This window comes from Acidimicrobiales bacterium (genome assembly GCA_035630295.1).
In the GTDB taxonomy this organism is placed as follows: Bacteria; Actinomycetota; Acidimicrobiia; order Acidimicrobiales; family Iamiaceae; genus Iamia.
This window is the reverse complement of record DASQKY010000032.1, coordinates 1-56,717: the sequence shown is the minus strand read 5'-3', so window position 1 is coordinate 56,717 and position 56,717 is coordinate 1. Positions and strand designations below refer to the sequence as shown.

Here is a 56,717-nt window from a genome sequence, read left to right as displayed (position 1 = left end):
AAGGCGGCGAAGCCGAAGATGGCCGAGCCGCCGGCCAGGCCGTCGAGCCCGTCGGTCAGGTTGACGGCGTTGGTGCAGCCCACGATGAGCAGCACGGCCCAGCCGCACCACAGCCACGGGCCCATGTCGAGGGAGGCGAAGCTGTCGAAGCGGGTGAACGACAGGGTGGTGTGGACCGGCGTGAGGTGCACGGCGGCCACGGCGAAGGCCACGGCCACGCTGAGCAGGCCGATGCTCTTGGCCGCCTTGGACAGCCCCAGGTTCCGCTCCTGGGAGACCTTGATCCAGTCGTCGAGGCCGCCCACCACCCCGGCCGCCACCACCAGGGCCACCAGCAGGATGCCGGAGCGGGTGAAGGCCAGGCCGGGCCGGGTGTGGGCCACGGCGTAGCCCAGCACGGTGCCGACCACGATGGCGATGCCGCCCATGGTGGGCGTGCCCGCCTTCTTGGTGTGGGCGTCGGGGACGTCCTCGTGGATGGGCTGGCCGATCCCGCGCCGGCGCAGCCCCACGATGAGGAAGCGGGTGCCGACCAGCGAGCTGGCCAGGGCGATGCCGGCCGCCATGAGGAGGGCGATCACGACGCCCCCCCGAGGAGGGCCCGGGCCACCTCTCGGTCGTCGAAGGGCAGCACCCGGTCCCCCACCACCTGGGTCGTCTCGTGGCCCTTGCCGGCGATCAGCACCACGTCGCCGGGCCGGGCCTCGGCCAGGGCCAGGGCGATGGCCGAGCGGCGGTCGGGCTCGACGGTGAGGTCGGTCGCGGGGGGGATGCCAGCACGCACGGCCTCGATGATCGCACCTGGGTCCTCCGATCTCGGGTTATCCGAGGTGAGCACGACCCGATCGGCGGTGGCCGCCGCCGCCCCCATGAGGGGCCGCTTGGCCGTGTCGCGGTCGCCGCCGCAGCCGAAGACGACCAGGAGCCGGCCCTCGGTGAGGGGCCGGAGGGCGTCGACCACCTGCCCCAGCCCGTCCGGGGTGTGGGCGTAGTCGACGAGGACGGTGAAGGGCTGGCCGGCCTCGACCGGCTCCAACCGGCCCGGCACCACCGGGGCCGCCGACAGGCCGGAGGCCACGTCGGCCGGCGCCAGCCCGGCGGCCACGGCCACCTCGGCCGCCACCAGGGCGTTGCGGACGTTGAAGGCCCCGGCCAGGGGCAGGTGCACGGGGCGGCCCCGCCACGTGAACCGGGCGCCCCGGGCCTCGAGCACCAGGTCCTCGGCATCGGCCAGGGACACGCCCAGGGTGGGCACCTGGGCGCTGTCGCGCAGCAGCCGGCCGTGGGCCGAGTCGGTGCACACCACGGCCCGGTCGGCCAGCTCGGGGGTGAAGAGCCGGGCCTTGGCCGCGAAGTAGGCCTCCATGGTCCGGTGGTGGTCGAGGTGGTCAGGGCTGAGGTTGGTGAAGGCCGCCACCGCGAAGCGGGTGCCGTCCACCCGGTGCTGGTCGAGAGCGTGGGACGACACCTCCATGGCCACCGCCTCGCGCCCCTCGGCCCGGGCCGCGGCCAAGCTCTCCTGGAGGGCGGGGGCCTCGGGCGTGGTGCGGGCCCCGGTGAGGGTGCCGATGGTGGTGGCCGGCACCCCGGCGGCGTCCAGGACGGCGGCCAGCAGGTGGACGACGGTGGTCTTGCCGTTGGTGCCGGTCACGCCGAGCACGGCCAGGTCCCGCGACGGGTCGCCGGCCACCGCCGCGGCCACCGGGCCCAGGGCCCGCCGCACCGACGGCACCTGCACCTCGGGCACGCCCAGCCCCAGGGGGCGTTCGACCAGGAGGGCCGCCGCCCCGGCCGCCACCGCGGCGGGGGCGTGGTCGTGGCCGTCGGCGTGGGCGCCGGGGATGCAGGCGAACAGGCTGCCGGGGGCCACCGCCCGCGAGTCGTGGGCGGTGGCGGTGACCTCCGCCTCGGGATCGCCGTCCAGCGCCACCGGGCCGTCGGCCGCGGCCCCGGCCACGGCCAGGACGGTGCGGAGGGAGGTCGGCGGAGGGGACGGGGGGGCGGCCACGCTCAGCCGCCGTCGGGGTCGCCGCCGTCGCCGGGATCGACGCCGGCCGCGTCCTCCTCCCGGGCTGCGCCCTCGTCGGGAGCGGCGCCGGAGGAGGGGATGCGGGTGTCGCCGATGCCCTGGGCCGACTCCGACATGGTGGGCACCGCCACCGTGCCGCCGCCCACGGCCGGCGGGATGTCCAAGCGGCGCAGGGCCAGGCGGGCCAGGTCGGAGAAGGCGGGGGCGGCCACGTCGCCGGCGTAGATGGACCGGCCGGGGTCGGGCTCGTCAACCACCACGATGACGGACAGGTCGGGGTTCTCGGCCGGCAGCAGGCCGGCGAAGGTGGCGATGTAGTGCATGGCGCCGTCCTCGTCCTCGTAGCCGCCGTTGGGCTGGGGCTTGCGTGCCGTGCCGGTCTTGCCGGCCACCGTGTAGCCGGGCACGGCGGCGTCCTGGCCGGTGCCCCGCTCGACCACCTCGGCCATCATGGCCCGCACCGCCGCGGCGGTGGTGGGCGACACCACCTGGACCGGCTCCGGCGAGGGCACCGGCTCGGGCGTGCCGTCGGGCCGGGTGACGGCCCGGACCAGGCGGGGCGGGACGTAGGTGCCGTCGTTGGCCAGCACGTTGTAGGCCTGGAGCATCTGCAGGGCGGTGACCGAGATGCCCTGCCCGATGGGGATGGAGCCGATGGCCGTGCTCTGCTGGGCCCACTCGTCCCCGGGCAGCATCAGCCCGGCCGACTCGGCCGGGAAGCCCAGCCCGGTGCGGGAGCCGAAGCCGAAGCGCCGGAGGTAGCGGTCCATCCGGTCCCCGCCCAGCTGCTGGGCCAGCATGATCGTGCCGATGTTGGACGAGGTGGCCAGGATGTCGGTGACCGACCACGAGGTGGTGGGGTGGGGGTGGGAGTCGGTGAACCGGTGGTCCCCGACCTCCAGCTCGTCGGGCACCGAGAGCATGGTCTCGGGGGTGACCAGGCCCTCCTCCAGGGCGGCGGCCACGGTGATGACCTTGTTGACCGACCCGGGCTCGTAGACGGTGGTGAGGGCCAGGTTGTTGGTGGTGGGCACGTAGCCGGCGCCGCCCTCGTCCTGCTCCAGGTTGGCCAGGGCCAGGATCTCGCCGGTGGAGGGGCGGGACACGATGGCGGTGCCGCCGTGGGCCCCGGCCCGGCCCAGGTGGTCGGCCAGGGTCTGCTCGGTCTCGTACTGGAGGCCCCGGTCCAGGGTGAGGGTGATGTCGGCCCCGGGGCGGGCGGCGATGACCCGCCGGGTGCTGCCGGCGATGGCCCCGCCCCCCTCGACCTTGGCCTTCTCGTAGGTGATCTCGCCCTCCCGGCCGGTGAGGAGGTCGTCGTACTGGGCCTCCAGGCCGGAGATGCCCTGGGAGCCGTCCACGCTGACCGAGCCGACCAGCGACTGGGCCAGGGTGTCGTTGGGCCGGAAGCGCTGGTACTCCGCCACGAAGCTGATGCCGGCGATGTCCAGGGCCTCGACCCGGTCGGCCACCGCGTCGGGCAGGGTGTGGGCCAGCATGGCGAAGCGCCCCGGGCCCGAGACCTTCTCCTCCAGCTCGCGGCGCGGAACCTCCAGCAGCGGGGCGAGCCGGGCGGCCACCGCGGCCGGGTCGTGGATGAGGCTGGGGTCGGCGAACACCGAGCGCCGGGGCAGCGACAGGGAGAAGTGGTGGCCGTTGCGGTCGAGCAGCGAGCCCCGCCCGGCCGGCAGGGTGGCCACCGCGATGCGCTGTTGGAGGCCCTGGGCCACCCAGCGGTCGGGGTTGCGGACCTGGACGTCGACCAGCTTGGCCGCCACCACCCCGAACAGGAGCACGCTCACCACCGGCAGCGCCAGCAGCCGCCGGCGGGTGGCCCGCGGCGGGGGCGGCGCGCCGGCGCCCCTCCCCGCCCGCTCCCCCCGGCCCGGCACCAGGCGACGGGCCGCAGCCGGCGTCGTCCGACGGGACTCGGGGGGACGGGTGGAACGGGGGGAGGTGCGGGAACGGGGAGCCGGCGCCGGGCGGGCCGGCGCGGGCCGGGGCGAGGTGGAGCGGGACGAGGTGGAGCGGGACGAGGTTGAGCGGGCGGGCCGGGGGCTCGGCCGGCGCCGGCCGGAGGCCGCGGGGCCGCCGGCCCGCTGCGCCCGGTAGGCGTCGAAGGCCCCGGTGACCGGGCGGTCGCTCATCCGGCCCCGGCCGAGGAGCCGTCGTCGGTGGGCGTGTCCTCGGTGGCGGTGCCGTCCGAAGCGGTGCCGTCCGTGGCCGTGCCATCCGAAGCGGTGCCATCCGAGGCCGTGTCGTCCGAGGCCGTGCCGTCCGAAGCGGTGCCGTCCGTGGCCGTGCCATCGGTGGCGGTGCCATCCGTGGCGGTGCCATCCGTGGCGGTGCCATCGGTGGCCGTGCCATCGGTGTCGGTGGCCTCCTCGGTCACCGGGCGGGAGGCGGAGCTGGCCTCGACGGTGCCGTCGGGGTTCCGTGTCAGCCACGTCACCACGTCGGGGTCGACCATGCCGTCGCCCTCGGCCTCCTGCACCACCCGGGCCGGCGACTCCAGCTCGGCCACGTCGAGGCGGCGGGCCTGGTTGGCCTGCTCGGCGTCCCGGATGCGCTCCTCCAGGCGGTCGACCTCGCGCTGGCCCGAGACCAGCATGGTGTGCAGCACGGCGGTGCCCAGCAGGGCGCCGCCCACCACCAGCAGCACCACCACGGCCAGGGCGCCGCCCCGCCGGGGCCGGGCCACGGGGACGATGCGCAGGTCCGGGCGGCGCGGCCGCTCCGGGGCGGGCCGGGACGGGACGGGACGGGACGGGCGGACCGGCAGGGGCCGGGCCGTGGCCGCGCCGGAGCGGGCCGGCACGGCCCGGGTGGCGGTCACGGCCGGTCCTCCCCACCCGGGGGCGGGAGGGCCTCCACGGCCCGCAGGCGGGCGCTGGTCGAGCGGGGGTTGGCCGCCACCTCGGCCGGGTCGGCCACCCAGGGCTTGCGGCGCAGCAGGCGGACGGTGGGCTCGAAGCCGCAGGCGCAGGGCAGCCCGGGCGGGCAGGTGCAGCCGTCCTCGGCCGCGGCCCGGAAGCGGGTCTTGACCATCCGGTCCTCGAGCGAGTGGAAGGAGATGACGGCCAGGCGGCCGCCGGGCACCAGGGCGGCCATGGCCACGTCGAGGGTGCGGTCCAGCGTGCCCAGCTCGTCGTTGACCAGGATGCGGAGGGTCTGGAACACCCGCTTGGCCGGGTCGCCGGAGCGGCGCCGGGCGGCCGGGACGGCGTCGCGGACCACGGCGGCCAGCTGGGCCGTGGTCCGGGGCTCGGCGTCGACCACGGCTCGGGCGATGCGGCGGGCGTGGGGCTCGTCGCCGAGCTGGCGCAGGGCCCGGACCAGGGCGTCCTCGTCCAGGTCGGCCAGCAGGTCGGCGGCCGTGCGGCCCCGGGAGCGGTCCATGCGCATGTCGAGCGGCCCGTCCCGGTCGGAGCGGTAGCTGAAGCCCCGCTCGGCCCGGTCGACCTGGGGTGACGACACGCCCAGGTCGGCCAGCACGGCGGTGACGTCGTCGATGCCGAGCTCGGACAGGACCTCCGGCAGCGCGTCGGAGCGGGCGTGGCGCAGCGCCACCCGGTCGCCGAAGCGGGCCAGGGCGGCGGCCGCCTGCTCCAGGGCCTCGGCGTCCTGGTCGAGGCCGAGGAGGCGGAGGCCGGGGTGGGCCTCCAGGAGGAGGGCGGCGTGGCCGCCCAGGCCCAGGGTGCAGTCGACGTAGGTGCCGGCCGGAGCGGCGCCCAGCACCGAGACCACGGCCTCGGCCAGCACCGGGACGTGGTCCCAGCCGGCGACCGGGGCGGAGGGGGGCGACATGGTGAGGGCCATCGCCTCTCAGAGCCCCAGGTCCGGCCGGGGGTCCGGGTGGTCGAGGTCCGGCAGGTAGGTGCCCTGCACCGCGGTGAGGGTGGCCAGGTGGTCGGCCCGCTCGTCCAGCTCGTCGGGGGTCACCACCGCCGGCCACAGCTCCACGCGCCGGCCGTGGCCGACGAAGCGGACCTCGTCGGTGATGCCGACCTGGGACCGCACCTCCTCGGGGAGGACGAGGCGGCCCTGGATGTCGAGGCGGATCTCGGCCGTGGAGCTCCAGAGGGTGCGGAGGACGCCGTCGATGTCGGGCTCGCCCCGGTCGGCCAGCTGGCGGGCGGTGTGGGCCCGGTAGCGGTCGAACTCCCCGGGGCCCATGGCGGCCAGGCACGTCCCCCGCCACGGCGTGAGGTAGCCCCCGGCGGCGAAGGCGGCGCGGAACGGGGCCGGCATGACCACCCGGGACTTGCTGTCGATGCCGTTCGTGTAGCGCCCGCACAGGCGCAGCGCCGTGTCGACCGGCGCGGCCGCGACGTCCCCCTCCTCGGCACCCGTGTCGGTCATCAGCCCCATGGGCGCCGACCCTACGCCCCCCACTGTGGGCGGTCAACCCACTTCATGGCTTAGATCAGGGATTTCCTTCCCCTTAGTGGTCAATTGTGGGCAGCCGCCAGGGAAACACATGTTCGTCCTCGCTGTCAAGGGGCGGGCGGGAGGGCGGCGGCGAAGGCGGCCAGCAGGGCCTCGCCGGGAGCCGTGACCGGCGCGGCCCGGCCCTCCAGGTCGGCGGCCGCGGCCTCGCGCTCGGCCGGGGCCAGGGCCAGGAGGGCCACCAGGTCGGCCGGAGCCCAGCGCAGCAGGGCGGCGCACTGGAAGCGGGCGCCGGCCCGGGTCCGGCGCTGGGCCACGCCCACCACCTTGCGCCCCCCCACCGTCACCTCACCGGGACCCAGGCCCCCGAAGCAGGCCAGCCGCGACCACGGCGTGGCCACCAGGGCCCCCCGGTGCACCCGGCCCTCCCCGGCGCCCACCGCGGCCAGGGCCCGGGCCCAGGCCTCGCCCACCCACTGGGCCGCCCGCCCCACGTCGTCGTCCCACAGGGGGTCCTGGGGCGGCACCACCACGTCGACCCACACCACCCCACCGGGCTCCACCAGCACCGCCCCTCCCCCGCTGCGCCGCCGGACCACGTCCACCCCGGCCGCCGCGGCCGCCCTCGTGTCCACCGTCGCCGCCGGCTGGGTGCTCCCCAGCACCAGCGCCGGGCCCGTGGCCTCCTGGACCCACAGCCGGCGACCGCCCCCGGCCTCGACCTCGGCGGCGTGAAGGGTGCCGGCCGGCGCCAGCCGGTGCTCGACCCGCCACCCCCGGGGGGTGTCGGGGATCACCGGGACCGGTGCCAGGTGGCCACCGCGAGCTCCGCCAGGCGCTCGGGGTCGGGCGCCGGGACCAGCCCGGGCCCGGGGTGCACCGCCACCCGGCCGCGTGGGGCCGGGCCGGGGGCCGGGGCCACCACGTCCGCGGTGAACAGCAGGTGGGTCGAGCCCAGGAGGGCGGGGCCGGCCACCGCCGGCAGGGCGGCCACGGCCCGGGCCGCGGCCCGGCCCACACCGCTCTCCAGCATCCCGCCGGCGTGGACGCCCCACCCCGCGGCCGCGGCCCGGACCACCAGGGCGGCCGCCGCCTCCACGCCGCCGGCCCGGGCCGGCTTCACGGTCAGGATGGCCCCCGCCCCCAGGGCCACGGCCGCCTCCAGGGCGCCCGGGCCGGTCACGGCCTCGTCCAGGGCCACCGGCGCGTCGAGGGCCCGGGACAGGCGGGCCGACCCGACCAGGTCCTCGGCGGGGAGGGGTTGCTCGACGAAGGCCGGCCCCAGCCGGTCCAGGGCCCGGAGCTCGTCGATGTCGTCCTCGGTGAAGCTGCCGTTGGCGTCCACGGCCACGGCCACGCCGGGGGCGGCGTCGCGGGCCGCGGCCAGGGGCACCGCCGCCCACCCGGGCCGGACCTTCACCACCACCAGCGAGGCCCCGGCGGCCACCGCCCCGGCGGCGGCGGCGGCCACCCGGTCGGGGTCGTCGTCCAGGCCCACGGCGACGCCGAAGGCCACCGTGGGGGCCAGGGGCCCGAGGGCGGACGCCGGCCCCTCCCCCGCCTGCCGGAGCCGCAGGTCCAGCAGGGCGTCACGGACCGCCCCGCTGGCCATGGGATGGCCGGGCACCCCGTCCGCGCCCCGCCCGGCCAGGACGGCGGGGCCCAGCAGCCGGCTCAGCACCCACCACGCCCCGTCGATCCACTCCGGGGCGTAGCCGGGCACCGACAGGGCCGGGCACTCGCCCCACCCCACCACCCCGTCGTCGTCGGTGACGCCCACCAGGACCACCTCGCGCCCGTCCTCCCGCCCGTGGGCGGCGACGTGGGGCGCCCGCAACGGGAGGCGCACGCGGTGCAGGGTCACGGCCACGGGGGGCGGCCCGGTGCCGCTCATGCGGCCTGGAGGTACGGCTCCCACAGCGGGGGGACGGGACCGGCCGCCACTGTGACCCAGGCGCTGCGGCGGGGCGGGCCGGGCAGGGCGGCCAGGCGCAGGGTGGTGTCGGCCAGCAGGCGGCTGCCCTTGCGGAGGTTGCAGGGCCGGCAGGCGGCCACCACGTTCTCCCAGGTGTGGGTGCCGCCCCGGCTCCGGGGCATGACGTGGTCGATGGTCTCGGCCCGGGACCCGCAGTACTGGCAGGCGTGGCCGTCGCGGGCCAGCACCCCCCGGCGGCTGAGGGGGATGGTCCGCTGGTAGGGCACCCGCACCAGCGTGCGGAGGCGGACCACCGACGGCACCGGCAGGACCAGGCGGGCCGAGTGGAGCACCTCGTCGCTCTCGTGGACCAGCTCGGCCCGCTCGGCCAGGACCAGCAGGGCGGCCCGCCGCCCGGCCACGACGCTCAGGGGCTCGTAGGTGACGTTCAGCACCAGCGCCCGGATCATGGGCGGCGACGCTACCCCCGCCGGGAGCGGCCCGCCGCTCGGGTTCAGGGGGCGACGGCCCCGCCGCGCCGGCGCCGGAGCCGGAGGGCCACGGCGCCCAGCACGGCCACCGCCACCCCGGTCAGGACCAGGGGCAGCACCGCGCCGCCACCGGAGCCACCGTCGTCGCCGGAGCCCGGGCCGGGGAGGGGCGACGAGGCGGCGATGGCGTCGCCCGCCGCCTCGTCCTCGGGGTCGGCCGGGCCGCGGCCCGACCCCTCGCCCTCCGCCGCGGTGGTCGAGGACCCCGCGGCGGTGGTCGAGGAGGACGACGAGGCCCCGGGACCGCCGGGCCGGGGGGCGGTGGCCCCCGGCGAGCCGGGGGCGGAGGGGTCGATCGGGTCGTCGGCACCGGTGCCGCCCGGGCCGGAGGGGGGCCCTCCCCCGCCGGTCCCGCCGGTCGCCGGCCCGCCGGTCCCGCCGACGCCACCGGTCCCGCCGGCACCACCGCCCCCGCCGCCGCCGGTCGCCCCGGAGCCGCCCCCGGGCGGGGGCGGAGGGGGAGGCGGTGGGGTGGGCAGGGTGTCGTCGCCGTCGCTGTCGCACGCCGCCGGGCGGGCCCCGGGCCAGGTGCGGCTGTGGCCGAAGTGCCAGGCCTCGATCGAGCCGCCCGGGGGGACGGTGGAGCCGGCGCCCACCGTGGAGTACTGCCAGCACCGGTAGTAGGTCCAGGAGTCGGGGGACGCGCAGGTCAGGCACCTCGGCCCGGTCTGGCAGCCGACCTGCTGGCCGGAGGAGGGGTCGGTGATGGCGCACACCGCGGCCTGCCCCCCCACCGTGCCGTAGCCGGAGAGGACGGCGCCGAAGCCGGCTCGCTGGAGCACGTCGATGCCCGACCCGCCGGCGGCGGCGCAGCGCGCCACCCGGCCCCCCGGGAAGGACACCACCACCAGCACCTGGCCCACGGACACCTCGCCCTCGGCGGTGGTGCAGGTGGCGGCCCGGGGCTGTGGGTCCTGCGCCCCGGCGGGGGACGGGGGCCCCGACACCAGGCCGGCCAGCACCACGGCGACGGCCACCGTGGCCGCGACCGTGCGGCCGGAGCGGGACCGGGACCGGCAGGCCATGTCAGGCGGGGGCCCGGGTGGCGGCCACGTACTCGGCCGAGCCGGCGATGAGCAGCACCAGGGCCTCGGGGCTGCGGCCCCGCTGGAAGAGGCGCACCCAGAAGGCGCGGCCGCTCGGATCGCTGCGGCGGCGCAGCAGGTCCCGGTAGAACCCGTCGACCATGACGCCCAGGGCCTCGTCGGTGCGCAGCAAGGTGCGGGCCACCGCGGCCCGGCTCCGGCCGGCCTCGAGCTGGCCGCGCAGCCAGGCCAACGCCCCGTCGTCGCCGGTGCGGCCCAGCACGTCGCGGTAGAGGGCCGAGACCCAGGCCGCGGCGGAGGGGGGCGTCGGGTCCTCGACCGCGCCCTCGTAGTACTCCTGGCTGCCCAGGATGGCGGCGGCCCGGTCCAGGCGCCGGCCGGCCAGGACGCCCGGCGCCCCGGCGGCCCGCTCGGCCGGCGAGGCGGGGCGGTCCAGGTAGGCCCGGTACATCTCGTCGACCACCCGGCGGCCGTACTCCGGCGTGCCGGTGAGGCGCTGGGACACCCGGGCGGGGTCGATCCCGGCATCGAGGAGCCCGACCCAGAACTGGGCCCCGGCCTGGTCGCTGAAGCGGCCCAGCAGGTCCACGTAGTGGGCGTTGACCAGGCGGCGACTGTCCCCGGGGCTGGCGGTCGAGCAGCCGGCGCCGGCGTAGGGCCAGGGCCCCTCCGCGGCCACCAGGGCCTGGACGGTCTGGGCGGTGCCGAAGGTGTTGCGGCTGGGGCCGTCGCTGGGGCTGGCGACGGAGCCGTCGCCGGCCTGGCGACGCAGGAGCGAGACCGAGGGCGACCGGTAGCGCACGCCGGTGAAGCGGCCGTCGGCCCGGTCCCGCCAGCACGGCGTCTCCGGATCGGAGCCCAGGGTGACCGCGGCCAGCATGGCCTGGGCCGTGGAGTTGGGGTTGCCGTCGTCGAAGGGCGAGGCCCACTCGCCGTTCCACCCCTGGGCCCGGCCCAGGGCCAGGACGGCGCCGCGCACGGTCGGGTCGGTGGCGGGCCGGCCGGCCAGGGTCAGGGCCATGATCACCGACGCCGTCAGGTCGGGATCGATGTCGCTCCCCCCGGGCAGGCCCGAGTAGTCGAAGCTGCCGTTGGCCTGCTGGGCCCCGTCGATGAGGGCCAGGAGGGGGGCCGGGACCGGCTCGCCCAGCGTGGCCAGGGCCCAGGCCACGTAGACCTGCCCGTTGAAGGCCAGGTTCGGGTACGAGCCGTCGCCGGCCCCCGAGCGCACCAGGGCCAGGAGGTCGACGGGGGCGGCGCTGTCGCCCGAGGGGTCGAAGTCGCCGGTGTCGAGGCCCAGGGGCACCACGTCGAGGGCGATGACCTTGGCCGCCTGGGTCGGCGACGTCGGCGTGTCGACCAGGTCGTCGAGGGCGTCGAGGGCGTCGAGGCCCCCGGGGGTGGCCACGGCCTGGACCGCGGCCAGGGCCTCGGCCTCGCTCCACCCCGGCCCGCTCTGGCCGGCGGCGGCCAGGGCCAGCACGACGTCAGGGGTCTCGAAGCCGGGGAACCCGGCGCCGTCGAAGCCCCCGTCGGCCTGCTGCTGGGTCTCCAGCCAGGCCACCGCGGCCTCGACTGCGTCGCTGGCCCGGGGGCGGGGGGCCGTCGGGGCGGCCCCGGCGCCGAGCGGGCCGAGGAGGGAGGGAAGGGCGAGGGTGGCGGTCAAGCCGGCCGTCGCCAAGAGACGGGTGCGCATGCGCGGGAACCTCCTGTGCCCCCACGTTCCACGAGGGGCGGTCGGGCCGCGGGTGCGGCCGGGAACAGGCCCGGACGGGGTGTCCGGCGGCAGGGCGGGTCTCCTGGCTCACGGTCCGAGGACCGCTTACAGCTGCGGGTCAGCGCCGGACTCTCACCGGACTTCCCCCGTCGCCCCGGGTTGTCTGGTCCCGGGTCTCGACCGACCGCAACATCCGGGTTGCGGCCGACCTCTGCTGGCTGCGTACCGTACGCACGGGGTCCGCTCCGGTCAAAGACCGCAGGAGGTGGCACGTGACCAGCCCCCTCCACTCCGTCACCTGGCTCGTGTGGGCCATCGCCGTCACCGTCTCGCTACAGCTGGCCCCCAACCCGCTGCTGGTGGCCATCGTGCTGGCCACGGTGTGGGTCGTGGTCGAGGCCCACCGCCGGCCCGGCTCCCTGGCCCGGGCCTTCCCGGTGCTGGTCACCGTGGCCGTGGCCTTCGGCGCCCTCCGGGTGGTGCTCATCGGCCTGACCACGCCGCTGGCCACCGGCGCCCAGGGCGGGCTGGTCCACCTGCCCCGGCTCACGCTGCCCACCGCCCTGGGGGGCTTCTCGGTGGGGGGCGTGGTGTCCGAGGCGGTGGTGCTCCAGACCGCCATCGACAGCCTCCTGGTGGTCGGGATCATCGCCGGGTTCGGGGCCTTCAACGCCGTGGCCTCGCACCACGAGCTGCTGGCCGTGGCCCCCCGGGCCTTCCACGAGCCGGGCCTGGTCCTCACCGTGGCCCTGGCCTTCGTGCCCTCCACGCTGGAGGCCGCGGCCGCCGCCCGCGACGCCGACCGGGCCCGCACCGGCGGGGCCCGCGTCCGGCGGGGGCGGGCCGTCCGCCTGGCCCTGCCTGTGCTGGAGACGGGCCTGGAACGGGCCGTCCGCTTGGCCGAGTCGATGGACTCCCGGGGCTACGGGCGGACCCGGGCCACGGCCTCGGACCGGGCCACCGCCCTGCTCGGCGGCCTGGCCCTGCTGGGCCTGGGGGGCTCGGTGGTGGCCCTGGTGGGCCGGGCCCCGACGGTGGCCGCGGCCCTGGCCGGGGGCGGGGTGGTGGCCCTGGTCGCCGCGGTGGTGGCCAGCGGCCGCTCCGCCCCCACCCGCTACCGGCGGCGCCCCCTGCGCCGGCTGGACGCCGCGGTGAGCGCCGCTGTGCTGGCCGTGCCGGTGGTGCTGGGGGCCTGCAGCGCCGCCGGTGTCGACCTGGCCTGGGACCCGGCGGTGCTGCCGTTCCGGGCTCCCGGCCTCCCGCTGCTGCCCGCCGCCGCCCTGCTCGGCCTGGCCGCGCCGGCCCTGGTCCGCAGCCCCACCCCCGGGTCCCCGCCCCGATGACCGGCGACGTGGCCTGGGAGGGCGTCGGGTTCGCCTACCCCGACGGGCCGCCGGTGCTGGCCGGGATCGACCTGGCCGTGGCCGGGGGCGAGGTGGTGGTGGTGGTGGGCGACAGCGGCTCGGGCAAGAGCACCCTGCTGCGGACGGTGAACCGCCTGGTCCCCCGGGCCAGCGGGGGCCGGTTCCGGGGCCGGGTCGTGGTCAGCGGGCGCGACGTGACCGCGGCCCGGCCCCGGGACCTGGCCGGCACCGTGGGCTTCGTGCACCAGGACCCCGAGGCCCACGTGGTGGTGGACGAGGTCGAGCACGACGTGGCCTTCGTGCTGGAGAACCTGGGCATGCCCGAGGCCGAGATGCGACGGCGGGTCGAGGAGGTGCTCGACGCGGTGGGCATCGCCGCCCTGCGGCACCGGTCCCCGTCCACCCTCTCGGGGGGCGAGCGCCAGCGCAGCGCGGTGGCCGGGGCCCTGGCCGCCGCCCCCGCCGTGCTGGTCCTGGACGAGCCCACCTCCATGCTCGACCCCCAGGGCGCCGACGACGTCCTGGCCGCGGTGGCCCGGCTGGCCGACGACCTGGGCACCACCGTGGTCATGGCCGAGCACCGGCTGGAGCGGGCCGGGCCCATGGCCGACCGGGCGGTGGTGGTGGCCGACGGCCGGATCACCGCCCAGGGGGCGCCCGGTGCGGTGCTGGCCGACCACCCGGGGGCCCCGCCCGTGGCCCACCTGGGCCGGCTCCTGGGCTGGGACCCGGTGCCCCTGACCGTGCGCGACGCCCGGCGGCGGGCCCGCGACACCCCGCTCCCGGCGCCGGTGGCCGAGCGGGCCCCCACCGGCCCGGGCTCGGTGGCGGCCCCCGCCCCGGGCCCGGTCCGGCTGCGGGCCCGGGGCCTGGCCGTGGGCCACGCCGGCCACCCCCCCGTGCTGGCCGGGGTGGACCTGGAGCTGCGGGCCGGCGAGGTGGTGGCCCTGCTGGGCCGCAACGGGGCCGGCAAGACCACGCTGCTGCGGGCCCTGGCCGGCCTGGCCGCCCCCGGGGCCGGGACCGTCGAGCGGTCGGGCCGGGTGGCGCTGGTGCCCCAGGACCCGAGCAGCCTGCTGTTCGCGGCGACGGTGCGGGCCGAGGTGGCCGAGACCACCCGCCTGCTGCGCCGCCCGCCCGACGGCGTCGACGCCTGGCTGGACCGGCTGGGGCTGGCCGGGCTGGCCGACCGGCACCCCCGCAGCCTCTCCACCGGCGAGCGCCAGCGGGTGGCGGTGGCCGCGGTGGCCGCCGGCGGGGCCGAGGTGCTCCTCCTCGACGAGCCCACCCGGGGCATCGACGCCGCCTCCCGGGCCGCCCTGGAGCGGGCCGTCACCGGCCACGCCGCCGCCGGGGGCACCGTGGTGGTGGCCACTCACGACGTCGAGCTGGCCGCCCGCTGCGCCACCCGAGCCGTGGTCCTGGGCGGGGGCGAGGTGGTGGCCGACGGGCCGGCCCGCGACGTGCTCGCCGGTTCGCTGTTCGCCCCCCAGGTGCTCCGGGTCCTGCCCCCCCACCTGACCGTGGCCGAGGTCGAGGCCACCCTGGCCGCGGCGGCCGCTCCGGGGGGGCGCCCGTGACCCGCCCGCTGCTGGCCGTCCGGGCCTCGTACGGCGCGGCCAGCGTGGTCGGGCTGGGCGCCTTCCTCTACCCGTTCTGGCTGCCGGCCGACGCCCCGCTGGCCACCGCCCACGCCTCCGACGCCCCGCTGCTGGCCGGCGTGGTGGGAGCCCTGGCCGTCACCGCGGTCATGGTCGAGCTCCGGGCCGGGACCATGGCCGGGGCCGATGTGGCCCTGCTGGGGGTGCTCTCGGCCATGGGCGGCCTGCTGCGCCTGCTCGACCTGCCCGGGGGCGGGAGCGGCATCTTCTTCCTGGTCCTGCTGGCCGCGGCCGCCTTCGGGCCCCGGTTCGGCTTCCTCCTGGGCCTCTTCTCCATGGCCCTGAGCGCGGTGATCACCGGGGGGATCGGCCCGTGGCTGCCGTTCCAGATGCTGGTGCTGGCCTGGCTGGCGGCGGGCACCGGGGCCGTGGGCCGCCTCACCCGCCGCCTGCCCCCGGCGGTGGAGGTGGCGGTGCTGGCCGCGGTGTCGTGGCTGGCCGGCTTCGCCTACGGGGCGATCATCAACCTGTGGTCGTGGCCCCTGACCCCGGGCGACGGGCCCCTCCAGTGGCGTCCCGGCCTGGGCCTGGGCGACACCCTCGAACACTACTGGTCGTTCTACGTGGCCACGTCGCTGGCCTGGGACGCGGCCGGCGCCACCGCCAACGTGGTGGCCGTGGCCGTGCTGGGCCGGCCGGTGCTGCGGTCGCTGCGGCGCTTCGCCCACCGCCTCGACCCGGTGACCGTGCTCGACGACCCCCGGGCCGGCGACGACCCGGTCAGCGCCGGGCTCGGGGCCAGGCCCGGCACCACCGCAGCCACGTGACCAGGTCGCCGGCCGCGGGGCGGGCCCGCTCGGCCCCGTAGGCCGTCTCCAGTCGGAACCGCAGCCACGGCGCCGCCGCCCGGGGGCCCCGCCACCAGCGTCGGGGGGCGTGGCGGGCCACGGCGCCGGCCGCCGCCGCCCACAGCCAGGGACGGCGGGCCACGGCGCCCACCACCCGGCGGGTGGGCTCCGGGGGCGGGGGCACGGGGCCAGCCTAGGGCGGGGGCGGCGCGCCCTCGACCCCGCGCCAGCCCACCGCGCCCGCGCCCACCAGGGGGCCGGCGTCGCCCAGGGCGCCGAAGCGGACCTCGGTGCCCCGGCTGAAGGCCAGGCGGGCCGAGCGGGCCACCTCGGCCCGGGCCGCGGCCAGGAACACCTCGCCGTAGCCCAGGGCGACCGAGCCGGCCACGCAGGCCAGGCGCAGGTCGAGGAGGTTGGCCACCGAGGCCACGGCTCGGCCCACCAGGAGCCCGGTGCGGGCCCGCACCTCGGGGGGCGCCTCGGCCGGGGGGCGGCCGGTGGCGGCCCGGATGGCGGTGCCCGAGGCCTCGGCCTCCAGGCAGCCCCGGGCCCCGCAGGCGCAGGTCCGGCCCTCGGGCTCGACGATGACGTGCCCGATGTGGCCGGCGTTGCCGTCGGCGCCGTCGAGGAGCCGGCCGTCGAGGACGATGCCGCCCCCCACGCCGGTCGAGACCACCATGGCCAGGTGGTGGCCGGAGCCGGCGGCCGCCCCCACCCACCCCTCGCCCAGGGCCAGGGCCTTGGCGTCGTTGTCGACCGCGGTGGGCAGGCCGGTCCGCTCGGCCAGCCGGGCGGCCAGGGGGAAGCCCCGCCAGGCCGGGATGTTCAGGGGGGAGACGGTGCCGGTGGCCGACGGTGCCCCGACCATGGGCCCGCCGCACCCGACCCCCACCGCGGCCAGGGGGCCGGCGCCGGCCGCCACCTCCTCCACCAGGGCGGTGAGGGTGGCGAAGAGGGCCTCGCCGTCGGTGCCGGGCGGGGTGGCCACCGCGGCCCGGCGGGTGAGGCGGCCCCGCCGGTCGACCAGGCCGGCGGCCAGCTTGGTCCCCCCCACGTCGACAGCCAGGACGCTCGGCTCGGTCACCGGGCCCACGGTAGGCGCGGGCCCTCCCCGCTCCCGGCGGCGGCCGCCCCAGCCTCTACCCTGACGCCGACCCCTACGAGGAGGGCACGTGGCCGACCCGACGCCGATCGACACCCCCCGTCACCCTGACGGAGCGCTCACCACCGTCGAGGTGGCCGATCGCTACCGGGCCGTGGTCGCCAACGTCGCCACCGTGATCCACGGCAAGTCCGACGCCATCGAGCTGGTGCTGCTGGCCCTCCTGGCCGGCGGCCACGTGCTGGTCGAGGACGTCCCGGGGGTGGGCAAGACCAGCATGGCCAAGGCCCTGGCCGCGTCGGTCGACGGGACCTTCGGGCGCATCCAGTTCACCCCGGACCTCCTCCCCTCCGACGTGGTGGGCGTCACCGTGTACGACCGACGGACGGCCAGCTTCGACTTCCGGCCCGGGCCGGTGTTCGCCAACATCGTCCTGGCCGACGAGATCAATCGGGCCTCACCCAAGACCCAGTCGGCCCTGCTGGAGGCCATGGCCGAGAGCCAGGTCACCGTGGCTGGCACCACCTACGGCCTGGAGCCGCCGTTCCTGGTCCTGGCCACCCAGAACCCGGCCGAGCACGAGGGGGCCTACCCGCTGCCGGACAGCCAGCTCGACCGCTTCCTGCTCCGGGTGTCGATGGGCTACCCGGCGGCCGACGCCGAGGTGGCCGTGCTGGCCAGCGACGGCGCCGTCGACGTGCTGCCCCACCTGCGGCCCGTGGTCACCGCGGCCGAGGTGGTGGCCATGGCCGCCGCCACCCGGCGGGTCCACATCGCCCCCGCCCTCCAGCACTACTTGGTGGAGCTGGCCGCGGCCAGCCGGGCCCACACCCGCCTGGACCTGGGCATGTCGCCCCGGGCCACCCTCAGCCTCCAGCGGGTGGCCCAGGCCCGGGCCGCGGCGGTGGGCCGCGACTTCGTGGTCCCCGACGACATCAAGGCCCTGGCCGTCCCCACCGTGGCCCACCGGCTGATCCTGGCCCCCGAGGCGGCCCTGGCCGGCACCTCCCGGTCCCACGTGGTCGACGACCTGCTGGACCGGGTGCCCGTCCCGACCTCGGCCCAGGCCCGGCGCGAGCGGTGATCACCCGGGCGGGCTGGGCCACCCTGGCGGGAGCGGCGGCCCTGGCCGCCGCCGGCCGGGTCCTGGGCCTGGTGGAGCTGCACGTGCTGGCCGGCTCCGGAGCCCTGGCCGTGGCCGCGGCCGCTGTCCGGACCGCGGTGGTCGACCCCGGCATCACCATCCGCCGCATGGTCCGGCCCCCGCGGGTGCACGTGGGCACGCCGGCCCGGGTGGAGCTGGAGGTGACGGCCGACGGGCCCCGGGCCACCCCGGTGCTCACCCTCGACGACCCCATCGGCGACCGCGTCGGGGCCCGCCTGCGCCTGGCCCCCCTGCCGGCCGGGACGGCCACCCGGGCCGCTTATCGGCTGCCCACCCGCCGGCGGGGCGAGGTGTCGGTCGGGCCCCTGGCCGTCGAGGTCACCGACCCCCTGGGCCTGGCCCGCCGGACCCGGCTGGCCGCCGACCGGGTCCGCCTGGTCGTCCTGCCCCACATCGACCCCGTCCCGCCGCTCCCCCGCCCCGCCGGCTCGGAGCCGCTCTCCGGGCACGAGGGCCGGCCGGGCGCCGGGCGCTCCGGCGACGAGTTCCACGCCCTCCGGGCCTACGTGGTGGGCGACGACCTGCGCCGGGTCCACTGGCCCATGAGCGCCCGCACCGACGACCTGGTGGTCCGGGTGGACGACGAGCCCCACCAGGGCCGCCTCACCGTGGTCCTCGACGTCCACCGGGACCGGTCCGGCGCCGAGTGCTTCGAGCGCATGGTCTCGGCCGCGGCCAGCATCGCCGCCGCCCACTGGCAGGCGGGGGACATGGTGCGGCTGCTGACCACCGACGGCCGCGACACCGGCTGGGTGGCCGGCCAGGCCTCGTTCGACGGGCTGCTGGAGGCCCTGGCCGTCACGGCCCACGGCCCGGCCTCGGACCTGGCCGACGTGCTGGCCCACCTGGGCGACGGCTCGGACTCGGTGGCCGCCGTGGTCGGCGACGTGCCCGGCGCGTCGGTGCCGGCCCTGCCCGGGCGGGCCCGGGGCCGGGGCCGGGGCCGCCCCGGCGCCCTGACCGTCGTCCGGTTCCCCGCCGGGGCGGCGGCGGGCGGGGCCCCGCCCGCCGGGGGGCGCCGCACGGCCGGGGTCTCGGTCATCGACGTGCCCCCCGACCGGTCGTTCGCCTCGGCCTGGGGCGAGGCCGTGGCCGGCGGGCGGCGGCGCTGGCCGGCCGGGACGGGGACCCGGTGAGGCCGGCCGGCGGCCAGGCCCGGACCCGGGGCCGGACCCTGGTCCCGGCCGAGGTCCTCCTGGCCCTGGTGACCCTGGTGGCGGTGGCCGGCTTCACCCGGCTGTTCTCCGACGACGGCGCCGTGCTGCCCCTGGCCGTGGCCGCCGTGGCCGCCCACGCCATCAGCGCCGCGACCCGCCGGCGCGGCCTCGGGGCCCTGGCCACCACCGGCCTGGCCCTGTCCGCCCTGGTCCTCCAGGTGTCGGTGGTCCTCTACCCCCACGTGTCCCTGGCCGGCCTGCCCACCGGGACCACCCTGGCCCGGGCGGGCGACGACCTGGGCCGGGCCTGGGACCTCTTCGGCGACGTCAAGGCCCCGGCCCCCTCCAGCCGCGGCTTCCTGCTGGCCGCCACCGTGGCCATCTGGGTGGCGGTCAGCCTCTCGGACTGGGCCGCCTTCCGCCTCCGGGCCACGGCCGAGGCGGTGCTGCCGGCCGGCGCCCTGTTCGTGTTCACCGCCCTCCTGGGCCGCGGGCCGGGGAGCGTGCCGGCGGCCGCCGCCCTGGCCGCCACCACCCTCGGCTTCGCCCTGGCCCAGCGCACGGCCCGGGCCGTCACCGACGACACCTGGGTGGCGGGCCGGGCCGCGGTCGGAGGAGCGGCCCTGGCCCGGGCCGGCGCCGCGGTGGCGCTGGTGGCGGCGTCGGTGGCCGGCGTGGCCGCGCCTCACCTGCCCGGGGCCCGCAGCGACGCCCTGGTCGACTGGCGCGACGGCGACCCGACCTCCACCCGCACCACCATCAGCCCCTTGGTGGACATCCGGTCGCGCCTGGTCGAGCAGAGCAACACCGTCGTCTTCCAGGTCCGGGCCGAGCGTCCGGCGTACTGGCGGCTGACCTCGCTCGACCGCTTCGACGGCGAGGTCTGGTCGCTGCGGAGCGAGGACTTCTCCAAGGCCGACGGCACCCTGCCCACCCACCCCCCCGAGGCCGCCACCGAGGACCTGGTGCAGGCCTTCACCATCCGCGACCTGGGGACGATCTGGGCCCCGGCTGCGCTGACCCCGGTGGACATGGAGTCCTCCAGCATCGACCTGCGCTGGAACGGGTCGCTGGCCACGCTGATCGTGCAGGGCGACCTGCCCGACAGCGACCGGGCCCGCTACACGGTCCGCTCCCGGGTCCCCCGCTTCACGCCGGCCGACCTGCGGGCCCCGCTGCCCGATCCCCTGCCCGACGAGCTGGCCGAGGCCACGCAGCTCCCCCCGGGCCTGGCCCCCGAGGTGGCGGCCACGGCCCGCCGGGTCACCGCCGGCGTCCCCCCCACCCCCTACGCCCTGGCCCGGGCCCTGCAGGACTGGTTCCGCTCCGAGTTCACCTACGACCTGGCCGGGGTGGGCGGCGGCCACGACGGCACCGCCATCGAGGCCTTCCTGGCCGCCGGGCGGGGCTACTGCGAGCAGTTCGCCGGCACCTTCGCGGCCATGGCCCGCAGCCTGGGCCTGCCGGCCCGGGTGGCGGTGGGCTTCACCCCCGGCCAGGCCGACCAGGCCGGCACCACGTTCACGGTGCGGGGCCGCAACGCCCACGCCTGGCCCGAGGTCTTCATCCCGGGCGCCGGCTGGGTGCCCTTCGAGCCCACGCCGGGTCGGGGCCAGCCCGGGACCGACGCCTACACCGGCGTCCGCCCGGCCCAGGACGAGGGGGACGGCCCGTCGACCACGACGACCACCGCCCCCGGGGCCACCGGCGGCCCCGGGGCGGGCTCGACCGACCCCCGGCTGGGGACCGTCCCCTCCACCGCCCGCCCCCGCCTGGAGGCCGACGCCGTCCCGCCCCCGGGGCCTCCGGAGCCCCCCGACGGGGACGACGGCTCCGGCCCGGCCGCGGTGGTGACCGAAGTCCTCGACGCCGGCCCGGCGGCGGTGACGGCCAGCACGGTGGCGGTGGTGGCCGGGGTGGTCGTGCTCGACGTGCTGGTCCTGGCCGCGCTGCGGGCCGCCCGTCGCCGGCGCCGGCGACGGGCCCCCGGCGTGCCGGCCCGGGTCCGGGCCGCGTGGGCCGACGCCGTCGACGCCGTCGACGCCACCGCCCCCATGGTGGGGCCGCGGGCGCCGGCCGAGACCGACACCGAGTACGCGCGGCGGACGGCGGCGGTGGTCGGCCCGGCCGCCCCCGACCTGGCCCGCCTGGCCGACCTGGTCACCCGGGCCACCTGGTCCCCGGCCGGCGCCGCCGGCGACCCGGCCCTGGTGACCGAGGCCCAGGGCCTGGCCCGCCAGGTCGGCGACGAGGCCCGCCGACGTCAGGGCTGGCGGGCGCGCCTGCGAGCGCTGGTCGACCCCCGGCCCGCCATGCGGGCCCGGTGAGCCGCTACTCCTCGTCGCGCCGGAGGCGCTCGCGCACCCGCTCGGTGGCGCCCTTCATGCCGTCGCCGAAGCCCCGGGCCCGCAGGGAGGCGGTCATCTGCTGCACGCCGGCCCGGCCCAGCTTCTCCAGGCTGCGGTAGAACCACAGGGCGGCGCCCAGCATGCCGACGAAGCCCAGGAAGGCGACCAGGAAGTTGTGCTCGAAGGCCAGGGCGGCCAGGAGCACGACGAGGCTGACGGCGAACACGGCGCCGGCCCACTTCATTAGGCGCAGGTGGTGGGCGTAGACGCTGTGGCGGCCCATCTCCCCGGCCAGGCCGGGGTCCTGCTCGTGGAACTGCTGCTCGATCTGCTGCAGGATCCGCTGTTCGTCTTCCGAGAGCGGCATGTCGATCCCTTCACCTTCACCGGGGAGGGGGACGGGCAGGATCCCCGGCCGGCTGGGGACGAGTCTCGCACAGGGACCGGCGGCCGACAACGCGCAGGAGGGCCCCCGTCACCCCTCCGGGACCGGCTGGTCGGGCCCCCACTGCTGGTCGCCCCGGCGCCGGACCCGGATGCCGGCCGGGCCGGCCAGGGCGGCCGGCACCACGGCGTCGGCCCCGAAGCGGGCCCGCAGGTCGTCGATGGCCGACGACGCCGCCGTCCAGTCCTCGTCCGAGGCCGGCGGGGGGTCCCCGGGCCTCGCCCCGTCGCCCTCGGGGGCCGGCGGGTCGAGGAGGCTGAGCTGCTCCCCCGCCACCGTGCCCGGCCCGCCGCCCAGGCCGCTGACCCCCACCCCCAGGAGCCGCACCCCCTCGGACACGTCCACCTTGGCCAGCAGGGCCTTGGCCGCCCGGGCCACGGCCGGCCCGGTGGCCACCGGCGCCGGGGGCGTGATGCTGCGGGTGATGGTCCGGAAGTCGCCGAAGCGCACCTTGATGGTGACGGTGCGGGCCGTCGTCCCCCGGCTCCGGAGGCGGGCCGCCACCGCGTCGGCCATGCGCACCGCCTCCCGGCGCAGCACCTCGGGGTCGTGGTGGTCGGTGGGGTAGGTCTCCTCGTGGCTGATCGACTTGAGGGCCTGGTCGGGCTCGACGGCGCGGGGGTCGATGCCGTGGGCCAGCTCCCACAGGTGCCGGCCGTGGGCCCGCCCCACCGCGGCCTCCAGCGTGGCCACCGGCAGCTCGGCCAGGTCGCCCACGGTGCGGATGCCGTAGCGGTCGAGGCGGCCCCGGGTGGCCGGCCCCACGCCCCACAGGGCCTCGACCGGCAGGGGGTGGAGGAAGCGGAGCTCGTCCCCGGGCGGCACCACGTGGACCCCGGAGCCGACCACCGGCCCGGCCCGCGACGGTCGGGGCTTGGCCTGGGTGGTGGCCAGCTTGGCCAGGAACTTCACCGACGCCCCGCCCACCGTGCAGGTCAGGCCCTCCTCCTCGTGCACCCGCCGGCGCAGGGTGGCGGCGATGGTGGGGCCGTCACCGTGGAGGCGGCGGGCGCCGGTGACGTCCAGGAAGGCCTCGTCCAGCGACAGCGGCTCGACCAGGGGGGTGAGCGACCGGAACAGGTCCATGACCCGGCGGCTGACCGACGAGTAGTGGGCGTGGTCGCCGGGCAGGAACACGGCCTCGGGGCACAGGCGGCGGGCCCGGCCGGACGGCATGGCCGAGAACACGCCGAAGGACCGGGCCTCGTACGAGGCCGCCGCCACCACGCCCCGAGGGCCTCCGCCCCCCACCACCACCGGCCGGCCGCGCAGCTCCGGGCGGCGGAGCAGCTCCACCGACACGAAGAAGGCGTCCATGTCGACGTGGAGGATCGTGCGCTCGTCGCTGCGGTCCAAGGGCAAACCGTACCCCTGGCCCGGCGGCCGGCTCAGGGCAGGCGGTGGACGGCGACGGTCCCGGCGGCCAGGGTCCCCTCGACCCGGTAGGCGTAGGACCGGGTGCCGTCCCAGGGGGCGGCCAGCCAGTCGCACACCGGCTCGCCCACCCAGCGGGGGGCGCCGGCCAGGCGGGCCCGGCACTCGGCCGGGCCCACGAAGGCGGCGGCCACCACGATGCCGTCGGGGTCCTCGACGGCCACGTCGCCCTCGTGCCCGGTGCTGCGGTGGGCCTCGACCCGGAGCCGCCACCCCATGTCGGGGGCCTCGGCCACGATCTCGTAGGTGGGGCCGGCCCAGCCCGTGACCCGCAGGCCCGTCTCCTCCTCGACCTCCCGGGTCAGGCCCCCGATCAGGGTCTCCCCCGGGTCGATGACCCCGCCGGGGGGCGACCAGTCGAGGCGGCCGTCCCGGCGCCGGTTCTGCACCAGCAGCACGCCCTCGGGCCCCGTGACCAGCCCGCCGCCCACCAGCCAGTCACGCACCGGTCGCTCCTCGCCCGTCGCCCCGGCCGGCCCGCCGCTCAGGCCACGATGGTCAGGTCGAAGCCCAGGCCGCCCTCCAGGCCGTCCCACCAGGTGCGCTCGACGCCCATGGGGTCCTCGACCACCGCCACCCGCTCGGCGCTGAACCACATGGTGGCCCGGCGCCCGGGCTCGTAGAGCGGCCAGGCCGGCATGTCGGGGGCGGCGGGGTCGGCCTCGCCCCGGGCGAAGGCGGCCCACACGTCACCCAGCCGGCGGGCCAGGGTGCGCCGGGCCTCGCTGATCTCGCCCACCAGCAGCTCGGTCCCGGGCATGTCGATGTTGTCCCACGTGAAGGGCAGGTCGAGGGCGTGGCAGGAGCCGAGCATGTCGCTGGCCTCGGCGAAGAGGTACATGCGGATCGGCGTGTCGTGGGCGGCCTGGGCCTCGGCCAGGCGGATGGCCGGGATGCGGAACACCAGGTCGGTGAGCAGGGCCAGCCACCGGTCGGGGGCGGGCAGGTGGCCCAGGCGCTCGGTGTAGGACGCCAGCAGGCTGCCCGGCTCCCGGCCCATGAGGGCCTCGAAGGCCCCGGCCCGGGCCACCAGGGCCTCGTCGTCCACGTCGGCCAGCGACGGGGTGATGAGGGGGAACAGCTTCATCTCCTCGAGGGTGGTGCCCACCAGGATCTCGATGCCGGTGGCCACGCCGTCCCGCACCGCGTCGATGGGGTCCCGGGGCACGGCCTCGGAGCCCAGCACCGGCTGCCAGGGCAGGCCGAACTGCCCGTCGTCGCTGCGCCCGATCTCGCCCTGGGCGGCCAGCACCGTGGCCACGGGCAGGGCCCGCAGGGCGTCCAGGTCGCCGAGGTCGACACCGGCCTCGGCTGCGAAGCGGCCGGCGATGCGGCCGGCCAGCGCCGGATCCTGGACGTTGTGGGTGGAGCCGCTCTGCAGGATGGCCCGGTGGAACAGGCCCTCGGTGCCCGGCGCGGCCAGCAGGGCGCCGATGCTCATGGCCCCGGCCGACTCGCCGAACACGGTGACCCGGTCGGCGTCGCCGCCGAAGGCGGCCACGTTGTCGCGGACCCAGCGCAGCGAGGCCACCTGGTCCAGGAGGCCGAAGCAGCCGCTGCCCTCCACGCCGGGCAGGTCCAGGTAGCCCAGGGCCCCCAGCCGGTAGCCGACGGCGACCACGACCACCCCCCGGCGGGCCAGGCGTGAGCCGTCGTACCAGCTCATGGAGGCGGTGCCGGTCTCGAAGCCGCCGCCGTGGAACCAGACCATGACCGGGGCCGAGGTCCCCAGGTCGGTGCTGAACACGTTGACCTGCAGGCAGTCCTCGTCGTAGGCCAGGCCGGTCTCGCCCAGGGCCGTCTCCAGGATGGAGGGGTTCTGGGGGGCGGCCCGGCCCGGGCCGGTGCAGTCGAGCGCATCGGTCCACGGCTCGGGCGGGCGGGGCGGGGCGAAGCGGCCCTCCCCCGCGGTGGAGGCGGCGTAGGGCACGCCCCGGAACACGTGGACGCCCTCCACGGTGGCCCCCGCCACCGGCCCGTGGGCGGTGGCGGCGGTCGGGGCGGCAGCGGCGACGGCCGGGGCCGTGTCGGAGGTGGTGGAGCTCATGGGGTCCCCCTCTGGACCGGTTGGTGGGCGGCGGGGCGGGCCCGCCGCAGGACGCGATCGCGCAGGCCCCACCAGCTGACGAGGCGCAGGGCCTCGCCCACGATGCCGAGCGACATCTTGGAGGTGCCGCGGATGCGGTCGCGGAACGTGATGGGCACCTCGACCACCGTCCGCCCCTGGCGGATCAGGGCGTAGGCCATCTCGATCTGGAAGCCGTAGCCGTAGGTGGTGATCGAGGCCAGGTCGAGGCCGCGGAGGGCCTCGGCGGTGTAGGCCCGGTAGCCGGCGGTGGCGTCGCGCAGGCCGATGCCCAGGCAGGCCGAGACGTAGAGGTTGCCGGCCCGGGAGATGGCCAGGCGGTGCCGGGGCCAGCCCGGCACGCTGCCGCCGGGCACGTAGCGGCTGCCGATGGCCAGGTCGGCCCCGCCGGCCACCGCGGCCAGCAGGTCGGGCAGGGCCGCGGGGTCGTGGGAGAGGTCGGCGTCCATCTCCACCAGGACGTCGAAGCCCCGTTCCAGCCCCCAGGCGAACCCGGCCCGGTAGGCGGGCCCCAGCCCGCCCTTGCCGGGGCGGCGCAGCACGTCGACCTGGCCCAGTTCGCGCCCGGCCGCCTCGGCCAGGTCCGCGGTGCCGTCGGGGCTGCTGTCGTCGACCACCAGGACGTGGGCGTCGGGCACCGCGGCGCGCACCCGGCCGAGGACGTCGGCGACGTTCTCGGCTTCGTCGTAGGTCGGGATCACGACCAGCACGGGCACGGCCGGCAACTCTAGGGCGGCGGCGACCCCCGCCCCCGCCCCGCCGTCCCGCCCGCCCCGGCCCCACCCACCCCGGTCCCGCCCGGCGCCGGGTGGGGCACCGTGGGACGGCGCCGCTACGGTCGGCCCCGATGGCGCCCCCGTCCGATCCCGCCCCCGGCGGCTCCCGGCCCCGCCCTCCGGCCGACGGCCGGGTGGAGCTGCCCTCGGCCGCCCCCTCCACCAGCGCCCGGGTGCTGGCCGTGGTGGCCATCGCCGTGGCCGGCGCCTGCGGGGGGCTCATCGGCTACGGCATCGTCGACCTCTCGGGGGGCCCCAGCGGCGCCGGGGCCGGCGCCGCGGTCGGGGGCCTGGTGGGAGCGGTGCTGGCCGCCGCCGGGGTGGCCGTGGTGGCCGTCCTGGTCCTGCGGGCCATGACCGAGTGGCGGACCATCGAGGACCGGGCCCGGTCCGAGGGCCGCCCGCCGCCCGGCCCGGGTCGCCGCCGCCCCTGATGCCCGAGGCCGTGACGCCCGAGGACGAGCCCGACGCCGTCGCCCTGCGCGACCTGGCCGTGGCCGTGGCCACCGGGGCCGCCGAGCGGATCCGGGCCCGGGCCGGCACCGCCGACCTGCGGGTCACGACCAAGAGCTCGGCCACCGACCCGGTCACCGAGGTGGACCGGGAGGTGGAGGCGCTGGTGGTGGCGGCCCTGCTGGCGGCCCGCCCCGACGACGGCGTGGTGGGCGAGGAGGGGGCCGACCGCACCGGCTCCTCCGGGGTGCGGTGGCTGGTCGACCCCATCGACGGCACCGTCAACTTCCTCTACGGCATCCCGGGCTGCAACGTGTCGGTGGCGGCCGAGCACGGGGGCCGGATCGTGGCCGGGGCCGTGGTCGACCCCCTCCACGGCGACGTGTTCGCCGCCGCCCGGGGCCACGGCGCCACCCGCAACGGCACCTCCATCACCTGCACCACGGTGGCCGAGCCGGCCCTGGCCCTGGTGGGCACCGGCTTCGGCTACGACCCCGAGCGCCGACGCCGCCAGGCCGAGGTGCTGGCCCGGGTGCTGCCCGAGGTGCGCGACATCCGCCGGGTGGGGGCCGCCGCGGTCGACCTGTGCTGGGTGGCCTGCGGCCGCCTGGACGGCTACTACGAGCGGGGTCTCCAGGCCTGGGACTGGGCCGCCGGGGGCCTGGTGGCCACCGAGGCCGGCGCCGAGGTCACCGACCTGGACGGCGGGCCGCTCGACGGGCGCCTGCCCGGGCCGTGCGTGGTGGCCGCCGGTCCCCGCCTGGCCGGCCCGTTGCGGGCCCTGGTGTCGGCGGCGGGAGCGGCGGAGGCCTGAGGCGGGGGGTGGTCGCCGCGCGCCCCCCGCATGAGGCACGATGCAGGGGTGGCGACCCGCATCCTCACGGTCGAAGACGACGAGCGCATCCGGACCGCGGTGAAGCTGGCCCTCGAGGACGAGGGCTGGAAGGTGGAGGAGGCGGCCACCGGCGAGGACGCCCTGGAGCGTTTCCGCCAGGCCCCCACCGACGTGGTGCTCATCGACATCATGCTGCCCGGCGTGGACGGCTTCGAGGTGTGCCGCCAGGTCCGCCGGGAGAGCGACGTGCCCATCATCATGGTCACCGCCCGCGACGACACCCACGACATCGTGGCCGGCCTGGAGGCCGGGGCCGACGACTACCTGACCAAGCCGTTCGCCCCCAAGGAGCTCTCGGCCCGCATCCGGGCCCTGCTGCGCCGGGTCCGGGCCACCGACTCGGGGGCCACCCACCTCCGCTTCGGCGACCTGGAGATCGTGCCCGAGGAGGGCGTGGTGCGCCGGGGCGGCGACGAGGTCCACCTGACCAAGACCGAGTTCCGCCTGCTGCTGGAGCTGGCCAACAGCCCGGGCCGGGTCCTGTCCCGGGAGGTGCTGTTGGAGCGGGTGTGGGGCCACGGCTACTTCGCCGACGGCCGCCTGGTGGACGTCCACGTGCGGCGCCTGCGCACCAAGGTCGAGGTCGACCCGGCCAACCCCCGCCACGTGGTCACCGTCCGGGGCCTGGGCTACAAGCTCCAGACCTGAGCACGCCGGTGCCCCCCCGCCGCCTCCTGCGGCTCCCCCTGCCGGCCCGCCTGGGGCTCCGGGCCCGCATCACCTTCGCCTTCGCGGCCAGCACCGCCGTCCTGGCCGCCCTGCTGGCCGGCACCACCTGGGGCCTGACCCGCGAGAACCTGATCAACCAGCGGGAGGCGGCGGCCGTCCGACAGGCCCAGATCAACGCCAACCAGATGAGCCAGCAGGTCCTGGTGGCCGAGGACGACGAGGCCATCAACCGGGCCCTGGGCGACCTGGCCAACCCGTCCAGCTCCCGGCCCCTGGTCGAGCTGCGCCGGCCGGGCAGCGGGTGGGAGCCGATCCCCCTGCAGCTGGCCTTCAGCGGCGACGCCGTCCCCCCCGCCCTGCGCGACACGGTGGTCGAGGGCGAGTCAGCCCGCATGCGGGTCGAGCTGGACGGCGAGCCGGAGCTCATCGTCGGCATCCCCATCAACGACGGCGACGCCGCCTACTACGAGGCCATCTCGTTCTCGGAGCTGGAGGACACGCTGGGCTCGCTGGCCGTGTCCCTGTTCGGGGCCTCGGTGGTCACCACCCTGGTGGGCGGGGCCCTGGGCTACTGGCTGAGCCGCCGCACGCTGCGGCCCCTGGCCAACGTGGGCCTGGCCGCCGAGGCCATCGCCGGCGGCCGCCTCGACACCCGCCTGGAGGGCACCGACGACCCGGACCTGAACGTGCTGGTGTCCTCGTTCAACCACATGGCCCACGCCCTGGAGGAGCGGATCGACCGCGACGGCCGGTTCGCCTCGGACGTCAGCCACGAGCTCCGCAGCCCGCTCATGACCCTGGCCGCCTCGGTGTCGGTGCTGGCGTCGCGCCGCGACGAGATGCCCGACGACGCCTCCCGCTCGGCCGTGGTCCTGATGGAGGCCGACGTCTCCCGCTTCCAACAGCTGGTCGACGACCTGCTGGAGATCTCCCGCTTCGACGCCGGGGTGGCCCGGCTGTCGCTGGAGGAGGTTCGCCTGCCCGAGCTGGTCGACCAGGCCGTGGCCCAGGCCCGGGCCGGCCGCTCCCCGGTGCCGGTGGAGCTGGAGCCCGAGCTGGACGACCTGGTCATCCGGGCCGACAAGCGCCGGCTGGTCCGCATCCTCGACAACCTGCTGGGCAACGCCGATGCCTACGGCGACGGGCCCACCCGGGTGGCGGTGGAGGCCGCCGGCGACACCGTGCTCCTGGCCGTGGAGGACAACGGGCCAGGGGTGCCGGTCGAGGACCGGGGCCGCATCTTCGACCGCTTCTCGCGCGGCGCCGGGGCCGGGCGGCGCAGCGCCTCGGGCGACGGGGTGGGCCTGGGCCTGGCCCTGGTGGCCGAGCACGCCCGCCTCCACGGGGGGCGGGTGTGGGTCGAGGATCGGCCCGACGGCGAGCCCGGCGCCCGCTTCGTGGTCCAGCTCCCGGTGGCCCGGGCGTGACACCCCGCCGGCGCGCCCTGGCCGTCCTGGCCGCGGCGGTTGCCGCTCTGGCCCCGGTGGCGGCCTGCGGCATCCCCACCGATGACTCGCCCCGGGTCCTGGCCGCCGACACCAGCACCACGGTGGCCGCCCCCAGCTCGGCCCCGGCCGACAGCGCCAACGCCACCGACATCTACCTGAGCTCGGGCGAGGGGTCCCGGGTGCTGGTGGCCCGGCGCCGGGGCCTCGACGACGAGCCCAACCCCGAGCGGGCCCTGGAGGCCCTGCTGGCCGGGCCCACCACCCGGGACCTGGACGAGGGCCTGACCACGTCCATCCCCACCGAGAGCGACCTGCTGGGCTGGGACCTGGACGACGGCACCCTGACCATCGACCTGAACGAGGCCTTCTACACCCGGGAGGGCGAGGCCGCGGTGAGCACCTTCGCCCAGGTGGTGCTGACGGTGACCGCCCTGCGGACCGCCGAGATCGAGCGGGTCCGGTTCCGCCGCGAGGGCGACGCCATCCAAGCCTTCACGGCCCGGGCCGCCGGCACCAAGGACGTGGTCACCCGAGCCGACTACCGGTCCCTGGACCCCGACCCGGACTGAGGGCCGCCCCGGGCGCTCAGGCGAAGAAGACCTTGCCCACGGCGTGGATGTCGGCCGGCACCGTCTTGGACGAGGCCACCGCGTCGGCCAGCGGCACCCGCACGATCCGCCCCGCCTGCAGGGCCACCATCGACCCCCAGGCCCCCTCGGCCGCAGCCTCGGCCGCCGCCACCCCGAACCGGCTGGCCAGCACCCGGTCGGCGGCGGTGGGCGACCCGCCCCGCTGCAGGTAGCCCAGCACCACCACCTTGGTCTCGAAGCCGGTGCGGGCCTCGATCTCGGGGGCCAGGGCGTGGGCGATGCCGCCCAGCCGCTGGTGGCCGAAGTCGTCGAGCCCGGGGTCGGGCAGGGTCAGGGTGCCCTCCACCGGCAGCGCCCCCTCGGCCACCACCACGATGGAGGCGAAGCGGCCCTGGTCGTGCCGGCGCCGCAGGGTGGCGCAGACCTCGTCGATGTCGAAGGGCTCCTCGGGCACCAGGATGATGGTGGCCCCCCCGGCGATGCCGGCCCAGGTGGCGATGTGTCCCACGTGGCGGCCCATCACCTCCACCAGCATGACCCGGTCGTGGGATTCGGCCGTGGTGTGGAGCCGGTCGATGGCCTCGGTGGCGGTGGCCACCGCGGTGTCGAACCCGAAGGTGACCTCGGTGGCCCCGAGGTCGTTGTCGATGGTCTTGGGCACGCCCACCACCCGCACGCCGTCGGTGCCCAGGTCGCGGGCCGCGGCCAGGCTGCCGTTGCCCCCGATGACCACCACCCCGGCCAGGTCGTGGGCGGCCACCGTGGCCCGCACCGCGGCCAGGCCCCCGTCGTGGGCGTAGGGCTGGTGCCGGCTGGTGCCCAGCACCGTGCCCCCCTTGGGCAGGAGGCCCCGGCACCGCTCGATGGTCAGCACCTCGTGGCGGTCCTCCATCAGCCCCAGGTAGCCGTCCCGGAAGCCGAGGACCTCGCCGCCGAGCCGCCGCTCGACCGTCCGGACCACGGCCCGGATCACGGCGTTGAGGCCCGGGCAGTCGCCCCCGCTGGTCAGGACGCCGAGTCGCACCGTCTCCCTCTCCTCCTCCGCAGCCGGGTCGTCCGGCGACCCTACCGGCACGTTCGGCCCCCTAGGGTCGGCGGCCATGGCTGTGGTCATCGCCCTCGACGCCGGCACCACGGGGGTGCGGGCCTTCGCCGTCGACGAGTCCGGGACGCCGGTCGGCTTCCGGTACCAGGAGATCACCCAGCACTTCCCCCGGCCCGGGTGGGTGGAGCACGACGCCAGCGAGATCTGGGCGGCGATGGTGGCCGTCACCAACCAGCTCATCGTCGACCTCCAGCAACCGGTGGCCGCCATGGGCATCACCGACCAGCGGGAGACGGTGGTGGCCTGGGACCGCCGCACCGGCCGGCCCCTGCACCGGGCCATCGTGTGGCAGGACCGGCGCACCGCGGCCCGCTGCGACGCGCTGCGCGAGCAGGGCGCCCTGGACCTGGTCCGCCCGGCCACCGGCCTGGTCCTCGACCCCTACTTCTCGGCCTCCAAGGTCGAGTGGCTGCTCACCGAGGGCGGCGTCGAGGTCACCCCCGACCTGGCCGTGGGCACCATCGACACGTGGCTGCTGTGGAACCTGACCGGGGGGGAGTGCTTCGCCACCGAGCCGTCCAACGCCAGCCGCACCATGTTGTTCGACATCCGCTCCCTGGACTGGTCCGGCGAGCTGGGCGACCTGTTCGGCGTGCCCCGCTCGGCCCTGGCCGAGGTGCGGCCCTCCTCCGGGCGCTTCGGCGTCACCGTGGGCGAGACCGGGCTGCCCGGGGGCATCCCGGTCAGCGGCGTGGCCGGCGACCAGCAGGCCGCCCTGTTCGGCCAGGCCTGCTTCACCCCGGGCCTGACCAAGAACACCTACGGCACCGGATCGTTCGTGCTCATGAACGTGGGCCCGACGTGCCCCGAGCCGGTCGAGGGCCTGCTCACCACCGTGGCCTGGACCCTCCCCGACGGCGACGGCACCCGCACCGACTACGCGTACGAGGGCGCCATCTTCTCCACCGGCTCCGCCGTGCAGTGGCTGCGCGATGGGCTTGGCATCATCTCCTCGGCTGAGGAGACCGGTCCCCTGGCCGCCTCCGTGGACAGCACCGACGGCGTCTACCTGGTGCCGGCCTTCACCGGCCTGGGCAGCCCGTGGTGGGACCCCTACGCTCGGGGCCTGCTTGTCGGCTTCACCCGGGGCACCACCCGGGCCCACCTGGCCCGGGCCGTGATCGAGGCCATGGCCCACCAGACCCGGGACGTGGTCGACACCATGTCCGCCGCCTCGGGCCACGCCGTCACCGAGCTGCGGGTCGACGGCGGGGCCTCGGCCAACGAGCTGCTCCTCCAGGTCCAGGCCGACCAGCTCGGTGTGCCCGTCACCCGGGCCGCGGTGGCCGAGACCACCGCCCTGGGCGCGGCCTACCTGGCCGGCCTGGCCGAGGGGGTGTGGGGCTCGACCGACGAGATCGCCGACCTGTGGGCCGCGGGCCTATCGGTGTCCCCCGCCGCCGACCGGGACCGGGCCGACGCCGAGCACGCCCGCTGGCTGGACGCCGTGGCCCGGTGCCGGGGCTGGGAGCAGCCGGCCTGAGCGGTCAGGGCCAGCGGGGCCGGTAGGCCGGCGGCGACCGCCGGTGGCACCAGGGCGGGCGGGCCGGCCGCCAGGTCCACCGCTCGGCGGGGCCGGCGCGGTCGCGGGCCCGGGCTGCGTGCCACTGCCCTCCGTCCATCGGCTCGCCGCTCAGGTCGGGGGGAAGGGAGGCGACCAGCGGCCCCGGCGGCCGAGGCCGGGCGGGGTCGGCTTCCTCCTCGGCGTCCGGGCCAGGCCGGATCGCAGCAGGGCGGCGGAGGGGGTGCGCACGGGATCTCCTCGGGTGGGGCCGGTGGTCAGGGCGTGCTGAGGGTGGTGGGGTGGGCCCGCTGGGCACGCTCGCGGCCGACCTCGCGGGCCCGGGTGCCGGCCACGCGGGCGAGAGCGGCGACCTGCCGGCGCTCCTTGGCCCGGAACGGGGTGCCGGCCCGGCCGGCCACCAGGGCCAGGTCGACCCCGGGGAGCGGGGCCCAGGCCACGTCGTCACCGCCGGTGGCGTCGGCCCCGCCGGCCCGGGCGCCGTGCACGAAGGCCGACAGCCAGGCCGTGGGCGGGGCCGGGCCCCAGGTGGCCCGCACCGCCCCGTCGCCCAGATCGACGACCGCCGACCACTCGGCGCCCAGCGTGCGGGACCCGTGGACCACCAGGGCCCGCAGCAGCTCGTCCATGGTGTCGGCGCCGCAGAGGATGGCCGCCGTCTCCAGGGCGTCGAGCCGGGGGTCGCGGCCGGTGGCGTCGGCCCGCTTCACGTCCTCGACGGTGACCCCGTCCACCTCCTGGATCTCGCCCACCAGCAGGTCGACCAGCGACTCCTGGGGCAGGCGGACGACCAGCTCGTCCACGGCCACGCCGTCGCCGGTCTCCAGGATGTCGATGCCGACCACGTCGCCCCGCACCGCCCCGATGCGGCTGGCCACCGCACCGAGGGCACCGGGCCGGTCGGGCAGCCACACTCGGACGACGTAGGTCTCCATGGGCCGGACCCTACGGAGGGCGTGTGAACCACGTGTTTCCGTCCCGGGAAGCCGCTGTTGCCGGCTCGCCATCATCTTGACCAGATGGTCAAGGCTGTACCGTGGGGCCGATGGACGACGCTGCCGACCGCCGGCTCACCGCCCGGGGCGAGGAGCGGCGGCGCCAGATCATCGAGGTGGCCACTCGCCTGTTCGCCGAGAAGGGCTACCACCCGACCTCGGTGGCCGACGTGGTCGACGCCGTGGGCGTGGGCAAGGGCGTCTTCTACTGGTACTTCTCGTCCAAGGAGGCCCTGCTCACCGAGATCCTGCGCGACGGGCAGCTGGCCCGGCGCCGCCACCAGCGCGACGCCATCGCCGGGATCGACGACCCGGTGGAGCAACTGGAGCGGGGCATCCGGGCCGGCATGGAGTGGATGGCCGAGCACCGCGACGTCATCACCCTCATCCGCTTCGCGGCCACCGAGGAGCGCTTCGCCCCCGGCATCCGCAAGGGCGAGGACGTGGCCGCCGACGACGCCGCCGTCGCCCTGCGCCGAGCCATCGCCGAGGGCCGCATCCCCGACGGCGACCCCGACCTGCTGGCCCGGGCCGTGGTCGGCGTGACCCAGCACCTGTGCGCGGCCCGCATCCACGCCGACCCCAGTGCCGACCCCCAGCCGGTCATCGACGCCGCCGTCCGCTTCTGCATCGGCGGCATCCTCGGCCTCCCCGCCCCCGCCGCCTGAACGACCGGCCGGCGAGCGGCGGTCAGCCCAGCTTGGTGAGGGCGCGCTTGAGGTTGCGGATGCCCTGGCCGATGCGCTGCTCGTTCTCGATGAGGGCGAAGCGGACGTGGCCCTCGCCGCCGGGGCCGAAGCCCACGCCGGGGGAGGTGGCCACGTGAGCCTCGCGGACCAGGAACGAGCAGAACTCGACCGAGCCCATCTCCCGGTAGGGCTCGGGGATGGGGGCCCAGGCGAACATGGTGCCCCGGGGCGGGTCCATCTCCCAGCCCACCCGGGCCAGGCCGTCGCACAGGGTGTCGCGCCGGCGCTGGTAGATCTCCTGCACCTCGCGAGGGTGGTCCTGGTCCTCGTTGAGGGTGACGGTGGCCGCGATCTGGATGGGCTGGAAGGCCCCGTAGTCCAGGTACGACTTGAGCTTCTGGAGGGCCGCCACCACCTCGGCGTTGCCCACCAGGTAGGCCATGCGCCACCCGGCCATGGAGAAGGACTTGGTCATCGAGTACAGCTCGACGGCCACCTCCTTGGCCCCCTCGGCCTGGAGGATGGACGGAGGCTGGAAGCCATCGAAGCCCAGCTCGGCGTAGGCGTTGTCGTGGACGACGAAGATCTCCTTCTCCCGGGCCAGGTCGACCAGGGCCTGGAAGAAGTCGAGGTCCACGCACGTCGTCGTCGGGTTGTGGGGGAACGACACCACCAGCACCCGGGGCCGGGGCCAGGCGCTGTCGATGGCCTCGGTGATCTCGCCGATCAGGTCCCGGTCGCCCCCGCCCATGGGGATGTACTGCACCCCGGCGCCGGCGAAGAGCGGGCCCCAGATGTGGATGGGGTACGAGGGTGACGGCACCAGGGCCGAGTCGCCGGGGCCCAGCAGCACCCACATCAGGTGGCTGAAGCCCTCCTTGGCCCCGATGGTGGCCAGGACCTCGCGCTCGGGGTCGAGGGCCACGCCGAAGCGGCGGATGTACAGGTCGGCCACCGCCTCCCGCAGCTTGGGCAGCCCCCGGCTGGAGGAGTAGCGGTGGTTGCGGGAGTTGCGGGCCGCCTCGGCCAGCTTCTCGACGGCGATCTCGGGCGACGGCAGGTCGGGGTTGCCGAACCCCAGGTCGATGACGTCCTCGCCCTCCCGCCGGGCCGCCACCTTCAGCCCGTCGATGATGGTGAACACGTACGGGGGCAGGTCCGAGATCCGACGGAACTCCATCGCGGCACCCTACTGCCGCCATGATCGGGGCCATGGACCAGATCGACGTGATCGTGGAGATCCCCCGCGGCAGCCGCAACAAGTACGAGCTCGACCACGCCACCGGCCGCATCAAGCTCGATCGGCGGCTGTTCTCGGCCACCGTCTACCCCGCCGAGTACGGGTTCGTGGACCGCACCCTGGGCGAGGACGGCGACCCCCTGGACGCCCTGGTGGTGCTGGACGAGCCCACCTTCCCGGGCTGCCTCATCCGGTGCCGGCCCGTGGGCGTGTTCTGGATGACCGACGACGCCGGGCCCGACGCCAAGATCATCTGCGTCGTGGCCGGCGACCCCCGGTGGGACCACGTGCAGGACATCGGCGACCTGCCCGACCACCTCACCAAGGAGATCGAGCACTTCTTCATGATCTACAAGGCCCTGGAGCCCGGGAAGTGGGCCGACACCCGCGGCTTCCAGGGCGCCGAGGAGGCCCGGGTCGAGATCGCCTCCAGCCTCCAGCGCGCCATCGACACCGGCTACCACACCTGACGGTCGACAGCCTCAGGTGCGGAGGGCGGCCAGGAGGGCGGCGCCGACGGCGCCGGCCCGCTCGCCCAGGCGGGCGGGCACGATGGGCACCCGGGGGCGGCGCTCGGCGCCCAAGAGGTGGCGGCGCACGGCGGCCCGGGTGCGGTCGAGGTACAGGTCGGCGTCCTCGGAGACACCGCCCCCCACCACCACGATCTCCGAGTCGAGGACGTTGACCAGGTTGGCCAGCCCGAGCCCCAGCCAGTCGGCGAAGGTGTCGAGGACCACCCTGGCCCCCACGTCACCGGCCCGGGCCGCGGCCACCACGTGCTCGCCCCGCACCGCCTCGACGTCGCCGCCGGCCTCGGCCACGAAGCCGGGCTCGGGCCCCACGGCGCCGGTGCGGACCGCCTCCCGGGCCAGCCAGCCCATGCCGGTGCCCGACGCGTAGCGCTCCCAGCACCCGCGCCGCCCGCAAGGGCACTCCGGCCCGTCCGGGTCGACGACCATGTGCCCGAACTCGCCGGCGAAGCCGTAGGCCCCCCGCAGGATCTCGCCCTTTATGGTCACGCCCCCGCCGATGCCGGTGCCCAGGGTGATGACCAGCGAGTGGTTCCGGCCCCGGGCCGCGCCCCGCTCGTGCTCGCCCCACGCCGCGCAGGTGGCGTCGTTGTCCACCACCACGGGCAGGCCCAGCCGCTCCCCCAGCTCGGCCGCCACCGGGATGCCGACCACGCCGGGCAGGTTGGGCCCGAAGCGGAAGGTGCCGGCCCGGTCCACCAGGCCCGGCGCCCCCAGGCCCACGGCCCGCACCTCCCGGCCCGTGGCCTGCACCTGGTCGCGCAGGGACGAGGCCAGGCCGGCCATGGCGTCGAGCACGGCCTCGGTGCCGGCCGGGGTGGGGACCCGTTCCTCGGCCACCGGCTCGGAGCCGTCGTAGCCCGGGTCGAGGGCCAGGCCGAGGAGCTTGGTCCCGCCGAGGTCGAGCCCCACGACCAGGGGCGCGCCGGGTGGGCCCCCGGTCGTGGGCTGGGTCACGACGGCCTAGTAGCGCAGCAGGGCGCCGATGCCCCCGTGCACGTCGAGATCGGCGTTGCCGACCACCATCTCCACCTTGGACCCCTGGCCCAGGGCATCGTCGATGGCCTCCTCGACCACGTCCTCCACGGGCCGGAGGGAGGCGTCGTCCTCCCGGTGGGGCCGCACGGCCAGCAGGGCGCCGGTGGCGTCGCACCTCCACCCCTCCTGGGCGAAGGTGTCGGACACCACCAGGTGCTCCACCCGGCGCTCGGCCAGGGCGGCCAGCGTGTCGACCAGGCCGGTGACGGCCCGGCCCCCGGCCCCGACGGCGTCGAGCAGGCGGGTCACCATGGCCTCCTCGCGGGACCGCTCCACCGCCTCCTCCATGGCCGCCACGGCCCGGGCGATGGCGTCCACGGGCGCCTGGGGGGTGACCGACAGGCGCGGGCAGAGCCGGTCCCGCAGGTAGGGGTGCAGGGCGGCCTCGACCTCGCCGGCCAGGTCGTCGGGGGCGCCGACGCACAGGTGCTCGAAGCCGTGCTCCTGGTAGATCGAGAAGGCCAGCGCCGCGGCCCGGCGCACGTGCTGGGAGGTGAGGGCCTCGACGTGGGCGGTGACGTCGCCCCGCTCCCGGTCGCCCCGGGTGTCGTAGTCGCGGGCCGACTCCCCCGTCGCCTCGGTGTGCTCGACCAGCTCGTCGAGCTCGAAGACGAACATGCGCACCCGCTGGCGGTCGACCAGCAGCACCCCGAAGCGGCGCTGCACCTCGGCGATGGCCTCCAGCTGGCCCAGGGCGGGCTGGTCGTTGACCACGACCCGGCTGCGCACCCGCACGGGCAGGGCCACCACCTCCCACAGGTCCTGCTCCGCGCACGAGAAGAGGGCCAGGCCCCGCACCCGCGAGCGGTCGAAGCCGGCCTTCACGTAGCTCTCGATGCGGGCCAGGTCCTGGTGGACCGACGCCGTGCCGTTGGCCCGGGCCCGGGCGGCCCGGAGGACGCCGTCGAGCTCCTGGTCGAGGTCGCGCTGGGTGACGAGGCGGCGCCCGTCGACGTCCAGGTAACAGGAGGTGACCGGCACACCCTCGGGCCGGAAGCCGGCCAGGGTGCGAAACGTCGCATCGGAGATGGTTGTCACGTAGCTCCTCCTCGTCGTGGGGGACGGGCGCGCCGGGGCTCGGCCCGAGTCGTCGAGCACGGCCCGTGAGGACCGGCACCCCGGCCGGTGGGCACGTCGCGGCCTGGCCGGTGGGGGCCATGGCTCAGCGAGGGCATGCCGTCCGCGTGCTCGATCACCGCACCTTAGGCAGCGCGAGCGCCCCCCGCTGCCGGATGGGCGCCCGGCGGGCGGATCAGCGGGCGGCGTAGCCGGCGGCGGCGGCCGCGGTGACCACCCCGACCCGGTCCGGCCCGGCGTCACGGGCCCAGGCCAGGGCCTCGGGCGACGCCGTGAGGACGATGGCCTGCACGGCCGAGGCCGGCCCGGCGATGGCCTCCAGCACCCGCACCACGTCGGTGGCGGCCAGGCCGGCGAAGGGCTCGTCGACCAGGAGGGGCGCCGGCCCGGGCCCGCCGGCGACGGCGGCCTCGCGCTGGGAGGCCATGCGGGCCAGGAGGCGCCAGGCCACGCTGTCGGCGTCGACGGGCGAGGGGGGCTCGTCGCCCCCGGCCCGCTCGGCCCGGATCTGCTCCAGGCTGGCGATCTCCATGCGGGCCAGGGCGATCCGGGCCTCGGCCCGGCCCAGGGCCCGATCGGCCTCGACGTCGGGATCGGCGCCCGAGCGGCCGCCGGCCGGCAGCAGGTGGGACACGGCCACGTCGAGGGCGGTCTGGGCGTCCCGGGCCTCGGCCTCGAGCTGCACCAGGTCGACGTCCACTCGGGAGGCGGGGATGTCGGGCGTCGAGCCGGGGGCGGGAGCGGGGGCCGGGCGGGCGGCGAGGGCCGCCTCGGTCTGGGCCAGCTCCTCCTCGGCCCGGGCCAGCTCGGCCCGGTCGTGGGCCAGGCGCTCGTCGGCCCCGGCCGCCGCCCCCAGGGCCTCCTCACCCTCGGCCACGGCGGCCCGGAGGTCGTCGCGGTGGCGGGCCAGGGCGGCCAGGGCCGCTCGGGCGCCGTCCTGGGCGTCCAGTCGGGCCAGCTCGTCCTCGATGCGGAGGCGGTCGGCGGCCAGGGCCGCAGCCTTGCGGGCCGCGTCCTCCTGGCGGGCCACCCAGGCCCGGCCCCGGACCTGTATTTCGCCGCGGTCCATGATCTCGGCCAGCGGGACGCCGACCTCGTCCAGGGCCATGCGCAGGTCCGGCAGGGGGTCGGTGGCGATGCGGTCCCGCAGGACCCCGGCCACGTCGTCGCCGGGATCCTCGCCCAGCAGGTCGGCGGCCCGGGCCCGCAGGGCGGCCAGGGTCTCGACCAGGCGACCCCGGGCCGCGGTGGCGTCCCACTCGGGGGCGGCAGCCACCGGCGGGGGGGTCGTCGCCGGGGCGGCGGCGCGGCGCTCGGCCTCGGCGATGGCCACGGCCTCGGCGGCCAGGTCGGCGTCAGCGGCGGCCACGGCCTCCTCGGCGGCCACCAGCTCCCGCCGGGCCTCCTCGGTGTCGAGCTGGGACGGCAGGCCCGAGGCCCGGCCCGAGACCATGAACTCCGTGTAGCTGGCGAAGCCCATGCGGGCCAGGATCTCCCGCTCGGCCAGCTGGGCCTCCTCCAGCCGGCGCCGGGCCTTGCCCACGCCGATGCGGCGCTCGCTGCCCTCCCAGGCGGCCAGCACCTCGGCGTGGGCGGCCTCCAGGGCCTCGACCTCGGACGGCTCCAGGGGCGACGCCCCGCTGGCCTCGGCCAGGGCCCGGCGGGCGGAGGCCAGGCGGTCGTGGGAGGCCCGGGCCCGGGCCTCCAGCTCGGGCGAGGGACCGGCCGCGGCCCGGCCGTTGGCCGAGGGCGGGGCGGGCGGCGCGGGCGGCGCCGGGGGGGCGATCTCGGGCGGCGGGGCGGCCTCGGCCTCGGCCACCAGGTCCCGCACCCGCTCCCACTCGACGGCCACCCGGGCCGCCTCCACCGCGGCGATGCCGCCGTGGGTCTCGCTGGCGGCCAGGGCGGCGACCACGCGATCGGTGGGCTGGGGGGCGAGGGCGGCCGCCTCGGCCACGATCTGGGCCCGGCGCTCGGCCAGGGCCCGGCGCTCGGCCTCGGTGGCGGCGGGGGCGGCGGCCAGGGCCAGGGCCTGGCGCTCCACGTCGGCCAGCTCGGCCCGCAGGGCCTCGACGTCGGCCACGGTGCGGGCGGTGGCGGCCCGGTGCCGGGCCTGGATCTCCTCGGCCTCGGCCACCGCCGCGGCCGCCGCGTCACGGGCGGCCCGGGCGGCCTGGAGGCGGGTCCCGGCCAGGCGGGCCACCTCGTCGTCGGCCCAGGCAGCGGCGGGCGGGCGGGGGGCCAGCTCGGGGGTGGCGGCCGAGGCGGCGGCATCGGCGGCCTGGTCGCGGGCGGCGCGCAGGGCGGCCACCGCCACCTCGCGGTCGCGCCAGCCGTCGCGCAGGCGGGTGGCGCGGGCGGTGCGGGCGTCGTCCCAGTCGCGGCGGGCCACGGCCAGGGCCGACTCGGCGTCGGCCAGGGCGTCGCGGGCCTGGGCCAGGGCGTCGTCGAGGGCGCGCTGGCGGCCGGCGGCCAGGGCCGCGGCCGGAGCCACCAGGTCCGAGCCGACCAGCGGGGTGGTGGGCACCAGGCCCGCGGCCCGCTCGGCCACGTCCTCCAGGGGGATCTCGGCGTCGCCCACCAGCACAGTGCCGCCCAGCCCGGCGGCGGCCAGCTCGGGACCGCTGATGCGGGCCCGGACGATGGCGTCGATGGCGGCCCGGACGGGGCCGGCGACCTCGGGGGCCAGGCCGTGGACCACCGTCAGCCGGGGGTGCAGGTCGATGCCCCAGATGCGGGGCGTCGACCCGGTGAGTCGAAGGATCCTCATCGTGCGCTCCTTAGGTGACCGGGATGCGTTGCACCCCGTCCCCGTCGTCGGGCCCCTCGTCCCGGCCGGGGCCGGTCCCTCCCGCCGCGCTGCGGGCCGCCCGGGTGGCGGCGCCGGTGGCGGCGCGCACGATCGATCCCATGCGTTCCACCATCTCGGGGTCGTCCACCAGGGCCTCCGCGGCGTCGAGGAGGGCGCGGGTGGCGTGGATCGCCTCCCGGGCCGCTGCTTGCAGGGCGTCCACCCCAGGGGGCGGCCGCTCCTCCTTCGATCGGTCCCCGGGCCGCCCTTCTTGAGGATCGGGGCCCTGATCGCCGGTGTCGCCCCCGCCGGGCGTGGCGCCGGTCACCGGCTGCCGGCCGCCGCGGCCCGGCGCTCGGCCCCGAAGGTCACGTGCAGGCACCCGTCCCGCAGGACCGCCCCGGCCACCGGCCGGCGGCGCAGCGAGTCGGGCAGGACGACGGCCCGCCGGTAGGGGCCCACGGCCACCAGCAGCTCGTCGTCGTGGCGGCCCAGGTCGATGTCGTCGCGGTCGGCGAAGGGCAGGTCGAGCTGGAGCTCGACGTCGTCGCCCCGGCCCACCACCCGCAGCGGCGCCCCGTCGTGCAGGCGGGCGGCCGGGTCGCTGTCGCCGTAGAGCACCTGGCCCAGGTCGGCCAGGCGGTCCAGGCCCACCACCTCCTCGTCGGCCAGGTCGGCCCGGAGCACCGGGAGGGGGGCGAAGCCCTCCTCGATGGCCGCCAGGTGCTGGGCGTGGAGAGCCTTCCAGCGGTCGAACCACGGGTCCGACACGGAGTCGGGCAGGAGGCGGTTGGCCACCACGGCGTCGATGCCGTAGCCGAACAGGGCCAGGTAGGTGGCGGTGCGGCGGGCCTCGGCGATGACCATCTTCTCGGGGTTGACCACCAGGCGGACGCTGGTCCGCTCGGTGTCGGCCAGCACCTCCTTGACCCCGTCGAGGCGGGCGTAGAAGCGCTCGGCCGAGCCGAACACCCGGTCGCCGGCCACCGGCAGCGACGTGACCCGGGACAGCACCGGGGCCAGCGCCCGGTGCAGGCGCCGGCTGGTGGGAAAGACGCGCTCCATGTACCACCGCAGCACGTCGGGGAGGGACAGGAGCCGGATGGTCTCGGCCGTGGGGGCGCAGTCGACCACGATGACGTCCCACTCGCCGCCCTCGGCGTAGGCCTTGATGTCGACCAGGCCGAAGATCTCCTCCAGCCCGGGCAGGAGGGCCAGCTCCTCGGCCTCGATCCCGCCCACACCGGCCCACTCGAACACGTCGACCAGCCACTCCTGGATGTCGGCCCAGGCCTCCTCCATGCGCTCCCGGGCGTCGAGCTGCTGGCCCCACAGGCTGCGGGTGACCTCGGTGGGCCGGGAGCCGAGGGGCACGTCCAGGGCATCGGCCAGGGAGTGGGCCGGGTCGGTGGAGAGCACGATGGTTCGGGCCCCGGCCGCCGCGCAGCGCACCGCGGTGGCCGCCGCCACCGTGGTCTTGCCCACCCCGCCCTTCCCGGTGAAGAGGAGGGTGCGGCCCGGCCGGGGGCCGGTCACCCGCTCGCCCCGCCCACCTCGACTCGGGCCTTCAGCTCGCGCAGCGCGGTGTGGGTGATCTTGGCCGCGGTCCGGCGCTTCACGAAGCCGGGCAGGGGCAGGACCAGCTCGGCCTCCAGCTCGTAGACCACCTCGGTGGTCCCGTCGTCGTGGCCCACCAGCTCGTAGTGGCCGTCGAGCTTGCGGGTGACGTCGCCCTCGGTCAGCCGCCAGGACAGGACGCCCTCGGCCGAGTGGTCGTAGGCCAGCGTGTACTGGGTGCTGTAGCCGAAGCCGGCGGCCCGGAAGCGGGCCTCGGCCACCCGCCCCTCGTCGTCGCGGGCCAGCACCTCGGCCTCCTTGAGGTCGCGGGCCCACTCGGGGTACCGCTCGATGTCGAGGATGACGGCCAGGACGTCCTCGACCGGCGCCTCGATCGTCATGTGCTCTCGGACCGAATCACCCATCGGTGGGAGCCTCCGTTCGCCGATCGTCCGGGTCGCATTCTGGCCCATCGGCCGCCGGCCGGGGCGGGAAGGTGCCGTGACGGGCTCCCCACAGGCCGGCCAGGCCCAGCGACCACACCGGGGCCAGCACCGAGAAGGCCACGAACGGGCGCACCAGGGTGACGGCCAGGGGCACGACGGTCTGCACCGCCACCGAGGCCAGCATGGTGGCCTGGACGGCCCGGGGGGCGCACCCGGACAGGAAGTAGAGGCCGCCCACCCCGATGGCCTCGGTCCGGCTGCGCTCGACGGCCAGGGCGAAGGCGGCCAGGAAGGCCAAGCTGCCCAGGACCAGCATGGCCAGGGCCGGCGCCGCGGACAGGAGGTAGTGGTCGCGGTCGCCGGTGACGGCGTTGGCCACCGCGGTGACGCACGAGACGGCGGTGCCGGCCCACGACAGGCGGACCAGCAGGCGGCCGTCGCCGGCGGGCCCGCGCCGCTCCCACGGCCGGGGGGCGGGCCCGGTCACGCCGCTCCCCCGCCCGGGCCCCGGGGCGGGCGGGGCAGCCGCACCCGGCCCCGGCCGTCGACCGCGGTACGGGCGACCAGGGTGAGCCGGCCGCCGGGGAGGTCACCGCCCCGGATGGTGGTCCGGGACCCGTCGGCCACCACGTCCCGGCCCGGGAGGGGCCGGCCCCAGCCCGACGCCGGCTCGGGCCGGGCCACGGGGGCGGAGGCCACGGGGGCCAGGGCCCCGGCCACGCACCAGGTGGGCACCACCGGCACCAGGGCCGCGGCCAGGTCCCGAGCGTCGACCGGGTCGAGGCCGTCCCAGGCCACGCCGGCCCGCAAGCCGGCCACGCCGGCGACGTCGCGCAGGCCGGCGCCGACCCAGCGGCGGGTGGCGGCCAGGCCGGCCCGCTCGACGGGCCCGGCGGGCTCGCCGGCGGCCACCACCCGGCCCCGGCGCAGCAGGGCGGCGGTGGCCCGGGAACGGGCCCCGGCGTCGCGCAGGCCGGCGGCCACGGCCCGCCAGTGCCCGGGTCCGGCCACCACCACGGTGGCCCCGGCCCGGCGGGCGGCCTCGGCCGGGTCGGTCCCCGGGTCGACCAGGGGGGCGCCGGCCCGGGCCGGCCACCAGCGGCCCAGGACGGCCGCCGCCCCGCGGCCGGGCCCGTCGTCGACCACCAGCACGGGTCCGGGTCCCTCGCCGTCGAAGGCCGGGGCCAGCCACCGGTCGACGGCCCGCAGGGCCCAGGTCACCTCGGCCCCGGTGGCCTGGCGACCGGGGAGGGCCACGGACGGATCGGCCGGGTCGAGGGCGGCCAGGAGGGCCTCGTAGCGGTCGGGGGCCTCGGCGTCGACCGCTCGGCCCCGGCGCCGGAGCCGGTCCACGTCGCAGGTGACGGGCCCGGCCGCGCCCTCGACCCGCAGCTCGTCGGCTCCCACCACGGCCACCGGCGACACCTCGTCGCCGGGGTCGAGGGCCAGGACGGCCCCGGTGGACAGCACGGCCAGCTCCCGCTCCAGCACCTGGTGGGGGGCCAGGCCGGTGCCCTCGACCACGGCCCGGCGACCCGGCGCCAGGCCGGCGTCGCGCAGGCCGAGGCCCAGGTGGCGGGCATCGTCGGCCACGGCCCGCCACGACGGGGCGCCGGGGCCGGGGGCTGCCGGGCGGTCGCCGTGGGCCCGGACGGCCCGGACCAGGGCCAGGGCCGGGGCGGGCGGGGGGACCACACGCCGATCCTGCCCGGCCGCCCGGCCGCCGTCGAACTCGGCGGCGACCGGGCCGGGTGGCCTCGGCGGGCCCTCGGGCCGGGCTAGGGGGTGGGGGCCAGGCGGATGGTGAGGGCCATGGCGTTGCCCACCGCGCTGGTGGGGGTGGCGGCCAGCCCGCCGACCGGCCCGGCGGCCACCGGGCCGGCGCTGTCGGCCAGCAGGTCGGCCACGTGGCCGGCCCCGGTGCCGATGAAGGAGCGGCGCTCGGTGACACCGGCCGGGGGCGCCAGGTCGGCGGTGGTGGCCGACTTGTCGGCCCAGAAGGACACGACCCACTCGCCCAGCACCGCCGTGGTGGTCGGCGTGCGGTAGCCGGTGGCCACCGCCGGGGCGGGGGTGACCACGGCCAGGCCCCGGTAGGCGGCGACCCCGACCGACGCCTTGGCCGCGGTGCCGAGCCGGACGGCCACGGCGCGGCCGGCGTCGCCGGCCGCCGCCACCTTGCCGAACACCGCCACCCGGGCCCCGGCGGTGCCGCCGGAGGCCACCACCGACCACCCCGAGGGCGGGGTCACGGTGGCCGTGCCGGCGGCGTTGGAGGCCACGGTCAGCAGGAGCTGGTCGCCGGGTTGGACGTCGGCCGGGACCGTGGCCTGGTGGGTCAGGGCCGTGGTCTGGGCGGTGGTGCCGCTGACGCCGACGAAGCCCTGGCCGGCCGGGACGGTGACGGTGACCTGCCGGGTGGCGGTGGCCGTCCGGCCCCGCCCGCCGGTGATCGTGAGGGTGATGGTGTAGGTGCCCGACTCGTCGTAGGAGTGGACGGCGGTCTCCCCGGTGGCCGTGCCCCCGTCACCGAAGGCCCAGGCGTAGGACTCGACGTCGCCGTCGGGGTCGTCGGAACCGGAGCCGTCGACCGAGCAGGCCCCCTGGTCGCACTGGGCGGTGAAGGCCGCGGTGGGCGGCAGGTCGGTGACGGTGACGGTGCGGGTGCCGATGGCGGTGGCCCCGTCGTCGTCGGTGATCGTGGCCGAGACGGTGTAGGTGCCGGGCTCGGCGAAGGTGTGGCTGGTGGTGGTGCCGGTGCCGGTCTGGCCGGGGGCGAAGGTCCAGCTCACGCCGGTGATCACGCCGTCGGCGTCGGTGGAGCCCGAGGCGTCGAAGTCGCAGCGCAGGCCGGTGCAGGAGGCGGCCACCGCGGCGGTGGGCGGCTGGTTGGACACCTGGCCCGGGCGGGCGAACAGCACGGTGCCGGTCCAGCTCAGGCCGTTGGCGTTGGCCGGGCTGACGGTGGTGCGGGTGGCCCCGTCGATGCCGCCGCCGGGCCGCCACGTGGCCCGGACCAGGGTGCCGGCCTGGCGGTCCACGTAGTACACGTGCGGGCCGGCCAGGACCATGCCGCCGACCTGGCTGTAGGACACGCCGCCGCCGGAGCCGGACACGTCGAAGCGCACCGCCCCCACCACCCGGTTCTCGGTGGAGAAGTACCGCATGTACAGGGTGGACGAGCCGCTCACGGTGTAGAAGAGCCGGCCGTCGTCGTAGACGGCGCCGTTCATGCGCTCCAGGTCGGAGGCGAAGGTGGTCATCCGCTGGAGGTTGACCGTGACCGGAGCGCCCAGGGTGGTCCCGTCGTAGGAGCGGGCCCGGAGGGTGCCGTCGGAGTGGGCGGTGTAGAGCACCCCGCCGGCCACGAAGGCGGCCCGGGCGCCGGAGAGGGCCGAGGCGTCGGCCACCGCCGCGGTGGGGGCGGCCAGGGTGGAGCCGTCGTAGCCGCGGGTGGTGATGCGGGCCGGGTTGCCACCGCCGGCCGGGGCGTACTGGTCGAGCTGGACGGGCAGGCCGGCCCGCTCGGGCTGGGGCACGGGCAGGCCGCCGGCCAGGGGGAAGAAGGCGATGCGGCCGTGGTAGTACCACCGGCCGATGCGGTCGGTGTCGCTGGCCACGTAGAGGCCGTCGGGGGTGGCCACCATCTGCCACACGGCCTGGCCCCGGTCTCGGCCCGGGTTCCAGGACAGCGGCAGGCCGTTGCTGGGGTCGAGGGCGGAGATGCCCTCGGTGCCCACGCCGCCCGGCCCGAGCGAGTCGGTGCCGTAGGGGTTGTTGGACCACCGGAAGTGGCCGCCGACGTACACCGCGGCCCCCGTGGCCTCGACCGAGTAGTGCGAGTCGCCACCGGAGTAGTTGATCCACTGGGGGGTGGCGCCGGCGGTGGTGGAGTCGGCCCACCGGCTCACGGCGTCGCACTGGCCGTTGAGGCCGGTGCCCTTGGCCCCGGTGGTGACGACGATGAAGTACGAGCCGTCGGGGCTGTAGGAGACGTCGCGCACGTAGTCGGTGAAGCTGGCGCAGTAGCCGGCGAAGGCGGTGGTGGACCAGGGCGAGAGGGTCACCGGCCCGTCGCCGTTGACGTCCAGCTTCACCACCTGGTTGCGGGGCTGGCCGCCCACGGTGGCGAAGTTGCCCACCACCACGACGTGCTGGCCGTCGGGCGAGGCCTCGATGCGCCAGATCTTGCCCTCGCCGCCGCGGTGGGTGCCGGCGAAGGGGACGTCCACGTCGTCGTCCACCGTCCCGGTCTGGGCGTCCAGGGCGGCGACGCGACGGGTGCGGCCCTGCACGTTGCCGAACACGCCGCCGATGTAGAGGCGGTCGCCGGAGAGGGCCATGGCGGTGACCACGGCGTTGACCCCGGACTTGAAGGGCAGGGGGCGGCCGTCGGCGATGGAGATGCGGGCCACCTTGAGCTGGGACAGCCCGTCGACCCGGTTGAAGCGGCCGCCGACGTAGACCGACTGGCCGTCGGGGGCGGCCACCACGCTGAACACCTCGTTGTCGAGCTGGGGGGCCCAGTCGCGGCGGATCCGGCCGGTGCTGCGGTCGAAGGCCAGGAGGTAGGACCGGTTGACGGGCGTGCCGTCGGGGTCGGTCGAGGCGGTGAAGTTGCCGCCCAGGACCACGGTGTCGCCGGCCACGGCCACCGTCTTCACGTCACCGTTGGTGACGTGGGGGGTGGTGTTGGCCGGGAGGGGGTTGACCAGGGTGGGGTGGGCCGGCCCGGAGGCGGCCACCGGCTGGGGGCGCTCGACCCCGGCCAGCCCGAGGCCGCCCAGGAGGAGGGCCCCCACCACCAGCAGGCGGGGAGCGGTGAGACGGCGGCGCGTGGTCCGACGGGGGGGGTCGGCCGGCGCGGAGGTCGTCTGGCCCATGGGTCTCTCTCCCTCTCCGACGACACGGAACGTCGTCGTGATGATTCTCTACGTGACTATGAGTGGTGGACGGCGGCAATCTACCACGCAGCGCGGTCAAATGCCAGAGGCAACCACGCTCCGTCACTGTGGCGGCGCCCGCCGTCAGCGCAGCCTGTCGGCCGTGGGCAGGGCGTCCTGGAGGGATCGGGCCAGGCGGTCGTAGGAGAACTCGGCCTCGGCCCGGGCCCGGGCGGCCCGGCCCTCGGCCTCGGCCCGGGCCGGGTCGTCCAGGTAGGCGGCCAGGGCCCGGGCCACTGCCCCGGGGTCGGTGGGGTCGGCCACCACGGTGCCCGTCACCCCGTCGGCCACCGCCTCGGCCGCTCCCCCGCTGGCCCCCGCCACCTGGGGCACGCCGCAGGCCGCGGCCTCCAGGAACACGATGCCGAACCCCTCCTGCTCCAGCCCCGCCCACCGGTCGCGGCACAGCACGGCGAAGACGTCGCCCATGCCGCACAGGGCCGGCTTGTCCTCCTCGGCGAAGCGGCCGAGGAGGGTCACCGGGGCGCCGGTACGGCGGATGTGGCGAGTCAGGCGGGCCTCGTCCCGGCCCCCGCCCCCGATCACCACCCGCAGGCGGGGGCGGTCGGGGGCCAGCCGGGCGGCGGCGTCGATGAGCACGTCCATTCCCTTGCGGGGCACCAGGCGGCTGACCGACACCACCAGCTCGGCGTCGGCCGGCACCCCCCAGCGGGCCCGGGCCGCGGCCCGCTCGGCCTCGGCCAGCGGGGTGAAGCGCTCGGTGTCGACCCCGGGCGGCACCACCACCACCGGCAGCCCCTGGCGGGCGGCCCGCTCGGCCTCGTCCGCCGGGTAGCCGCCGGCCGCCACCACCAACCGGGCCCCCCGCAGCACGCGGGCCAGGGCCGGGCGGGTGGGCGGCATCCGCCCCGGCACCGTCACCTCGGCCCCGTGGAGGACCACGCCGTAGGGCCGCTCCAGGCGGGGGCCGAGATGGCCGAGGGGCAGGGCCGGGTCGAGCAGGACCAGCTCGGCGTCGACCTCGACGGCCAGCCGGTCGATGCGGGCGGCCAGCGACCGGGTGGGCAGCAGCACCCGCTCGGGCGTGCGCTCGATGCGGAAGCCCTGGGCCGCGTCCCAGGCCGGCGCGTCGGGGTGGGCGGCGGTCAGCACCGCCGTGTCTCCCGCCGGCAGGCGGCGCCACAGTTCCCACAGGTACTGCTGGATCCCGCCGTGCTTGGGTGGGAAGTCGTTGGTGACCAGCAGGTGCCTCACCGGCGGACCTCCGGGGCCGGCGCCGCCAGCTCGGCCCGCACCTCGGGGCCCCGGTCCGGGCCCAGGGCCGCCAGCAGGTCGTCCCGGCCCAGGCGGCGGGCGGCCCAGGCGGCGTGGGCGGCCAGCAGGTCGTCGGGGCCGGCCAGGACCCGCTCCAGGGCCGCCGCCACCTCCGGGTCGTCGGGATCGGCCACGTTGCCCAGGGCCACCAGGGCGTTGCGGCGCAGGTGACGGGGGTCGCGCTCGGCGATGTACCACCGGCCGTGGCGGGCCAGCAGCGTGTCGTCGTCGAGGGCCAGCAGGTCGAGGAGGCCGACCCACGGCCCCTCGCCCCGGTCCCGGGACGCAGGCTCGGGGACCGGGGCTCCATCGCTTCGGTGGCGGCGCAGCTCCACCCGGTTGGGCGGGCACACGTCCTGGCAGTCGTCGCAGCCGTAGATGCGGTCGCCGAGGGGCGCCCGCAGCTCGCGGGGCACGGCCCCGGGGGCCTGCACCACCCAGGCCAGGCAGCGGCGGGCGTCGACCACCCCGGGGGCGACGATGGCCCCGGTGGGGCAGTCGGCCAGACAGCGGGTGCAGCCGCCGCAGCCGTCGGGCTCGGGCCCCTCGGCGGTGGGGGCCAGCGGGGCGTCGGTGACCACGGCCCCCAGGACGAACCAGCTCCCGGCCCCCGGGAGGAGGAGCAGGCTGCTCTTGCCGTACCAGCCCAAGCCGGCCCGGTGGGCCACGGCCCGGTCGACCAGGTCGTTGCGGTCCACCACCACCACCGCCTTCCAGCCGTCATCCCGCAGGACACCGGCCACCGCCTCCAGGGCGGCGGCCAGGGCGGCGTAGTGGTCGCTCCAGGCGTACCGGGCCACCCGCCCGTGGGGGCCGGGACCGGTGGGCGCCGCCGGGGGGCCGCCGCCGTAGGCCCGGGCCCCGGCCACCAGGGCCCGGGCGCTGGGCAGCACGGCCCGCGGGTCGGTGGAGCGCGCCGGGTTGCGGTAGGTGAAGGCCATGCCCCCGTGGAGGCCGGCGGCCCGCCGCTCCTCCAGGACCCGCCGGGTGTCGGTGAAGGGCTCGGCGGTGGCGATGCCGGCCGCGTCGAGGCCGGCGGCCCGGCCCGCGGCCAGGGCCTGGTCGCCCAGCGCGGCACGCGCCGGGCGGGGCGGGGCGGGGGGCGCGGGGGCGGGGCGGGCGGCGGCCATGGGGCCTCCATGGTGCGTGGCCGGGGGCCCCGCTGTCACACCCCCTGGCCATGATCGCCTCGTGGACCGATCCGAACCCCTCCGCATCAGCTGCGCCGACTGCGCCCTCGAGCACACGCCGGCCTGCGCCGACTGCGTCGTCACCTTCATCTGCACCCGCGAGCCCGACGACGCCGTGGTGGTCGACGTGGCGGAGCTGCGGGCCCTCCGGGCCCTGGGCGACGGCGGCCTGGTACCGGGCCTGCGCCACTCGACCACGGCCGCCACCGGCCCCTGAGAGCCCGGCGGCCAGCCGCTACCGTCGGCCGTCCGTCCACCGCGGAGGCGCCGTGCCCACCCCCCACATCTCCGCCGCCCCGGGCGACGTGGCACCGGTCTGCCTCATGCCCGGCGACCCCCGCCGAGCCCGCCACATCGCCGAGACCCTGCTCGACGACGCCCGCCTGGTCACCGACGTGCGCAACATGGAGGGCTTCACCGGCACCCACCAGGGCCAGCCGGTGTCGGTGGTGGCCCACGGCATGGGCATCCCCTCGGTCTCCGTCTACGCCACCGAGCTGGTGCGCCAGTACGGCGTCGAGCGCCTCATCCGGGTCGGGTCCTGCGGCTCGCTGCGCCCCGACCTGCCCCTGCGCAGCGTGGTGGTGGCCCTGGGGGCCTCGACCGACTCCAACGTCAACCGCATCCGCTCCGGCGGCCTGGACCTGGCCGCGGTGGCCGACTTCGGGTTGGCCCGGGCCGCGGTCGACGCCGCCGAGGCGGCCGGCGTGCCGGTGCGGGTCGGCCCCGTGTTCACCTCCGACCTGTTCTACGCCCCCGACCTGGGGGTCAACGACCGGACCTCGGCCCTGGGGGCCCTGGCCGTGGACATGGAGACCGCCGGGCTGTACGGCGTGGCCGCCGAGACCGGGGCCCGGGCCCTGGCCCTGCTCACCGTGTCGGACCACCTCCCCACCGGGGAGCGCCTCTCGATCCAGGAGCGCGAGACCGGCTTCGAGGCCATGGCCCGCCTGGCCCTGGCCGTGGCCGTCGCCCCCTGAGGCCGGTCCCGCCGACGCGTCTGGTGGGGGCGGCCGGGATCGAACCGACGACCTTCCGGGTGTAAACCGGACGCTCTGGCCAACTGAGCTACGCCCCCGGCCGGGCACCGGCGGTGCGGTGCGGAGGCCGCGAACGCTACCCGGTCCGCTCCCGGGCCAGCCGCTGGGCCACGTGGTCGGCCTCGCTCGTGCCCCGGGCCCGGGCCAGGGCCACGAAGGCGCAGGCCGTCTCGTGCTGGAGCTCGGGCAGCGCCCCGGCCGGGAACCACCGTACGGTCTCGATCTCGGGGCTGGAGGGGTGGGCGTCGTCGGGGGCCACCCCGGGCGCCAGCCGGGCCCGGTAGATCACGTCGACCCGCTGGGGGTCCGGTTCGACCACCACGGCCGGCTCGCCCACCAGCACCACGTCCACGCCCACCTCCTCCCGCACCTCGCGGACGGCGGCCTCGGCCGTGGCCTCGCCCCGCTCCAGCAGGCCGCCGGGGACGCCCCAGCGCCGCCGGTAGGAGTGCTGCACGAGGAGCAGGGCGCCGTCGTCGCGCTCGACGAAGCACATGGACCCGACCGTGTACGACGGGGCGATGGTGCGCACCACCCGCCGCCGGGCCGACGTCGGCAGCCGCCGGAACACCCGGAGGAGGGTGCGGTGGAGCCCGGGGTGCATCAGCGCAGCCTACGGCCCCCCCACCAGGCCCGACGCACCGTTGCTCACCTCAAGGGGCGAGGCGGGGCAGGGGGCCGGCCCGGCGGTAGCGATCGGCCAGCTCGTGGGCCAGCTCGGCGGTGGCCGCCGCCACCACGGGGCGGCGGACGGGGGCCCCCAGATCGTGGAGGGGACGTTCGTCGAGGGCCAGGACGGTGGCCCCGGCCTCGGCGCACAGCAGGGCGGCACCCAGGTAGTCCCAGGGGGCCAGGCCGTCGCCGCTGCAGTCCACGAAGGCGTCGAGGCGCCCGGAGGCCACGGCCCCCAGGTCGAGGGCGGCGGCGCCCAGGGCCCGGCACTGGGCCCAGCCCAGGTGGCGGGCCGGCAGCCCGTTGAGGCCCACGATGGCGGCGGAGAGGTCCGTGCACCCGCTGGCGGCCAGGGGCGCGCCGTCCGCCTCGCCCCCCCGGCCCCGGATGGCGGTGGCCCGGGTGCCGTGCACCAGGTCGTCGACCAGGGCCACCCGGGGACCCCGGTCGTCGATGGCGCACAGGCTGGTGGCCCACCACGACACCCCCCGAGAGGCGTTGGTGCTGCCGTCCACGGGGTCGATGACCACGGTGAGGTCGGTGTCGGCCCCGGTGCGGCCGCTCTCCTCGCTGAACACGGACAGGCCGGCGGCGGACAGCACCCCGATGGCGGCCTCGTCGGCGGCCAGGTCGCTCAGGTGCTGGCCCGGGCGGGTGCCCGCCTCGCCCCAGTCGGGGGTGGCGGCGAGGGCGGCGGCGACGGCGGCCGCCGCCTCGCCCAGCACGGCGAGGATCTCGTCGTCGGTCACGCCGGGCACGGTAGCGTCGCCACCGGGCGAGGCTTCCGGGCCCGTCACGCCGCATGGCAGGCTGGCCGCCGCCCGATCCCCCGAAAGGAACGCAGTGGCCGTCATCGACGTCGCCGGCTTCGTGGCCGAGCAGAAGGAGCACGCCATCGCGCACGGCTTCCACGTGCACGACGAGCGGCACTTCGTCGAGACGTACTCGCTGCGCCAGGCCTGGGAGGTCGACCTCCACCCCGAGGAGGCCTGCGGCGGCCCCCTCGACATCCACCTGGCCCTGGAGATCGACCCCCGGGTCCTGCTGTCGTTCGAGGACCTGGTGCTGGAGATGGAGGAGGGCGCGGATCCACCGGACCTGCACCGCTTCCCGCTGCACTTCTCGTGGTCGTTGCCCCCGCTGGCCCTCTCGCCCGACCTGCTGGTGCTGGCCACCGACCTGGCCGGCGTGGGGGGCACCGAGCTGCCGCTGGAGGTCTCGGCCATCGACTCCTTCGCCTCGGTCACCGATGCCGCCGACCGCAGCATCGGCATCGTGGGCCGGGTCGAGGTCTCCCTCTCCGAGGTCTACGTGGGCGAGCGCGAGTTGCTGTGCACCGAGCTCGACCGGGCCATGGACGTCAGCCGCTGGCTCCTGGAGCGCAGCGAGGGCTGGCTCGGCGCCGACGACTGACGGGCCGCCGCCCGGTTGGCGGGCGCCCGGTTCAATGGCGCACGGCCCGCCGGCGCCCGCCGACGCTCGACCAGGCCCACCAGCCGGTCGGGCAGGCCGGTGAGGAGCACCACCACCAGGATCAGGTTCTCCCAGAAGAAGATGCGCATGGCGAACAGCGTCACCACGTGGAAGGGCACGATCACCGCCAGCCACACCAGTCGGAACCGGTCCGACCGCAGGGTCAGCAGGCTGAGGCTCTCGAAGCAGGTGGTGAGGGCCATGCCGGCCACCGCCAGCCCCAGCAGCCACCGGTGCTCCAGCACCAGCAGCCCGTCGTCGAAGGGGTAGCGGCCGTACTCCAGCGACCGGCTGACCAGCCAGGTCTCCACCGACGCGCCGGTCACCAGCGACAGGCCGCCGTCGACCAGCCGGCGCAGGCCGATCATGGTGTAGGCGGTGGTGATCACCAGGGTCGAGAGGACCAGGGGGGCCCGGTGGAGCCACGGCGAGCGCCGGTCCGGTGCCGGGCGGCGGGCCACCGACCAGGCATCCGCGGCCGGGAACACGGCCAGGATGCCCGCTGCGTACAGCACCGCGGTCTGGGCGTGGTTGGTGAAGCCCCCGACGCTCTTCATGGCCCCGTCCAGCACGAACAGCACGGCCACGGTGGGCAGCGCCACCACCGGGAAGGGCCGGACGCCGGCCACGGCCAGGGTGCAGCCGACCAGGGCCACCACCTGCAGCACCTGGAGCAGGTTGGGCCGGGCCAGCAGCTCCTCCAGGGGCAGGGCCCGCAGCAGCCCGGGCGGCTGGACCAGCTCGGGGGGGATGGTGGCGAACTGCCGGACCCGGAGCTGGGCCACGGTCACGAACCAGATGCCGAACACGGTGACCCGCAGGACGGCCAGGTGGGGGGCGCGGGCCCGGGCGTGGATCACGGCCCCGTCCCCGCCGGATCGACGGGGATGTCCAGGAGCACCTGGCAGTCGGCGGGGTCGTCCCGCGTCGGCTCCTGCACCACGCAGCGTCGGGCCGTCACCACCTCGACGTCGTCGCGCCCCAGCTCGGCCACCACGGCCCGCACCGCCCGGGTGACGACCGCCTCGGCCTCGGCATCGCCGCCCGAGGCCCGCACCGCGTAGGGCTGCAGGCCGCTGAGGTAGGCGCGCACCGCGGTGGTGGGCACCGCGTCGGCCAGCGGCAGGGGCCCCAGGTCGCGGCGCCCGGACCGCATCCGCAGCTCGAGGTAGCCGGAGGCCTCGACCGGCTCGGTGTACATGTCCCAGGGCTCGAAGGGATAGAGGTCGACGTGGCGGAGGTGCTGGCCGGCCAGCACGGCCACCACCAGGGCCACCACCGCGGCGACGCGCCAGCGTCCGATGCCGGCGGCCACCTCACGGATCGGCAGCCAGCGGGCCCCGGCCCAGGCCAGCAGGGCGACCAGCGCGGCCAGCTCCAGGGCGCTGCCGGCCACCGTCTCGACCGGGCCGTCGGTGGCCACCCGGGCCAGCCACGCGGCCACGGCCACGGCGGCGGCCACGCCCAGCAGGGTTCGGGGGGGCGACACCTGCCCGTCCCCGCCGACCGCCGGGGACGGCACCGGCAGATCGGTGTCGGCCGGGCCCATCGACGGCCACGGTACTCCCCCCGCCCGCCGGCACCGGCAACTGCGTGGGCCCGGTGGGGATCGAACCCACGACCGAGGGATTATGAGTCCCCTGCTCTGACCACTGAGCTACAGGCCCGTCGCCGCCAGGGGCGACGGGCCACCGTAACCCGGCTCCGCCGAGGGCCGGCCGTTGGCTCCGGGGCGGGGCTCGAACCGCGACCCGGGCGCTGTCCAGGAGTCCGTGGTCCGGGTCGAGATGGTGTCGTACTATGCTATGAGCGCGGTGGTAGGTCGGCACCGGACCGGGGGGCGTCATGGGCGAGATCGGTGGAGGGGGGTGCGTCGAGCGGGGCGTCGCTCCGCGCCGCCGCCGGGCCCGGGCGACTCTCCTGGTCGCCGCCCTCGCCCTCGTGGCCCCGCTGTCTGCCTGCGATGCCGGCCTGCTCAACGTCCTGGTCGACAGCTACGTCGATGGCGCCGACGCCAACGAACTGAACGGGGGCGACAACGTCACCAGCATCGCCCTCGGCGACGACCGCTCCCTGCTGCTGATCAACGATCCCTTCGTCGGCCCGGTGAACCCCGACGGCACCCGCCAGAGCGGCTACCTCGTCAACAACGCCCTGGTGGTCTTCGACCACGAGACCGGGGGCACCCAGACGCTGCTCGGCCCCAACCGCACGGCCCGGTTCAAGCCTGCGAGCTCCAACCACTATTACTGGCTGTCCCACGGCGTGAGGGAGGGCACCACCATCCACCTGCTGCTCCAAGAGCGGGTGGCCTCCACCTGGGAGATCGTGGCCAACGCGGTGATCTCGCTCTCGTTGCCCACCTTCACCCAGACCGGCTCGACGGTCACCCTGCCCGCCTCGGACGGCAAGCCAGCGTGGGGCACCACCATCCTCACCATCGGCAGTCACCACTACCTGTACGGCCTCCAGCCCCAGGACGTGTACACCCTGCGCACGGTGGTGGCCCGGGTTCCCACCGGCTCGTTGCGGACGTTGTCGTCGTGGCGGTACTGGACCGGCACCGGTTGGTCGACGTCCCAGTCCTCCGCCGTGCCCCTCATCGATGAGCACGGCGCGCCGCTGCCCTTCCTGGTGTCGTCGATGGTGGTCGATGGCGGCCTGGTGACCGTGGGGTCCGGCACCGTCTTCTCCGACCGCTTCATCTGGGCGGCCAGCGACGGGCCTGTCGACCCCTACACGGTCGGCGCCACGGCCTACGCCCCACCCGAGGCCCACAGCGCCTGCGGCGTCGGGGCGACCGAGGTCGTCTACGGCGCCGTGCCCCACGTCGCGTCCCCGGCCGACGCCAGCCTGTGGAGCTACGGGCGGAACTGCTGGGCCATCCCGCCGGACACCCCGAGCGCCCAGGTCGAGGACTACCAGCCCCAGTTCATCAACCTCGACCTGGGCGACGCCCCCGATCCCTGCCCGGCGCCGACCTCGACGGTGAGCGACAAGCTGATCAAGGCCGCCTACGCCGACTTCCTGAGCATCACGCCCTTACCCGCCGACCTCACCTACTGGCGCAACCACATCGCCACCACCGGCTACTGCGACACCCCCC

Annotated in this window: 54 protein-coding genes, 2 tRNA genes and 1 riboswitch (1 of these 57 running past the window's edge); of the genes, 18 read left to right on the top strand and 38 right to left on the bottom strand. The window is 77.2% G+C overall.

Annotation, left to right across the window (positions count from 1 at the left end):
- The 11 genes from mraY to VEW93_08510 all read right to left on the bottom strand — a co-directional run.
- A protein-coding gene (mraY, locus tag VEW93_08560; protein HYI61840.1) for a phospho-N-acetylmuramoyl-pentapeptide-transferase crosses the window boundary here: on the bottom strand, window positions 1-581 show its 5' portion. Its footprint begins 472 nt before the window's first position; 581 of the gene's 1,053 nt are visible here — the first part of the coding sequence; its start codon is at window positions 579-581; its stop codon lies off the left edge, out of view.
- Entirely contained in the window at window positions 578-2,008 is a 1,431-nt protein-coding gene (locus tag VEW93_08555) for a UDP-N-acetylmuramoyl-L-alanyl-D-glutamate--2,6-diaminopimelate ligase (protein HYI61839.1), read from the bottom strand. Before VEW93_08555 ends, mraY begins: the two co-directional genes overlap by 4 nt.
- 2 nt (window positions 2,009-2,010) lie before the next feature.
- Entirely contained in the window at window positions 2,011-4,176 is a 2,166-nt protein-coding gene (locus tag VEW93_08550; protein ID HYI61838.1) for a penicillin-binding protein 2, read from the bottom strand.
- Complete coding sequence (locus tag VEW93_08545) at window positions 4,173-4,865, bottom strand: hypothetical protein (GenBank protein HYI61837.1); 693 nt, start codon at window positions 4,863-4,865, stop codon at window positions 4,173-4,175. Before VEW93_08545 ends, VEW93_08550 begins: the two co-directional genes overlap by 4 nt.
- Window positions 4,862-5,836 carry a 16S rRNA (cytosine(1402)-N(4))-methyltransferase RsmH gene (rsmH, locus tag VEW93_08540; protein ID HYI61836.1) on the bottom strand — a complete coding sequence of 325 codons (975 nt, stop codon included), beginning with the start codon at window positions 5,834-5,836 and terminating at the stop codon, window positions 4,862-4,864. The genes VEW93_08545 and rsmH overlap by 4 nt, the downstream gene beginning before the upstream one ends.
- Window positions 5,837-5,854: 18 nt before the next feature.
- Window positions 5,855-6,391: a hypothetical protein gene (locus VEW93_08535; GenBank protein ID HYI61835.1), complete on the bottom strand. Its 537-nt coding sequence runs from the start codon at window positions 6,389-6,391 to the stop codon at window positions 5,855-5,857.
- A gap of 134 nt (window positions 6,392-6,525) precedes the next feature.
- Window positions 6,526-7,215 (bottom strand): hypothetical protein, encoded by a 690-nt coding sequence (locus tag VEW93_08530; protein HYI61834.1) that lies wholly within the window; start codon window positions 7,213-7,215, stop codon window positions 6,526-6,528.
- Window positions 7,212-8,312: an enolase C-terminal domain-like protein gene (locus VEW93_08525; GenBank protein ID HYI61833.1), complete on the bottom strand. Its 1,101-nt coding sequence runs from the start codon at window positions 8,310-8,312 to the stop codon at window positions 7,212-7,214. The genes VEW93_08530 and VEW93_08525 overlap by 4 nt, the downstream gene beginning before the upstream one ends.
- Complete coding sequence (locus VEW93_08520) at window positions 8,309-8,803, bottom strand: HNH endonuclease (GenBank protein HYI61832.1); 495 nt, start codon at window positions 8,801-8,803, stop codon at window positions 8,309-8,311. Before VEW93_08520 ends, VEW93_08525 begins: the two co-directional genes overlap by 4 nt.
- Window positions 8,804-8,847: 44 nt before the next feature.
- A complete protein-coding gene (locus VEW93_08515) occupies window positions 8,848-9,861 on the bottom strand; it encodes a hypothetical protein (protein ID HYI61831.1) in 1,014 nt (337 codons plus the stop codon).
- A gap of 49 nt (window positions 9,862-9,910) precedes the next feature.
- Complete coding sequence (locus VEW93_08510; protein ID HYI61830.1) at window positions 9,911-11,626, bottom strand: DUF4214 domain-containing protein; 1,716 nt, start codon at window positions 11,624-11,626, stop codon at window positions 9,911-9,913.
- 96 nt (window positions 11,627-11,722) lie between these two features.
- A riboswitch (cobalamin riboswitch) is annotated at window positions 11,723-11,794 on the bottom strand.
- Between the two features lie 125 nt (window positions 11,795-11,919).
- Here VEW93_08510 and VEW93_08505 point away from each other — a divergent pair.
- Genes VEW93_08505 through VEW93_08495 form a run of 3 tightly spaced genes read left to right on the top strand, consistent with a single transcriptional unit; the run spans window position 11,920 to window position 15,439 of the window.
- Complete coding sequence (locus VEW93_08505; GenBank protein HYI61829.1) at window positions 11,920-12,990, top strand: hypothetical protein; 1,071 nt, start codon at window positions 11,920-11,922, stop codon at window positions 12,988-12,990.
- Window positions 12,987-14,591 carry an ATP-binding cassette domain-containing protein gene (locus VEW93_08500; protein HYI61828.1) on the top strand — a complete coding sequence of 535 codons (1,605 nt, stop codon included), beginning with the start codon at window positions 12,987-12,989 and terminating at the stop codon, window positions 14,589-14,591. Before VEW93_08505 ends, VEW93_08500 begins: the two co-directional genes overlap by 4 nt.
- Window positions 14,588-15,439 (top strand): ECF transporter S component, encoded by an 852-nt coding sequence (locus VEW93_08495; GenBank protein HYI61827.1) that lies wholly within the window; start codon window positions 14,588-14,590, stop codon window positions 15,437-15,439. Before VEW93_08500 ends, VEW93_08495 begins: the two co-directional genes overlap by 4 nt.
- Here VEW93_08495 and VEW93_08490 read toward each other — a convergent pair.
- Together VEW93_08490 and VEW93_08485 are read right to left on the bottom strand one after the other, a co-directional pair.
- Window positions 15,393-15,644 (bottom strand): hypothetical protein, encoded by a 252-nt coding sequence (locus VEW93_08490; GenBank protein ID HYI61826.1) that lies wholly within the window; start codon window positions 15,642-15,644, stop codon window positions 15,393-15,395. The genes VEW93_08495 and VEW93_08490 overlap by 47 nt on opposite strands.
- A 9-nt stretch (window positions 15,645-15,653) precedes the next feature.
- Window positions 15,654-16,544, bottom strand: a complete 891-nt coding sequence (locus VEW93_08485) for an ROK family protein (protein ID HYI61825.1) — start codon at window positions 16,542-16,544, stop codon at window positions 15,654-15,656.
- Window positions 16,545-16,632: 88 nt separating this feature from the next.
- Here VEW93_08485 and VEW93_08480 point away from each other — a divergent pair, with 88 nt between their 5' ends.
- Genes VEW93_08480 through VEW93_08470 form a run of 3 tightly spaced genes read left to right on the top strand, consistent with a single transcriptional unit; the run spans window position 16,633 to window position 21,211 of the window.
- Window positions 16,633-17,646 (top strand): AAA family ATPase, encoded by a 1,014-nt coding sequence (locus VEW93_08480; protein ID HYI61824.1) that lies wholly within the window; start codon window positions 16,633-16,635, stop codon window positions 17,644-17,646.
- On the top strand, window positions 17,643-18,863 hold the full coding sequence (locus VEW93_08475; protein ID HYI61823.1) for a DUF58 domain-containing protein: 1,221 nt from the start codon (window positions 17,643-17,645) through the stop codon (window positions 18,861-18,863). Before VEW93_08480 ends, VEW93_08475 begins: the two co-directional genes overlap by 4 nt.
- Window positions 18,860-21,211, top strand: coding sequence for a DUF3488 and transglutaminase-like domain-containing protein (locus VEW93_08470; protein HYI61822.1), 2,352 nt, complete (start codon window positions 18,860-18,862; stop codon window positions 21,209-21,211). The genes VEW93_08475 and VEW93_08470 overlap by 4 nt, the downstream gene beginning before the upstream one ends.
- 4 nt (window positions 21,212-21,215) lie before the next feature.
- Here the strand turns inward: VEW93_08470 and VEW93_08465 are convergent, their stop codons facing one another.
- The 5 genes from VEW93_08465 to VEW93_08445 all read right to left on the bottom strand — a co-directional run bounded on the left by VEW93_08465 (window position 21,216) and on the right by VEW93_08445 (window position 25,913).
- Complete coding sequence (locus tag VEW93_08465; GenBank protein HYI61821.1) at window positions 21,216-21,599, bottom strand: DUF3040 domain-containing protein; 384 nt, start codon at window positions 21,597-21,599, stop codon at window positions 21,216-21,218.
- A 108-nt stretch (window positions 21,600-21,707) separates the two neighbouring features.
- The gene (locus VEW93_08460) at window positions 21,708-23,033 is read right to left on the bottom strand and encodes a DNA polymerase IV (GenBank protein ID HYI61820.1); all 1,326 of its coding nucleotides are present in this window, start codon (window positions 23,031-23,033) and stop codon (window positions 21,708-21,710) included.
- Window positions 23,034-23,065: 32 nt separating this feature from the next.
- Window positions 23,066-23,557, bottom strand: coding sequence for an NUDIX hydrolase (locus tag VEW93_08455; protein HYI61819.1), 492 nt, complete (start codon window positions 23,555-23,557; stop codon window positions 23,066-23,068).
- Between the two features lie 38 nt (window positions 23,558-23,595).
- Entirely contained in the window at window positions 23,596-25,158 is a 1,563-nt protein-coding gene (locus VEW93_08450) for a carboxylesterase family protein (protein HYI61818.1), read from the bottom strand.
- Window positions 25,155-25,913: a polyprenol monophosphomannose synthase gene (locus tag VEW93_08445; protein ID HYI61817.1), complete on the bottom strand. Its 759-nt coding sequence runs from the start codon at window positions 25,911-25,913 to the stop codon at window positions 25,155-25,157. The genes VEW93_08450 and VEW93_08445 overlap by 4 nt, the downstream gene beginning before the upstream one ends.
- A 131-nt stretch (window positions 25,914-26,044) precedes the next feature.
- Here VEW93_08445 and VEW93_08440 point away from each other — a divergent pair, with 131 nt between their 5' ends.
- The 5 genes from VEW93_08440 to VEW93_08420 are packed head-to-tail and all read left to right on the top strand — an operon-like array spanning window position 26,045 to window position 30,007.
- Window positions 26,045-26,407 (top strand): hypothetical protein, encoded by a 363-nt coding sequence (locus VEW93_08440; protein ID HYI61816.1) that lies wholly within the window; start codon window positions 26,045-26,047, stop codon window positions 26,405-26,407.
- Entirely contained in the window at window positions 26,407-27,240 is an 834-nt protein-coding gene (locus VEW93_08435) for an inositol monophosphatase family protein (protein HYI61815.1), read from the top strand. The genes VEW93_08440 and VEW93_08435 overlap by 1 nt, the downstream gene beginning before the upstream one ends.
- 48 nt (window positions 27,241-27,288) lie before the next feature.
- The gene (locus VEW93_08430; protein ID HYI61814.1) at window positions 27,289-27,969 is read left to right on the top strand and encodes a response regulator transcription factor; all 681 of its coding nucleotides are present in this window, start codon (window positions 27,289-27,291) and stop codon (window positions 27,967-27,969) included.
- 8 nt (window positions 27,970-27,977) lie between these two features.
- On the top strand, window positions 27,978-29,417 hold the full coding sequence (locus tag VEW93_08425; protein ID HYI61813.1) for a HAMP domain-containing sensor histidine kinase: 1,440 nt from the start codon (window positions 27,978-27,980) through the stop codon (window positions 29,415-29,417).
- On the top strand, window positions 29,414-30,007 hold the full coding sequence (locus VEW93_08420) for a GerMN domain-containing protein (protein HYI61812.1): 594 nt from the start codon (window positions 29,414-29,416) through the stop codon (window positions 30,005-30,007). Before VEW93_08425 ends, VEW93_08420 begins: the two co-directional genes overlap by 4 nt.
- Before the next feature lie 16 nt (window positions 30,008-30,023).
- On the opposite strand, the gene VEW93_08415 is transcribed toward VEW93_08420, so the two are convergent.
- Window positions 30,024-31,052, bottom strand: coding sequence for an ATP-dependent 6-phosphofructokinase (locus VEW93_08415; protein ID HYI61811.1), 1,029 nt, complete (start codon window positions 31,050-31,052; stop codon window positions 30,024-30,026).
- Between the two features lie 76 nt (window positions 31,053-31,128).
- On the opposite strand from VEW93_08415, the gene glpK reads away from it, so the two are divergent.
- On the top strand, window positions 31,129-32,616 hold the full coding sequence (glpK, locus tag VEW93_08410; protein HYI61810.1) for a glycerol kinase GlpK: 1,488 nt from the start codon (window positions 31,129-31,131) through the stop codon (window positions 32,614-32,616).
- 296 nt (window positions 32,617-32,912) lie between these two features.
- On the opposite strand, the gene VEW93_08405 is transcribed toward glpK, so the two are convergent.
- Window positions 32,913-33,590 carry an ACT domain-containing protein gene (locus VEW93_08405; protein HYI61809.1) on the bottom strand — a complete coding sequence of 226 codons (678 nt, stop codon included), beginning with the start codon at window positions 33,588-33,590 and terminating at the stop codon, window positions 32,913-32,915.
- A gap of 110 nt (window positions 33,591-33,700) precedes the next feature.
- Here VEW93_08405 and VEW93_08400 point away from each other — a divergent pair, with 110 nt between their 5' ends.
- On the top strand, window positions 33,701-34,318 hold the full coding sequence (locus VEW93_08400; protein ID HYI61808.1) for a TetR/AcrR family transcriptional regulator: 618 nt from the start codon (window positions 33,701-33,703) through the stop codon (window positions 34,316-34,318).
- Between the two features lie 22 nt (window positions 34,319-34,340).
- Here VEW93_08400 and VEW93_08395 read toward each other — a convergent pair whose 3' ends face one another.
- Window positions 34,341-35,519, bottom strand: coding sequence for an aminotransferase class I/II-fold pyridoxal phosphate-dependent enzyme (locus tag VEW93_08395; protein ID HYI61807.1), 1,179 nt, complete (start codon window positions 35,517-35,519; stop codon window positions 34,341-34,343).
- Window positions 35,520-35,551: 32 nt separating this feature from the next.
- Here VEW93_08395 and VEW93_08390 point away from each other — a divergent pair, with 32 nt between their 5' ends.
- Window positions 35,552-36,049: an inorganic diphosphatase gene (locus VEW93_08390; GenBank protein HYI61806.1), complete on the top strand. Its 498-nt coding sequence runs from the start codon at window positions 35,552-35,554 to the stop codon at window positions 36,047-36,049.
- Between the two features lie 12 nt (window positions 36,050-36,061).
- Here VEW93_08390 and VEW93_08385 read toward each other — a convergent pair whose 3' ends face one another.
- From VEW93_08385 to queG, 11 genes are all read right to left on the bottom strand, one after another.
- Window positions 36,062-37,066 carry an ROK family protein gene (locus tag VEW93_08385; protein ID HYI61805.1) on the bottom strand — a complete coding sequence of 335 codons (1,005 nt, stop codon included), beginning with the start codon at window positions 37,064-37,066 and terminating at the stop codon, window positions 36,062-36,064.
- Between the two features lie 6 nt (window positions 37,067-37,072).
- Window positions 37,073-38,185, bottom strand: coding sequence for a hypothetical protein (locus VEW93_08380; GenBank protein ID HYI61804.1), 1,113 nt, complete (start codon window positions 38,183-38,185; stop codon window positions 37,073-37,075).
- A gap of 214 nt (window positions 38,186-38,399) precedes the next feature.
- On the bottom strand, window positions 38,400-40,994 hold the full coding sequence (locus tag VEW93_08375) for a hypothetical protein (GenBank protein ID HYI61803.1): 2,595 nt from the start codon (window positions 40,992-40,994) through the stop codon (window positions 38,400-38,402).
- Between the two features lie 10 nt (window positions 40,995-41,004).
- Complete coding sequence (locus VEW93_08370) at window positions 41,005-41,238, bottom strand: hypothetical protein (GenBank protein ID HYI61802.1); 234 nt, start codon at window positions 41,236-41,238, stop codon at window positions 41,005-41,007.
- Window positions 41,239-41,339: 101 nt separating this feature from the next.
- On the bottom strand, window positions 41,340-42,551 hold the full coding sequence (locus VEW93_08365) for a TRC40/GET3/ArsA family transport-energizing ATPase (GenBank protein HYI61801.1): 1,212 nt from the start codon (window positions 42,549-42,551) through the stop codon (window positions 41,340-41,342).
- A complete protein-coding gene (locus tag VEW93_08360) occupies window positions 42,548-42,997 on the bottom strand; it encodes an SRPBCC family protein (GenBank protein HYI61800.1) in 450 nt (149 codons plus the stop codon). Before VEW93_08360 ends, VEW93_08365 begins: the two co-directional genes overlap by 4 nt.
- On the bottom strand, window positions 42,990-43,505 hold the full coding sequence (locus VEW93_08355; GenBank protein HYI61799.1) for a hypothetical protein: 516 nt from the start codon (window positions 43,503-43,505) through the stop codon (window positions 42,990-42,992). The genes VEW93_08360 and VEW93_08355 overlap by 8 nt, the downstream gene beginning before the upstream one ends.
- Window positions 43,502-44,713, bottom strand: coding sequence for a hypothetical protein (locus VEW93_08350; GenBank protein HYI61798.1), 1,212 nt, complete (start codon window positions 44,711-44,713; stop codon window positions 43,502-43,504). The genes VEW93_08355 and VEW93_08350 overlap by 4 nt, the downstream gene beginning before the upstream one ends.
- 83 nt (window positions 44,714-44,796) lie before the next feature.
- Window positions 44,797-47,901 carry a PKD domain-containing protein gene (locus VEW93_08345; GenBank protein HYI61797.1) on the bottom strand — a complete coding sequence of 1,035 codons (3,105 nt, stop codon included), beginning with the start codon at window positions 47,899-47,901 and terminating at the stop codon, window positions 44,797-44,799.
- A 144-nt stretch (window positions 47,902-48,045) separates the two neighbouring features.
- Entirely contained in the window at window positions 48,046-49,176 is a 1,131-nt protein-coding gene (locus tag VEW93_08340; protein ID HYI61796.1) for a glycosyltransferase family 4 protein, read from the bottom strand.
- A complete protein-coding gene (queG, locus tag VEW93_08335) occupies window positions 49,173-50,366 on the bottom strand; it encodes a tRNA epoxyqueuosine(34) reductase QueG (GenBank protein ID HYI61795.1) in 1,194 nt (397 codons plus the stop codon). Before queG ends, VEW93_08340 begins: the two co-directional genes overlap by 4 nt.
- Window positions 50,367-50,427: 61 nt before the next feature.
- On the opposite strand from queG, the gene VEW93_08330 reads away from it, so the two are divergent.
- Entirely contained in the window at window positions 50,428-50,643 is a 216-nt protein-coding gene (locus VEW93_08330; protein HYI61794.1) for a hypothetical protein, read from the top strand.
- A 52-nt stretch (window positions 50,644-50,695) separates the two neighbouring features.
- Window positions 50,696-51,406 (top strand): purine-nucleoside phosphorylase, encoded by a 711-nt coding sequence (gene deoD / locus VEW93_08325; protein HYI61793.1) that lies wholly within the window; start codon window positions 50,696-50,698, stop codon window positions 51,404-51,406.
- A 21-nt stretch (window positions 51,407-51,427) separates the two neighbouring features.
- Here deoD and VEW93_08320 read toward each other — a convergent pair.
- The 3 genes from VEW93_08320 to VEW93_08310 all read right to left on the bottom strand — a co-directional run bounded on the left by VEW93_08320 (window position 51,428) and on the right by VEW93_08310 (window position 52,887).
- Window positions 51,428-51,504 (bottom strand) — tRNA-Val (locus VEW93_08320).
- A 38-nt stretch (window positions 51,505-51,542) separates the two neighbouring features.
- The gene (locus VEW93_08315; GenBank protein ID HYI61792.1) at window positions 51,543-52,070 is read right to left on the bottom strand and encodes an NUDIX domain-containing protein; all 528 of its coding nucleotides are present in this window, start codon (window positions 52,068-52,070) and stop codon (window positions 51,543-51,545) included.
- 49 nt (window positions 52,071-52,119) lie between these two features.
- On the bottom strand, window positions 52,120-52,887 hold the full coding sequence (locus VEW93_08310; GenBank protein ID HYI61791.1) for an inositol monophosphatase family protein: 768 nt from the start codon (window positions 52,885-52,887) through the stop codon (window positions 52,120-52,122).
- 94 nt (window positions 52,888-52,981) lie between these two features.
- Here VEW93_08310 and VEW93_08305 point away from each other — a divergent pair, with 94 nt between their 5' ends.
- Window positions 52,982-53,551 carry a hypothetical protein gene (locus VEW93_08305; GenBank protein ID HYI61790.1) on the top strand — a complete coding sequence of 190 codons (570 nt, stop codon included), beginning with the start codon at window positions 52,982-52,984 and terminating at the stop codon, window positions 53,549-53,551.
- Here VEW93_08305 and VEW93_08300 read toward each other — a convergent pair.
- The 3 genes from VEW93_08300 to VEW93_08290 form a co-directional block, all read right to left on the bottom strand.
- A complete protein-coding gene (locus tag VEW93_08300) occupies window positions 53,446-54,471 on the bottom strand; it encodes a hypothetical protein (GenBank protein ID HYI61789.1) in 1,026 nt (341 codons plus the stop codon). The two genes, VEW93_08305 and VEW93_08300, sit on opposite strands and share 106 nt — an antisense overlap.
- The gene (locus tag VEW93_08295) at window positions 54,468-55,160 is read right to left on the bottom strand and encodes a hypothetical protein (protein HYI61788.1); all 693 of its coding nucleotides are present in this window, start codon (window positions 55,158-55,160) and stop codon (window positions 54,468-54,470) included. The genes VEW93_08300 and VEW93_08295 overlap by 4 nt, the downstream gene beginning before the upstream one ends.
- A gap of 45 nt (window positions 55,161-55,205) precedes the next feature.
- Window positions 55,206-55,278 (bottom strand) — tRNA-Ile (locus VEW93_08290).
- A 178-nt stretch (window positions 55,279-55,456) separates the two neighbouring features.
- Here VEW93_08290 and VEW93_08285 point away from each other — a divergent pair.
- A partial coding sequence (locus VEW93_08285; GenBank protein ID HYI61787.1) for a hypothetical protein occupies window positions 55,457-56,717 on the top strand: 1,261 nt, incomplete at its 3' end.

Coding starts and splice junctions, on each gene's coding strand:
- VEW93_08550 (HYI61838.1), bottom strand. CDS start 4,176: ATGAGCGACCGCCCGGTCACCGGGGCCTTCGACGCCTACCGGGCGCAG.
- rsmH (HYI61836.1), bottom strand. CDS start 5,836: ATGTCGCCCCCCTCCGCCCCGGTCGCCGGCTGGGACCACGTCCCGGTG.
- VEW93_08535 (HYI61835.1), bottom strand. CDS start 6,391: ATGACCGACACGGGTGCCGAGGAGGGGGACGTCGCGGCCGCGCCGGTC.
- VEW93_08525 (HYI61833.1), bottom strand. CDS start 8,312: ATGAGCGGCACCGGGCCGCCCCCCGTGGCCGTGACCCTGCACCGCGTG.
- VEW93_08520 (HYI61832.1), bottom strand. CDS start 8,803: ATGATCCGGGCGCTGGTGCTGAACGTCACCTACGAGCCCCTGAGCGTC.
- VEW93_08510 (HYI61830.1), bottom strand. CDS start 11,626: ATGCGCACCCGTCTCTTGGCGACGGCCGGCTTGACCGCCACCCTCGCC.
- VEW93_08500 (HYI61828.1), top strand. CDS start 12,987: ATGACCGGCGACGTGGCCTGGGAGGGCGTCGGGTTCGCCTACCCCGAC.
- VEW93_08465 (HYI61821.1), bottom strand. CDS start 21,599: ATGCCGCTCTCGGAAGACGAACAGCGGATCCTGCAGCAGATCGAGCAG.
- VEW93_08450 (HYI61818.1), bottom strand. CDS start 25,158: ATGAGCTCCACCACCTCCGACACGGCCCCGGCCGTCGCCGCTGCCGCC.
- VEW93_08440 (HYI61816.1), top strand. CDS start 26,045: ATGGCGCCCCCGTCCGATCCCGCCCCCGGCGGCTCCCGGCCCCGCCCT.
- VEW93_08435 (HYI61815.1), top strand. CDS start 26,407: ATGCCCGAGGCCGTGACGCCCGAGGACGAGCCCGACGCCGTCGCCCTG.
- glpK (HYI61810.1), top strand. CDS start 31,129: ATGGCTGTGGTCATCGCCCTCGACGCCGGCACCACGGGGGTGCGGGCC.
- VEW93_08405 (HYI61809.1), bottom strand. CDS start 33,590: ATGGAGACCTACGTCGTCCGAGTGTGGCTGCCCGACCGGCCCGGTGCC.
- VEW93_08400 (HYI61808.1), top strand. CDS start 33,701: ATGGACGACGCTGCCGACCGCCGGCTCACCGCCCGGGGCGAGGAGCGG.
- VEW93_08395 (HYI61807.1), bottom strand. CDS start 35,519: ATGGAGTTCCGTCGGATCTCGGACCTGCCCCCGTACGTGTTCACCATC.
- VEW93_08390 (HYI61806.1), top strand. CDS start 35,552: ATGGACCAGATCGACGTGATCGTGGAGATCCCCCGCGGCAGCCGCAAC.
- VEW93_08375 (HYI61803.1), bottom strand. CDS start 40,994: ATGAGGATCCTTCGACTCACCGGGTCGACGCCCCGCATCTGGGGCATC.
- VEW93_08360 (HYI61800.1), bottom strand. CDS start 42,997: ATGGGTGATTCGGTCCGAGAGCACATGACGATCGAGGCGCCGGTCGAG.
- VEW93_08345 (HYI61797.1), bottom strand. CDS start 47,901: ATGGGCCAGACGACCTCCGCGCCGGCCGACCCCCCCCGTCGGACCACG.
- queG (HYI61795.1), bottom strand. CDS start 50,366: ATGGCCGCCGCCCGCCCCGCCCCCGCGCCCCCCGCCCCGCCCCGCCCG.
- VEW93_08315 (HYI61792.1), bottom strand. CDS start 52,070: ATGCACCCCGGGCTCCACCGCACCCTCCTCCGGGTGTTCCGGCGGCTG.
- VEW93_08295 (HYI61788.1), bottom strand. CDS start 55,160: ATGGGCCCGGCCGACACCGATCTGCCGGTGCCGTCCCCGGCGGTCGGC.